Genomic DNA, 54,594 nt, shown 5'->3' with positions numbered 1-54,594 from the left:
CGAGCCGGGGAATCTCTTGTCGAGTCCGTCGAGGACGAGGTCGGCGCTCACGCGGATGCTCCTGATGTCGTGGGGTGGGCAGAGGGCGAGGCAGAGGCGGTGTCGGTGCTCGGCATCGCAGTCGACGGGCGACGTCTCTTCGAGGCCGACCGAGCCGAGCCGCGCAGCGTCAGCACGGCGACGAGCAGCAGCACCGGGGGGATCACGGCTCCGAGCGACATGACGGCGACCGCGGCGTCGTTGCCGAGCCCGGCGGCGGCGCCCGCGACGATCAGCGGGAGCGTGACGACCTCGCCGCCGCCGACGATCACGGTCACGATGTAGTCGCTCCAGGCGACGAGGAACGCGAGGAACGCGGCGCGAGCGAGTGCCGGAGCGATCATCGGCAGATGCACGCGTCGCAGCACCTGGGCGGGAGAGGCGCCGAGCAGCCGCGCCTCCTCTTCGTACGACAGGTCATAGGCGCCGTAGGCCGCGCGCATCACGAAGGTCGTGTAGGGCAGCGCCAGCACGACGAGCACGAGCACCACGCCGACGATCGGAGGCACGTAGGCGCGCAGCAGCAGCACGTTGACGCCGAGTACAGCGGCGAACGGCGGCAGGGCGATGGGGGCGAGCAGCAGCGCCGAGACGGTCCGGGGGAATGGCACAGCCCCGAAGGTCAGTGCCCGCGCGGCGAGGGCGCCGAACGGCGTGGCGATCGCGGCGACCGCGAGGCCGAGGAGCACCGAGCGGCCGATTCCGGGCAGCAGGCCGAAGCCCAGAGCATCCTCGACACCGCGCACGCCCCATGCCGTGGGCAGGGGAGACGGAAACGACCAGGCGTCGGCGAAGGACCAGAGCACCAGGGGCAGGAACGGCAGTGCGAACCAGGCCACCAGCAGGACCGTCAGCGCCACGCGGATGACACGACCGGTGCCTCGTGGAGTGGTGAGGGTGCTCTGCGTCGTCAGGGCGCTCTGCGTGGTGGTGCTCTGCATCGGCAGGGTTCGCGATGGCATCCGGTCACCGCCAGACGGCCGTGCGCCGGAGCGCCGCGAAGGTGAGGGCCACGACGGCGAGCGAGATCGCGCACGTCACGAGCGCGACCGCGGCCGCCTCGGGACGGGACGCCAGAGAGACACCCTGAAACAGCCGCACGGCGAGCACGGGCAGGGGCTCGGGGTAGGTGCGTCCGAGCAGCCACGCCACCTCGTACGATCCCAGCGCGTAGACGAAGCTGATCGCGGCGCAGATGACGATGGTCGGCGCGGTCAGGGGCAGCAGCACATGGCGGAAGCGGCGCCACCGGCCGGCGCCCAGGAGCGCGGCCGCCTCGTCGTAGGTGGCGATCCGGGTGGCGAGGGTGCCTGTGACGACGAGCGCGACGAAGGCGGACTCCTTCCAGGCGAACTCGGCGATCACTGCGCCCCACAACGGGCCGCCCACCCAGGAGGCCCACGACTCGGGCGGGATCCCGAGCAATCGGGGCAGGACGCCGGCGTCGGAGAGCAGCAGCCCGACGGTCGCGGCGCCGATGAGATGCGGCACGGTCACGGTCGTCGCGCCGAGGGCGGCGAGCAGGCGACTGCCCGCCCGACCCGACGCGATGACGACCGCAGCGGCCGTGCCGACGACGACGGCGATCACGGTCGACGCCGCGGCGACGGCGATCGACACGCCCGTCGCGGCGGCGAGGTCGCGCGGATGCGCGAGGAAGGCGTCGATCCCGGGGGTCACCGGACCCGCGATGGGCATGAGTCCGAGGGCCTGGAGCAGCGTGGCGCCGATGCCGCCGCCCACGACGAGCAGCGTCGCGAGGGCGGCGGGGAGCACCAGCAGCGTGCCGCGGAGGAGCTGACGGGCGCTCCCACGACGGCGCGCCACCGGCGCGAAGCTCATCGGTCGAGCACGCCCGTCCGCCAGCCGTCATCGAGCGCGGGGACCCACTCGGCAGCGAGCTCACCGTGCGCGTTCTCGGAGAGCACCTCGTACCCGGGCACGACCGGCGACGTCGGGAGGGCGTCGAACAGGGCGCGGTCGTCATCCGGCAGGCTCTCGATGTCGAGCACCGTGAACTGGCCCCACACATCCGGCTGCGCCTTCGCGACCTGCTGTTCGACCGAGAGTGCGACGTTCGCGACGACCATGGCGCCCGCGATCGAGTCCGAGTTCGCCGGCAGGCCGAGGAAGCTCGCGTTGCCCACGGTGCCGTCTTCGAGCGGCAGCACGGTGGTCTCCGGCGGGTACGTCCCGTCGGCGACGAGATCCGTGAGGGTCGCGGGGCCGTAGGTCATCGTGATGTCGATCTGACGGTCGGCGAAGAGCTGGCCCAGCTCGGCCTCGTTCGCGGGATATGTGTCGCCCCCGCGCCACAGGCTCGGGGCGAGTTCGCTCAGCCGATCGTAGAGAGCAGGGCTCAGCTCGTCGAAGGCCTCGTCCGAGTACGCCGCGGGCACCTCGTCGGCGCCGCCCGAGACGCTCGCCAGCACCTCGCGAACGAACACCGAACCGGTGAAGTCCGGCGGGGCAGGGTAGGTGAAGCGTCCGGGGTGGGCTTCGGCCCAGTCGAGCACCCCGGCGAGGGTCGTCGGCGGGTCGGGGATCGCCTCGGCGTTGTAGGCGAGCGTGAACTGCGCCTTGTGCCACGGGGCCTCGCAGCCGTCGACGGGCGTGCCGAAGTCCGACTGCAGCAGCGGGTCGTCGGGGTCGGTGGCAGTCATCGACGGCAGCAGGTCGGTCCAGCCGCACAGCCAGGCATCGGCCTCCTTGCCGGTGCGGAAGTTGTCGCCGTTGACCCAGATCAGGTCGACCGTGCCGTCTTCGCGGCCGGCCTGGATCTCGGTGAACACGCGGTTCAGCGCATCCCCCGTATCGGTCACGGGCACGCGCTCGAGCGTCACTCCGTACTCCGCCACGGCGGGGGCCAGGATGTCGTCGACATAGGCGTTGCCCTGGGCGTCGCCGCCGTACATCCACAGCTGCACGGTCTGACCCTCGGCATCCGCGAGCACGGCATCCCAGTCGTCGTATGCCGTCGACGCGCTGCTCTCGGGTGCCGCGCAGGCCGTGAGGGCGAGCAGCGGCACGGCGAGAGCGAGGGCTGCGGTTCTCCGAGGTCGTCGTGCGATGCTGCTCATCAGGGGTTCCTCGCTTCGGAATCGGTGTATCGGCATATCGCGCCGGGCTAGGGTATAGGAGTCGGGGAGGATGCTGTGGACGCTGGTGATTCGCGTGTCAGAGACGCCCCCTCGAAGCGGTCGGCGATCGTCCGCCTCGTGCTTCTCCTCCTGTTCGTCGCCCTCGTCGGAACGGTTGGGTATTTCCTCGCTCCGAGCGACATCGACGCGGTGCGTGACTGGGCGGCAGGCCTAGGGCCGGGCGGCGCGTTGCTCTTCGTCGTCGGATACGCCGCCCTCACGCTGACGCCCGTTCCCAAGAATCTGCTCACGATCGCCGCCGGTCTCGTGTGGGGCTTCTGGCTCGCCCTGGTGCTCGTCTACGTCGGTGCCCTGCTGGGCGCCGCAGCGTCGTTCGTGATCGGTCGAGCGCTCGGCAGGGAGGCCGTCGAACGCCTCACCGGTGCACGGGTCGCGCGCCTCGACGCCGCGCTGGCGCACCGAGGTTTCCTCGCGGTGCTCGGAGCGCGACTGGTGCCGATCATCCCGTTCACGCTCATCAATTACGGCGCCGGCCTGACGGCGGTGCGGCGACGCGACTACGCGCTGGGCACGGCCATCGGCATCCTTCCCGGGTCCGCCGCCTATGTGGCGCTCGGCGCGTTCGGACTCGAGCTCGGGCCGCCGTTCTGGATCGCGGTGGCGGTGCTGGGCGTGCTCATCCTCGGCGGCGTCGTGACGGCGGCGATCCTGCGGCGTCGTGACGGCGGCCGCTCGTCGTCGGCACAGCAGACCGAAGGCGGTCATGATGCTTGATCGTTCGCTGCGGGCCGTGCTCGCCCGACCGCTCGAGGCGACGGCCGCCGCCCTCGACCGCCCGGGCATCACTCCCGACCGCCTGACGGTGCTCGGACTCGCGCTCGGCGTCGCATCGGCCGTCACAGCCGGGTTCCAGCTGTGGTGGGTCGCCCTCGTGCTGTGGCTCGTCTCTCGGATCGCCGACGGTCTCGACGGCACCCTCGCCCGGCGCCGTCGACGGCTGGCTGAGTCGCAGGGACAGGAATCCGCCCCCTCCCACGCGGGCGGATTCCTCGACATCACCGCCGACTTCGTCGTCTATGGCGCGACGGTCGTCGGAGTCGCCTTCGGAGTCACGACTCAGTTCGGGGCTCCGTGGTGGCCGTTCCTGCTCGTGCTCCTCGTCTACTACGTGAACGGCACGGCCTTCCTCGCCTTCTCGTCGATCGCCGAGCGCACCGGGCGAACGATAGACGACGGGCGGTCGCTCTCCTTCCTCGGGCGGATAGCCGAGGGCACCGAGACCATCGCCGTGCATGCGCTGTGGCTCATCCTGCCGTTCTGGGCGTGGCAGATCGCGTTGGTGTGGGCGCTCTTCGTGGCCGTCAGCGCTGTGCAGCGCATCGTCGTCGGCTATCGCAGCCTGCGCTGAGTCGGGCCGGGCTCAGCCGCGGCGACGATGGATGCGGCCCAGGACGCGGATGCCGAATGCGACGGCTCCGCCGCGGAGGCCGCGCTGCGCCTCCTTCACGACGGCATTCCACCCGGCGTCGGAGTAGCTCGGGTACGCGTGCATCGTCGTCGCCAGCGTGCGCACGTTCATGCCGGTCTTGACCGCCACGGTGTACTCCGCGAGCGACTCTCCTGCCCGCGGTCCGACGATGACGGCGCCGGTGACGCGGCCTCGCCGGTCGACGACGATGCTCGTGAAGCCGTCGGTGTGTCCGTCGGCGATCGCCCGATCGAGATGAGCGTGGGAATGCACGATCACTCGCATCCCCCGTGCGCGAGCCGCATCCGGCGTGATGCCGACGGCCGCGACCTCGGGCGAGGTGAACGTGATGCGTGGCACGATGTCGGCGTCGATCTTTCGGGAGAGCCCGAGCACGGCGTTCGTCGCGGCGACGCTGCCGTACATGCCGGCGGTGTGCGTGAACCGCGGCAGCGGGGTCACATCACCGGCGGCACGGATGCGCGGGTTCGACGTGCGCAGCGAGGCGTCGACGTCGACGGCCCCGCGGCGATCGAGGCGCACACCGGCTGCAGACAGCCCGAGGTCCGCGGTCTCGACGCGACGACCCAGCGCCGCCAGCGCGCGGTCGAAAGAGACCTGCGTGCCGTCGCTCAGCGTCGCGGTGCCCGACGGCGACGGAGCGTCGTCGGCTCCGGGGGAGTCGAATGCGCTCACCGTCGCGCCGAGGCGCACGTCGACCCCGTCTGCGCGGAGGGATGCGAGGACCACGGCGCTCGCCGCGGCATCCTCCTTCGGAAGCAGCCGATCACCGCGGTGCACCAGCGTGACCGCGCTGCCCAGACGCGCCATCGCCTGCGCGATCTCGCAGCCGATCGCGCCGCCGCCCTGCACCAGCAGCCGAGCGGGCAGTTCCTCCAGATCCCAGAACGTCTCGTTCGTCAGCACGTCGATCGACGCCTCGCCCTCGACGGACGTGCGCACCGGCGTGCTTCCCGCGGCGATCAGCGCGTCACGGAACTCGATGCGCTCGCCGTCGAGCACGACGGATCGAGGGCCATCGAACCGTGCGCGACCGAGGAGGGTGTGGACGCCGTCTCGGTTGAGTGTCTCGGGGGAGTCGATGGGCTCGATGCGATGGATCGCGGAGTGCACGTGCTGCATGACGGCGGGGAAGTCGACGCGGACCTCGCTTGCTGTCACGCCCAGCCCTGCACTGCTGCGCGCGGCGTGCGCGGCGGCGGCCGACGCGATGAGCGCCTTCGACGGCACGCAGCCTGTGTGCAGGCATTCGCCGCCGAACCGGTGCGCCTCGATCAGCAGCACGCGCGCGCCGAGCGCAGCCGCGGTGCGCGACCCGACGAGTCCGGCGCTGCCGGCTCCGATCACGACCAGGTCCCACGTGCGTGCGCCTGCTTCACCTGCGGTCAGTGCGCGCGCCGGTCTGCGAGAAGGGGTGCTCATGCCTGAAGCCTAGAGTGGACCCGGAAGCGGGAGGGCGGATGGCGGCATTGATGCGGCGCTACGGCGTGGGTGCGCGCTGGTACGACGTGCTCTCCGGTGAGCGCCCGGTGTATCGGGCCGGACGCCTGGCGGGGATCTCTCTGCTCGACCTGAGCACCGGCGACGCCGTCGTCGACCTCGGATGCGGCACCGGTCTGAACTTCGCGCTGCTGCTCGACGCGACGGGGCCGTCGGGGGTCGTGATCGGCATCGATCGCAGCGCCGAGATGCTGGCCGTGGCCCAGAAGCGGATCGACCGCGAGGGCTGGGGTGACAGGGTGCGCCTGATCCGTGCGGATGCGGCAGAGCTGAGCCCCGAAGCGGTGGTCCAGGCCGTGACCGAGCTGCGCGGCGGTGACGACGGCCGGGCGGAGGCTCTGCTCGCGACCTACTCGCTCAGCGTGATCACCGAGCGAGAAGAGGCCTGGCGTCGAGCGCGAGCGTGCCTGCGCCCCCGCTCGAAGGCGTGCATCGTCGACATGCAGCCGCCGCACGGGTTCTGGCGTGTTCTCTCACCGCTGGCGCGTCTCGCGTGCGCGACCGGGGGAGCGGACATCTCGGCACGGCCGTGGCGGATGCTCGAGCGCGATGCAGTCGACCCCGCGTCGGTACGCCGGGTCGAGCGCAAGGGCGGGCACATCGTCGCGGTCGTTGCGACGGTCGACGGCGGTTCACCGCTCTGACCTGACCGGGGGGTGACCGGAGCGCCGTGCGGTCGGTGCCCGACCGCACGGCGCTCGTGAGTCACGGGACGATGACGGCTCGGCCGCGGATGCTGTTCGCGGCGAGATCCTCGTAGGCCTTCGGGCCGTCGTCGAGCGAGTAGGTCTCGGTCTGCACGTGGATCTTGCCGGCACGTGCGAGCTCCAGCACCTCGATGAGCTCGGAGCGCGAACCCCAGTAGGGGATGCGCACGGCGGCGTCGTAGGCGATCGAGCCGAAGCCGAGGCTCATGGTTCCGCCGCCGATGCCGACGATCGTGACGTCGGAGTCGAGTGCTGCAACGCTCTGCGCCAGGGCCATCGTCGGGTTCGCCCCGACGAAGTCGAACACGGCGTTCGCACCCAAGCCGCCGGTGATCTCGCGGATCTTCTCTGCCGCGGAGGCATCGCTGATCAGCACGTGGTCTGCGCCGACTTCTGTGGCGAGGGCGAGCTTCTCGTCGTTCACGTCGAGGGCGATCACGGTGGCGCCCGAGATCGCCTTCAGGATCTGGATGCCGACGTGACCCAGCCCGCCGGTGCCGATGACCACGGCGAAGGTGCCGGCACCGAGCTTCGGGAGCGAGCGCTTGATCGCGTGGTACGGGGTGAGGCCGGCATCCGTCAGTGAGACGTTCTGCACGGGGTCGAGGTCGCCGAGCGGCACGAGGTGGCGGGCGTCGTCGACGATCATGTACTCGGCCATCGAGCCCTGGCTGCCGAGACCGGGAGGGCGGATGCCCTCGGCGGCAGCGTTGGTGCAGTAGTTCTCCATGCCCTGCGAGCAGTTGTGGCAGCGGCCGCAACCCCACGGCCCGTAGACCGCGACGGCGTCGCCGACCTTGAGCGTCGAGTCGACGCCCTCGCCGATCTCGTGCACGATGCCCGCGCCTTCATGACCGAGCGTCAGCGGCAGCGGGTAGCTCTGCTCGAGGTAGTCCTTCTCGGGGAGGCCCATGACGTAGTCGTCGGAGTGGCAGACGCCGCCCGCGGTGATCTTGAGCAGCACCTGGCCGGGGCCGGGCTTCGGGATGGGGATGTCGACGACGACGGGGGGCTTGCCGATCTCGACGTAGCGGAGAGCTTTCATGAATGTGCCTTCTTTCCGACAGAACGAATGGTCTGCCGCGCGGTGCGGAAGGCGGGAGCGCTCGAACCTGTCCCTTCAATTATCGAACCTCTTGACAACCACTCCACTCAGGCATAACGTACAACCAAATGGTTGCACAAAGAGAACTGAGTGAAGCGGAGGTCGACCGTGTGTTCCACGCACTGGCGACGTCGACCCGGCGTGACATCCTGCGCCGGACGATCGAGCGGGAGCAGTCCGTCTCGACCCTCGCCTCCGAATACGAGATGTCGTTCGCCGCGGTGCAGAAGCACGTCGCCGTGCTCGAAGCGGCGGATCTCATCGTCAAGCGCGCCGAGGGACGCGAGCGGCTCGTCCGCGCGAACCCCGAGATGATCGCCCGCGCCAGGGCGCTCCTCGCCCGATACGAAGAGCTGTGGCGGTCGCGCATCGCCCGACTCGACGAGCTGCTGGCCGAGAAGCCGGCGCCTCGTGAAGACACCACCCCGACCGACACCACCGAAGATCCACGAACCGAAGAAGGAGACTGACATGCCCGTCACGGATGTCACCACCGATGCCGACAACCTCACCATGACCGTCGTCGCCGATTTCGCGGCCCCCGTCGAGCGGGTCTGGGACGCCTACAGCGACCCGCGCCAGCTCGAGCGCTTCTGGGGTCCTCCCGGATGGCCGGCGACCTTCACCGCCTGGGACCACACCGTCGGCGGCAAGGCCAACTACACGATGAACGGACCGCGAGGCGAGAAGGCCTCGGGCACCTGGGAGTTCCTGCGCATCGATGCCCCGCATGGCTTCGAGGTGCTCGACGCGTTCGCCGACGAAGACGGCACGCCCGACCCCGACCTGCCCTCCATGCGCATGGTGTTCACGTTCGAGCCCACCGATCAGGGCACACGGATGGTCACCACGAGCCACTTCGCATCTGCCGATGCACTCGAGCAGGTCGTGTCGATGGGCGCGGTCGAGGGCACGAAGCTCGCGATGAGCCAGCTCGACGCTGTGCTGCAGGACCTCCGCGACTACGCGCAGGGCAAGGGCACGCAGGTCGAGCTGCTCGACGACACCCATGTGCGCATCACGCGTCTCGTCGAGGGTCCGCGCGACCTGGTGTGGCGTGCGCACAACGACCCCGAGCTCATGAAGCAGTGGCTGCTCGGCCCCGACGGGTGGGAGATGACCGAGTGCGTCGTCGCTACCGAGGTGGGCCAGACCTACCGCAACTCGTGGGCGCCGGTGGGCGACACCGAGGGGCAGCCGTTCGGATTCGAGGGCGAGGCGCTGCTGATCGACGCGCCCCGTCGGTCGGTGCAGACCGAGCGGATGATCGGGATGCCTGTCGAGACGCTGAACGACCTCAACCTCTACGAAGAGGACGGCGCGACGCTGATCACCCTCTACATCGAGTACCCCGACAAGGAGACGCGCGACATGATCCTCGCCACCGGCATGGCCGACGGCATGGAGACGTCGTACGCACGCCTCGAGCGGGAGCTGCTCGCGGTCTGACGTTCGTCAGCGCCGGCGCGGCCGGGGTGCGGGGTCGATAACGCATCCCGGCTTCGCTGTGGGGTCAATAGTGCACCGCATCCGCGGGTTTCCGGTGCACAAGTGACCCCGCACCGGCCGCAGCCGCACCACCGGCCGCAGCCGCACCACCGGCTGCACCGGCCGCCCGCTCAAGCGGGAGACGTCAGAGCGCGGCCTTGTGATCGGCGCGGCGCGGCGTGCGCGTCGACCAGATCGCGAGTGCGATGAGCACGGGCTGGAAGAACAGGCGCACGAAGCGCTTCATGTCGGTGTCGAGGCCGAAGGCATCGCGGTGCTCCGTCCACTGTGCGATGTTGCCGGGGAAGACCGCGACGAAGAACAGCGCGGTGATCACGCCGACCAGTCCGCGACGCTTGCGCGCGACGAGCAGGGCCGCGCCGAGACCGACCTCGACGACGCCGGAGGCGAGCACGGTCACATCAGGATCCAGCGGCACCCAGTCCGGCACCTGCGCCCGGAACTCGTCCCGCGCGAACGTCAGATGCGAGACGCCGGCGAACAGGAGGAAGGAACCGAGGAAGACCCGACCGACGGTACGCGCGACATTCTTCTTCGACATGGTGCGAGTGTACGCGGGCGTCTGCTTCCGGAGCCCCGTGTGCCTCAGATCAGGCGGCGCAGCGCCTCTTCGAGCGAGATGCCCTGCGCTTCGGCGCTGTCGCGCAACCTCGCGTGCTCATCGCTCGAGAGTGCCAGGCTCACGACGATCGGATCGTCGACAGGGGCGTCGAGGCCATCGAGCAGATCGGATGCCTCGGCCCAGAGCGGCTCGGCGACGACCGTCGCGGCGGCGGGGGCGGAAGGCGTCGAGGCGGTGGCAGGAGCGGTGGCCGAGGAGGCATCGGATGCCGGCGCCGCCGCAGCGATCGGTGCGGATGCCGCGGCGGCAGCCCCGGCATCCGTCGCCATCGTGAAACCGGGGCCCCGGCGCGGCTCCTGCTTCGCCTGGTAGGCCTTGGCCGCAGCGTTCGCGCGCTCGTCGGCGGCCTCGTTCAGGGGGTGGCCGGCGTGGCCCTTGACCCAGGAGAACTCGACGTCGCGCCCGCGGATGGCCTCGTCGATGCCCTCGAGCAGATCGCGGTTGAGCACCGCCCCGCCGTCTGACTTGCGCCAGCCCTTGCGCTTCCACCCCGGCATCCACTTGGTCACCGAGTCGATCACGTAGCGGCTGTCGCACTCGATCATCAGCTTCTCGGAGATGCCCGCGGTCGCCTGCAGCAGTTCGAGCACGGCCCGCAGCTCACCCTGGTTGTTGGTGCCGTGCGGTGATCCGCCCGCGGCCCAGTTGTCGTCGTCGATGTACCAGGCCCAGCCGTTGGGGCCGGGGTTGCCCAGGGCAGAGCCGTCTGCGGCGGCGGTGATCGTCATCCCTCAACCGTAGCCGCGCCCGGCGACACCGCCCGTCGCGGGTGCGTTCGCGTGGGCAACGCTCCCGACATAGTGTGGGCGGATGCCTTCCGACTTCACCTTGAACTCCTGGATCGGCAGCGCGGTGGCGATCGGCACCGCGATCGTCGTCGCCGCAGCCGCACTCGCCCTGCTTGCTCTGGTCGCCGCCCTGATCAGCCGGCGAGTGCCGTGGGTGCGTGATCTCGCCCGTCGGGTGCGCAACGCGATGATCGTGACGGCGGCGGTGGTCGCGATCTGGATCGCCGCGTCGGTCACCGAACCCGCAGAGCAGTCGTGGTGGCCGGCGGTCTCGAGGATCTTCTTGATCGCCACGATCCTGGCCGGGTCGTGGCTTCTCGCCGCATCGGTCTCGTTCGGCTTCGAAAGGCTCATCGATCGCGAAGAGACGGTGCTCGTGGGTCCAGAGGCGCGTCGTCGTCGCACGCAGCTCCTCGTCATCCACCGCCTCGTGCTGGTCACGATCGGCGTCCTCGCGCTGGGCACCGTGCTGTTCACGTTCCCCGAGATGCGCGCGGTCGGCACGAGCCTTCTCGCATCCGCCGGCATCGTCAGCATCATCGCCGGCCTGGCCGCGCAGTCGATCCTCGGCAACCTCATCGCAGGCGTGCAGGTGGCGTTCACGGATGCCGTCAAAGTGGGCGACGTCGTGGTCATCCAGGGGGAGTGGGGGCGTATCGGCGAGATCAACCTCTCGTACGTGGTCGTCTACATCTGGGATGAACGGCGACTCGTCGTGCCCTGCAGCTACTTCACGACCACGCCGATCGAGACCTGGACCAGGAAATCCGACAAGATCCTCGGCACGGTCTACCTTGATCTCGACTGGCGGGTGCCGATGGACGAGCTGCGTCAGGAGTTCCAGCGCATCGTCGAAGCATCACCGGCGTGGGACGGTCGTTCGTCCGACGCGGCGGTCACGGAGGCGCAGGGCGGGTTCGTCACCGTGCGTCTGGTGATGTCGGCCAAGGACTCGGGTGATCAGTGGACGCTGCGCTGCGAGGTGCGGGAGAAGATCATCGGCTGGCTGCAGCGGGAGCACCCTGATGCGCTTCCGCGCACACGGGTGGATCTGGCGCCGCAGCTCGCGGACTGACGCCCCGAGCCGTCGCCGACGTCAGTCTTCGGGTTCGGGTTCGGGGTCGGGTTCGCGGTTCTCGATCGAGAACGACTCGGGCGCGGGCAGTGCGACGGGGAAGGCGACCGAACTGACCGACACACCTGCGCCGAGTCCCAGGCCGATCGACAGCGGGTCGACGGCCGGCACCTCGTCGAGCACCTCCGACTCCGAACGCTCGAGCGGCTCAGACGGCAGAGTCCACTGGTTCTCTTCTTCGTCGGTGCGCTGCTGGAAAAGTCCCATGGGTCCCATTCTCGACCTGCCACACGGCAGGGCGACCGGATTCACACCGGATTGATCGGTTCAGGCGGATGCCGTCAGCCGACGCGTCGGAAAGTGAAGTATCCCGCGACATGGCCGTGGTTCACCACGCCGGTTCCTGTACTCAGCATGCGCGCCGAAGTCGTCGCGCCGGACTCCACGAATGTGTAGCCCGTGTGCTCGAGCCGCCAGCCGATGCGCTCGATCTCGCTGAGGAAGTACCCGACGTGGTCGTCGCTCACGAAGTCGTTCTCCGCCGAACCCCATGACGACGGCTGTCCGGTCAGACGACTGACCTCCGCCTGCAGGTGCAGCAGTGCATCGCCGCGGTCGTATGCGTCCCGCGACAGCTGCAGCAGGCGCGTGGCCTCTTCGGTCGTCGGCATGATGTTCCCCCTCTTGTCGTCATTCCATCACCCACAGCGATGTCGATCCAGTGCGGTCGGCTCGCACAGTGCGGGGCGTCAGGCGGATGCCGCACGCACCGCGTCGACGAGTTCTCGCCACGGGCCGTCGAGTGCGGAGTCGGGAAGCTCGCGCTCGCGCTCTTCCGACGGCGTGCGCACTCTGATCAGCCAGACGAAGCGGTCTGCGCCCGAATCGGCGTCGCTGTCGGCATCCCACGGGCAGCTGTCGATCATCGCGATCCAGTGGTTCGTCTCGGCCGGGTCGGGTTCGACCCGCCACTTGCGGCGGATGCCGGCGATGCCGCCCGAGCGCACCACCGCGATGACGACCTGCGGGTCAGTCGGTGCGGGGGACTCGCTCATCTTCATAGACTCCCACGGTCGCCCACGCACGTCGAGCGGCTGCGCCCGTGGCGTCGTCGATGGCGGATGCCGCGGCGACCGTCGCGTCGGCGAACTCGGTGAAGTTCGCGGTGCTCGACAGTCCGCCGGTGAGTGCGCGATACCAGACGGTTCCGGCGGTCTCCCACGCCTTGCCGCCGAGGTCGATCGCGAAGAGGGCGAAGGCGCGGTTGGGGATGCCCGAGTTGATGTGCACGCCCCCGTTGTCTTCGGTCGTGCGGACGAAGTCGCTCATGTGCGCCGGCTGCGGATCCTTGCCGAGCTCATCGTCGTCGTAGGCGGTGCCCGGCTCGATCATGGAGCGCAGGGCGCTGCCCTGCACGGCATCCGTGAAGATCTCTGCCCCGATGAGCCAGGTCGCCTCGTCCGCGCTCTGCCCGAGCAGAAACTGCTCGGTGAGCGCGCCGAAGACGTCGGCGATCGACTCGTTCAGCGCACCCGGCTGCCCCTGGTACTCGAGGTTGGCGGTGTATTGCACGACGCCGTGCGCGAGCTCGTGACCGATGACCGTGGTCGACGACGTGAAGCCGACGAACACCTCGCCGTCGCCGTCGCCGAACACCATGCGCTCGCCGTCCCAGAAGGCGTTGTCGTAGTCGACGCCGTAGTGCACGGTCGCGTCGAGCGGTGCCCCAGCGTCGTTGAGGGAGTTGCGGCCGAAGGCCGAGAGCAGCATCTCGAACGTCGCCCCGAGTCCGTCGAATGCCTCGTTGACCGACACGTCGTCGACCGGGCCGTCGTCTTCTGTCCTGACGATCGCGCCAGGGAGGTTCTGCGTGTTGCCGGCGTCGCTGATCGTGCGGTTGGGGGCATCGGAGAGCTCGGCGACCAGGTCGCCGTTCTCGTCGATCGAGAGGTCGAGGCGGGCACGGAACGGCGGTCTGCCTGCCGTGAGCGTCTGCCGCGCGGCGGCGGCGGCACGGGGGTAGCGGCCCGACTCGGCGAGGCGCGCGAGCAGGTACGAAGGGACGACTCCTGGTATTTCGGTGTGGCTGCTCATGTTCAGACCCTACGCCGGGGGTCCGACGTTCTGGCAAGGGCGATGCGGTTCGGCGGGCTGATGCGGCGTACGCCACGCAGGGCCGAATGCACCCGAGAAGGCCGGATTCACGGCATCCGGCCTTCTCTGGCGCACATGGCCGCCGCAAGCGACCTGGGCAGCGCCGCGGCAAGCGGCCTGGGCAGCGCCGCGGCAAGCGACCTGGGCTGCCCGACGCCGCACTGGCGCTCCCAGGAACCACGCCCGCGATCTCGCGTAAAATCGGCACAATGACCGATGCTCCCTCCGACGCTGCACCCGACCTCGGACCCGGCATCGACCCCGAAGACCTCGCCACCACGCTGCGGGTGCTCTCGGAACTGCACCAGATCGACAACGAGCACCCCGACTTCGTGGCCGTGCGCCATGCGACCGCCGCGATGTTCAAGGCCGTCAAGCGCGTGCGTCGCAAAGAGATCCGCGATGCCATCGCCGACGCCGACAGGGCCGTCGTCGCCCGCACCGCCACCGGCGCCCCCGACCGCATCGACGACGAGACCCGCGGCCACGACCTGGCGACCAGCGTCGTCGACGCCCCGATCGCCGGCGAACTGCTCAAGCCCCGCAACTGCTACATCTGCAAGCAGCCGTACACGGTGGTCGACGCGTTCTATCACCAGCTCTGCCCCGACTGCGCGCGCTTCAGCCACGGCAAGCGCAACGCCCGCACCGACCTCACCGGCAAGCGCGCGCTGCTCACCGGCGGCCGCGCCAAGATCGGCATGCACATCGCGCTGCGGCTGCTGCGCGACGGCGCGCACACCACGATCACGACGCGATTCCCACGCGACGCGGTTCGCCGCTTCTCGGCGCTGCCTGACTCGGGTGACTGGCTGCACCGCCTGCGTGTGGTCGGCATCGACCTGCGCGACCCCGCCCAGGTGATCGGTCTCGCCGACTCGGTCGCGGCTCAGGGGCCGCTCGACATCCTGATCAACAACGCCGCGCAGACCGTGCGACGCTCTCCCGGCTCCTACTCACTGCTGGCGGATGCCGAACTGCAGCCGCTTCCCGACGGTCCGCTGCCCGAGATGGAGACGTTCGGCCACACCGTCGACCCGCATCCGCAGGCCCTGCAGGCATCGGTCGACTCGCACCCGCTGCTGTCGGTCGCAGCCCTCGGCGGCACCGTCGCCGAGCAGGGCGGCCAGGCACTCACCGCCGAAGATCTCGCACGTCTCGCGATGGCCCCCGGATCGTCGTCGCTCGAGAAGCACGCCGACGGCACCGCGATCGACGCCGGCGGTCTCGTGCCCGACGTGAACACCTCGAACAGCTGGGTGCAGTCGATCGACCAGGTCGATCCGCTCGAGATGCTCGAGGTGCAGCTCGCCAACACGACGGCGCCGTTCCTGCTGATCAGCCGCCTGCGAGCCTCGATGGCCGCGTCGTCGGCGAACCGCAAGTACGTGGTCAACGTCTCGGCCATGGAGGGGCAGTTCTCGCGCCGCTACAAGGGCCCAGGACACCCGCACACCAACATGGCGAAGGCCGCTCTCAACATGCTCACGCGCACCAGCGCCGGTGAGATGCTCGAGACCGACGGCATCCTGATGACCGCCGTCGACACCGGCTGGATCACCGATGAGCGGCCGCACTACACGAAGGTGCGTCTGGCCGAGGAGGGCTTCCACGCCCCGCTCGACCTCGTCGACGGAGCCGCTCGCGTCTACGACCCGATCGTGCGCGGCGAGGCCGGCGAAGACATCCACGGCGTCTTCCTGAAGGACTACGAGCCGAGTCCCTGGTGAGTCCGGGCCTGGGGCATCCGGCGTTCGGCATCCGGCATCCGGGCATCTGGCTGACGATTCCCCGGATGGCTGGCTGTAAGCGCCTCGCCGGTCAGCCAAGCGGGATTCGGTCAGCCACGTGGACATGTGGAATCCCGGCCCGGGCGATCCCAGGCCTTCGCCGTGGTGGTCTGGCTGACGATTCCCCGGATGGCTGGCTCAACGCGCCTCGCGGTCAGCCAAGCGGGATTCGGTCAGCCCGATAGAAGGGAACCGGTCACCCAGACAGGAACCGGTCAGCCAGACGGGATTCGGCCAGCCAGACGGGAACTATTCGGTCAGTCGGACGGGACCAGGCCAGCCCGATGGGCGGGAGTCGTCTACGGGGGCGGTGTCATCGAGCGCGGATCTCGAGGTTCGCCGACGCCCAGGTGCCGAGCTGGTCGAGGATGGGCAGCAGTCCGCGACCGCTGTCGGTCAGCGAGTACGAGACCGTGACCGGCGGGCCGGCGTCGACTGCGCGGGCGACGAGCCCTGCCTCGGCGAGTTCGGCCAGGCGGTCGGAGAGCACGGTGTCGCTGATGCCCGAGACTGCGCGCCGCAGCGAGACGAAGGTCGAAGGGCCGCCGCCGAGTGACGAGACGATCATGCCGTTCCAGCGCTTGCCGAGCACGCTGAAGGCCAGTGTGACGGCGGCGTCGCACACGTGACGCTCTTCGTCGATCTCGGCCATGCGACCATCCTACCTGTGCTACGTTAACGCGAGTCGCTAAGAAAAACAGAGTGACTACGAAAAACGAAAGGCACCTCTCATGTCCCTGTTCCGCCTGGATGCCAGCATCCTTCCCGCGTCGTCCGCCAGTCGTTCGCTCGCCGACCTCGTCGAAGCAGAGTGGTCCGCGTCGCACCCGGACTCCACGGTCACCCGCCGCGATCTCGCCGCCGACCCCGTGCCCGCGACCGCCTGGGCGGATGCCGTGACCGGCGGCTTCGTCGATGAGGCGCAGCGCACTCCCGCTCAGAACGAGGCCCGCGCCCTCGCCACCACCTTCGCCGACGAGCTGATCGGCGCCGACGCGCTGCTGTTCGCCGTGCCTCTCTACAACTACGGCGTCTCGCAGCACTTCAAGACCTGGTTCGATCTGGCTTACACCGACCCGCGCATCGACCCGCAGGGCACCGCTCTTCGCGGCAAGCCCGCCACCCTCGTGACCGTGCTCGGCGGCAACTACGCGCCGGGAACCCCCAAGGAGGGCTGGGACCACTCCACCGGATGGCTGCGCCGCGTGCTCGAGGACGTCTGGGGTCTCGACCTGCGCATCGTCGAGCGGCCCTTCACTCTCGTGGGCGTCAACCCCGCACTCGACGCCTTCGCCGACACCGCCCGCGAACTCAAGGAGAACGCCGAGCAGTCGGCGCGCACCTACGGTCGCGAGCTCGCCGCACTCCGGGGCGACCAGGTCGCCTGACCTCCCGGCGGCGTGAGCGGACACCACGTCGCCACCCGTCTGCAGGACCAAAGCACGGATGCAGGATCGGAACACGGTTTCCGGGCCTGCATCCGTGCTTTCGTCCTGCATTCGGTACGGGAGACAGGGCCCCAGACGAGAGGCCCCGGACGAGAGGTCTCAGCCGAGAGGGGTCAGGCGAGCGGCCCGGGGAACGGATGCGGCAGCCACACCGTCACGTTCAACCCGCCGCCCTCGATGGCCGTGAGCACGAGCGAGCCGTCGTGCGCCTGCGCGATGCGCTGAACGATCGCGAGGCCGAGGCCGACACCCACGTGATCGTCGTCATCCGCGGGACCGTCATCGCGCCCAGGTTCGCCAGCGCGAGCACCCCCCACAGCACGAGCACCCCCCACAGCACGAGCACTCCCCACACCTCGAGCACTCCCCACACTGCGGGTGCGGTCGGCGCCCCGCTGGAAGGGCTCGGCGAGCGTCGCCACGAGATGGGCCGGCAGCACGTCGCCGGTGTTCTCGACCACCAGCGCCACAGCGTGCGGCAAAGCGTGCGTCCGCACGATGACGGTGCCGTCAGCGGCGCGGTTGTGCACGATCGCGTTGTGCACGAGGTTGGTGATCAGCTGCTGCAGCAGGGCCGGCGAACCGAGCACGGTCGCGGTGTCGCCGCCGACGTCGATCGTCACGTCGCGACGCTCGGCGAGCGGAAGCAGCGTCTCGGCTGATTCCTCGGCCAGCAGCGAGAGGTCGACCGGCTCGCGAGTGAACGTGCGGCGCTCGGCGCGGCTGAGCATCAGCAGCGCCTCGGTCAACTCGATCGCGCGGGCGTTCACCTCGTACAGCCGGTCGATCAGCGCGTCGACGTCTCGCTCGGGGTCGTTGCGGGCGACTTCGAGCATGGTCTGCGAGATCGCCAGCGGTGTGCGCAGCTCGTGCGAGGCATTGGCCGCGAACCGCTGCTGCTCGGCGAGGTGCGCCTCGAGCTGCTCGAGCATCGAGTCGAACACGTCCGCCAGGTCACGGAACTCGTCGCGCGGGCCCTCGAGCGCGACGCGGTGCGAGAGCGACCCCTGAGCCGCGAGCTGTGCGGCTTTCCCGATGCGGTCGAGGGGAGCCAGCATCCGACCGGCGATGATCCAGCCGCCGCCCAGCCCGATCGCGAGCAGCACGAGCATCATCGCGACGGCCGCGGGGATGAAGGCGCGGATGAGGTCTGATCGGTTCGGCACGAACATATCGAGATCGGTGGGAATGTTCACGTCGGGCACGTACCGCAGCAGGTAGAGGGCGACGGCCGCGAGCAGCCCGATGCCCGACACCACGACGACGCCCGCATAGCTCAGGGTGAGCTTCCAGCGGGCGCTCATGCCGCGGCGCCGTTTCGGGCGGATCGGGTCAGCCATCGGCATCCGTCGCGATGCGGTAGCCGACGCCCGGCACCGTGAGGATCAGCCAGGGCTCACCCAGTCTCTTGCGCAGCGACGAGACGGTGATGCGCACGGCGTTCGTGAACGGGTCTGCGTTCTCGTCCCATGCCCGCTCGAGCAACTGTTCGGCGCTCACGACACCGCCGGCCGCGTCGATCAGCACTTCGAGCACCGCGAACTGCTTGCGGGTGAGGGCGACATATCTGCCGTCACGGAACACCTCGCGGCGGAACGGATCGAGCCGCAGCCCCGCGATCTCGAGCACGGGCGGCCGCGCACGCTGGCGCCGACGGTCGAGCGCGCGCAGCCGCAGCACGAGCTCGCGCAGCTCGAAGGGCTTGGTGAGGTAGTCGTCGGCGCCGATCTCGAAGCCGGTCGCCTTGTCGTCGAGACGATCGGCCGCGGTGAGCATGAGGATCGGGATGCCGCTGCCCGACGCCACGATCGAGCGGGCGACGTCGTCTCCCGACGGGCCGGGGATGTCTCGGTCGAGCACGGCGAGGTCGTAGGAGTTGATGCTGAGCAGCTCGAGTGCCGTGTCTCCGTCGCCGGCGATGTCGGCGGCGATGGCTTCGAGTCGCAATCCGTCGCGCACGGCCTCTGCGAGGTAGGGCTCGTCCTCGACGATCAGCACCCTCACGACACAGCTCCCATGTGCTCAGAGCTTACGCACCCCGACATATCGGGAGCATATGCAAAAGCGCATACGCCGTCGCAACAGGCCCCCTTCTTGACTGAGGACATGAACACACGCACTGCCCTCAGACAGCGACGCCTCACCGCGATCGTCGGTGTCGCTCTGCTCGCCGCGGCCATCACGGGCTCGGTCGTGCTGATCGGCCAGCAGTCGCTGGCGTCGGCATCCGTCCCTCCCACCGTCTCGCCTGCGTCTCTCCCCGAGGCCGACGGGGTGATCCGCGACGAGGGCGCCGTGTCGGTGTTCGACGAGACCCCCGCCGTGACCAACCTCGACTCCGATCTGCTCGCTGCCGTGCGTGCCGCCGCCACCGCCGCCGAACACGACGGCGTGCGCATGCATGTGAACAGCGGATGGCGGTCGGCCGAGTACCAGCAGGTGCTGCGGCAGGACGCGGTCGCCGAATACGGGTCTGAAGAGGAGGCCGCGCGCTGGGTCGCCACCCCCGAGAACTCGGAGCACGTGTCGGGGGATGCGATCGACCTCGGTCCACTCACCGCACAGGACTGGCTGGCGCAGCGCGGCGACGAGTTCGGTCTCTGCCAGATCTATGCGAACGAGCGCTGGCACTTCGAACTGCGTCCCGCGGCCGTGGCCAACGGATGCCCGCTGATGTACGACGACCCGACCGCCGACCCGAGGACCCAGCGATGACGACCGCGCTCACGACTCCGCGCCTCACACTCTCGCGCATGCACGCACCGACCCTGCACACGCTGCCCGACGCGATCGCGGCGAACGTCGAGCGGATGCGGTCGGCCACCGACGCTCGCATCATGGCGGTCGTCAAGGCCGACGGCTACGGTCTCGGCGCCGGCACTGTCGCGCGCGCGGAGATCGGCGCCGAGGCCGCGTGGCTGGGCGTGACCGATGCGGGGGATGCCGCAGAGCTGCGCGATGCGGGCATCGAGGTGCCGATCCTCGCGTGGCTGAACCCGGCAGGGGTCGACGTCGCACAGGTCGTCACGGATCGCGTCGACATCGCGGTCGGCTCCGTCGACGAGCTGCGGCAGCTGATCGCCGATGCGTCGTCGCTGCCCGGTGGACGCGTGCGGGCGCATCTGCACATGGACACGGGGATGTCGCGGGGTGGGGTGCCGCTGCAGGACTGGGCCGAGCTGCTACGGGTCGCTCGCTCGGGCCGAGACCGCATCGAGGTGGTCGGGGTCATGGGGCATCTGCCAGACGCCGACGCTGCTGACCCTGCGATGAACGCCCCGGCTGTGCTGCGGATGAGACACGCACGGGATGCCGTGCTGCGCGCCGGGTTCGGCCCGCTGATCGTGCACCTCGCGGCGACGTCCGGCACGCTGACCGACCAGGCGACGCACTTCGACATGGTTCGCGTCGGCGCCGGGCTGGTCGGCATCGACCCGTCGGAGACCGTGTCGCTGCAGGGGGCTGCGCGGCTGACGGCGTCGGTCGTGCACAGCAGCGTCGTGCCTGCGGGCACTCCGATCGGGTACGGCGGCGCGTACGTGACCGAGCGTACGACCCGCCTGGGCGTGATCGGCGTCGGGTATGCCGACGGCATCCCGCGGGAACTCGCGTCGGGCGCAGCCGTCGCGATCGACGGCATCCGCTGCCCGATCGTCGGGCGGGTCTCGATGGACCAGATCGTCGTCGACACGGGTGAGCTGGTCGTGCCCCGGGGCACGACCGCCGTCGTGTTCGGACCCGAGGCGGGCGCGGTGCCGACCGTGCAGGAGTGGGCGAGGTGGGCGGCGAGCATCCCGCACACCATCGTCACGGGCATCGGCGCGCGCGTCGAAAGGGCGATCGCGTGAGGGTGCTGGTCATCGGAGGAGGGCAGAATGCCGAACACGAGGTCTCGCTCGCGTCGGCGGCCGCGGTCGCAGAGGCGTTGCGTGTCGGAGGACACGACGTCAGCACGGTGACGATCTCGCGCGAAGGCGTCTGGGAGGTGGCGGGCGTCTCGGAGGGTGCCACCGCCGCCCACTCTCTCGCTCTCGCTATGCCGCTCATAGCCGCCACGGATGTCGTATTCCCCGCGGTGCATGGAGCGCTGGGTGAAGACGGCGTGCTTGCTGCGCTGTGCGCACTCGCGGGGGTTCCCGTGGTCGGATCCGGTCCGCGGGCGGGGGCGATCGGGATGGACAAGTGGGCGACGAAGCTGGTCGCCCAGGCAGCGGGGCTGCGTACGGCGAGGGGACGTCTGATCGATGCGGCCGACTGCGGGGACTCCGAGTTCGAGGGCCCCGTGGTCGTGAAGCCGGTGTCGGCCGGATCGAGCTACGGTGTCTCGGTCGTGCGTTCGGAGCAGGAACTCGGACCCGCGCTGCGCGAAGCGGCGCGGTTCGACCGACGCATCCTGGTCGAAGAGGTCGTGAACGGGAGGGAGATCGACGTCGCCGTGATCCGGGAGGCCGGAGGAGTGCGCTGGGCGGCCCCGCCGCTCGAGATCCACGCGGCAGGGCTGTTCGACACCGGCATGAAGTACGACGGCAGTGCGAAGTTCACGGTGCCGGCGCAGCTCTCGGCTGCCGAGACGACGTCGCTCGCGCGTTCGGCGCTGACCATGTTCGACGCTCTCGGATGCACCGGCGTCGCGAGGATGGACTTCTTCCTCACCGCCGAGGGGCCGGTGCTGAACGAGGTCAACACGATGCCGGGGTTGACCGCGGCATCCCAGGTGCCGCGGATGTTCGCGGCGGCCGACGTGTCGTACGTCGAGCTGGTGTCGCGCCTCGTGCGCGCCGCCGAGGTGCCGGGGCGGTGAGCGCGCGCGTCGGCTGGCCCGATGTCGGGAAGGGCGTCTGCATCATCCTTGTGGTGCTCTGGCATGTCGTGACCAAGCACGCGATCGAGGTCGACGGCGCCGGTGCGATCACCGGCGCCTGGGCGACGCTGAACGCACAGCTGCTGCCCCTGCGGATGCCGCTCTTCTTCCTGATCTCGGGGATGTTCGCCGGCAGTGTCGTAAATGCTCCCGCGCGGACCCCGTGGCGTCGCCGGGCCGGGCGGCTCGCTGCGGTCTACGTCATCTGGGTCGTGATCCAGACGTTCGTGCTCGCGCTCACGCCCGACTTCGACACCGCCAGAGCAGAGAACGGATGGCAGCTGCTCGCGCAGCTCACGATCAGCCCGACCAACCTCTGGTATCTGCTCGCCCTCGCGGTGTACTTGCTCATCGCGCGCCTGGTGCGGCACGTGCCCGCCGCCGTGGTGCTGCCGGTCGCGTTCGCGATCGCCGCGGTCGCGGCCGCGGGAGTCATCCCCGACCTCGGCAACCTGTGGCAGCTGGCGCAGAACCTGTTCTTCTTCCTCGCGGGGTTACGACTGCGGGGCGTCGTCGAACGGTTCGCGGCGGCATCCACTCCGCTGCGCACGCTCATGCTTTTAATGGCATATGTCATCGCTGCCGGTGCGGTCGGAGTTCTCGGCATGCGTCAATGGCCCGGCGTCTGGCCGCTTCTCGCCGTGGTCGCGGTCGCGGTCGGCGTCGCGGCGTGCGCGATGATCGATCGGCACTTGGGTGTCGTCGCCCGGCGGCTGCGGTGGGTGGGTCAGCGCACGCTGCCGATCTATGTGATCCACATGATCCCGCTCGCTCTGATCGACGGTGCGCTGCGCGGAGCGGGCTGGGTCGCGATGCCGGCGGTCGAGGTCGTCTGGCCGATCGTGCTCACCGCGGTGGTGATCGCCGTCTGCCTCGTGGTGCACGCAGGCCTCGAGCGGGTGGGGCTCGCGGTGCTCTTCGACCCGCTGAGGCCGCTCGACCGGATGGCTCAGGCCCGGATGGCTGGCTGATGCCCGGATGGCTGGCTGAGGCCCGGATGGCTGCGGTACGGATGGCTGGCTGAGGCTCGGATGGCTGCGGTACGGATGGCTGGCTGAGGCTCGGATGGCTGCGGTACGGATGGCTGGCTGAAACCCGGATGGCTGACTTACGAGCCTCATACGGTCAGCCATCCGGGCGAAGGCCAGCCATCCGGCCGCCTCAGAGCCGGTCGACGCCCGTCACGGTGAGCACAGCGGCGCCCTCTTCGTCGGAGGCGGCGAGGTCGACAGTGGCAGAGAGGCCCCAGTCATGGTCACCGGCCGGATCGTCGAGGATCTGACGGACGGTCCACTCTGTGGGGTCCTCGGTCAGGAGCAGCAGCTGTGCACTGCGGGCGTTCGCACCGATGAGGATCTCGTCGTGGTCGGCGAAGTAGCCGTCGAGCGCGTCCGACCAGGCGTCCGCACCGAAAGACGGATCGAGCTCCCCGAGAGTCTGGACGTCTTCGCGGGCCGCAAGCTGCACACGGCGGAACAGTTCGTTGCGCACGAGCGTGCGGAAAGCGCGCGTGTTCGACGTCAGGCGCTTCGGGGCCGGCGGCACGATGGGCTCGTCGTCCGGTCCGTGCAGCACGCCGTTGACCAGCTCCTCCCACTCGTCGAGGAGGCTCGAGTCGACCTGGCGCACGAGCTCGCCGAGCCACTCGATCAGGTCGCGGAGATCCTCGTCCTTGGCCTCTTCGGGAATCGTCTGAGAGGCCGCGCGGTAGGCATCGGAGAGGTAGCGCAGCACGACGCCCTCTGACCGGGCGATCTTGTAGTACGCGACATATTCCCCGAACGACATGGCCCGCTCATACATGTCGCGTACGACCGACTTCGGATGCAGTTCGAAGTCACGGATCCACGGCTGCGCGGCGCTGAAGGTCTCGAAGGCCGCGGTCAGCAGCTCATCGAGGGGCTTCGGGTAGGTGATCTCCTCGAGCAGCTCCATGCGCTCGTCGTACTCGATGCCCTCGCGCTTCATCGCGGCGACGGCCTCGCCGCGGGCGAGGAACTCCTGCTGCCCGAGGATCGCCCGCGGATCGTCGAGCGTCGCCTCGACGATCGAGATCATATCGAGGGCATAGGAACCTGTGCCGGTGCCGGCCGAAGGATCGCGGTCGAGCAGCTCGAACGCCGCGAGGGCGAACGGCGACAGCGGCTGATTCAGCGCGAAGTTCGGCTGCAGATCGACCGTGAGGCGGATCTCACCGTCATCCGTCTGCTCGACGACGCCGGATTCGAGCAGCGTGCGGTAGATGCCGATCGCGCGCAGCGCCAGCTCGCGCTGCCTCTTGCGCGGCTCGTGGTTGTCGTAGACGAGGGCGCGCATGTTGCCGAACACATCGCCGCCGCGGCCGATCACGTTGAGCATCGTCGCGCTCGTGATCTGCATGTGCGAGGTCAGAGTCTCGGGCTCGGCGTCGATCAGCTTGCGGAACGACGGCTCGCCCCACGACACGAAACCGTCGGGTGCCTTCTTGCGGATGATCTTGCGCTTCTTCTTCGGGTCGTCGCCGGCCTTTTTGATGGCCGCGACGTTGTCGCTCTCGTGCTCGGGCGCCTGGGCGACCACGGTTCCGGCGGTGTCGAAACCCGCGCGACCCGCTCGCCCGGCGATCTGGTGGAACTCGCGCGCGCTGAGCTGCCGCATCCGGGTGCCGTCGAACTTGGTCAGAGCCGTGAGCAGCACCGTGCGGATGGGCACGTTGATGCCGACGCCGAGGGTGTCGGTGCCGCAGATCACGCGCAGCAGTCCTCGTTGAGCCAGCTGCTCGACCAGGCGCCGGTACTTGGGCAGCATCCCCGCATGGTGAACGCCGATGCCTGCGCGCAGGAACCGCGAGAGGGTCTTGCCGAAGGCGGTCGTGAACCGGAATCCGCCGATCAGGGCCGCGATCTCGTCGCGCTGCTCACGCGTGGCGACCTTGGTGCTCGACAGGGCTTGCGCCCGCTCCATGGCGGCGGCCTGCGAGAAGTGCACGACGTAGATCGGGGCCTGGCCGGTGCCCAGCAGGTCGTCGATCGTCTCGTGAATAGGCGTCGTCTCGTAGAAGTAGTGCAGCGGCACGGGGCGCTCGACGCCCGTGACGGATGCCGTGTCGCGGCCGGTGCGGCGGGTGAGGTCGCTCGACAGCTGCGACACATCTCCGAGCGTCGCGGACATGAGGATGAACTGCGCCTGCGGCAGCTCGAGCAGCGGCACCTGCCACGCCCACCCGCGGTCGGGGTCGGCGTAGAAGTGGAACTCGTCCATGACGACCTGGTGCACCGCGGCATCCGTGCCCTGGCGCAGTGCGAGGTTCGCGAGGATCTCTGCCGTGCAGCAGATGATCGGCGCATCGGGGTTGACCGAGGAGTCCCCCGTGATCATTCCGACGTTCGACGCCCCGAACACGTCGACGAGGGAGAAGAACTTCTCGCTCACGAGCGCCTTGATCGGGGCCGTGTAGAACGAGCGACGCCCCTCGACGAGCGCGGCGAAATGCGCGCCGACCGCGACGAGCGACTTGCCGGTGCCGGTGGGCGTCGACAGGATCAGGTTGTTACCCGAGACGATCTCGATGACCGCCTCGTCCTGCGCGGGGTAGAGGCTGATGCCGGTCGACTCCGCCCACTCGACGAACGCCGTGTACACGGCATCCGCATCGGATCCGTCGGTCAGCGTCGTGTGGTCGAGGATCGCAGGCATGGTCCCTTGATCATCCCACCTCCGGCACGGGCGAACCTCGTGCAGTACTCAGCAGGGAATCGTCCGATGCGGCCGAGATCACCGGATTCGAGCGGTCAGCACGATCTCATGCTGAATTGTGAACGCCTCAGACCGAGGTCGCCGCACGCAGCGCGATGCGGATCATGTCGCCGAACGTCTGCTCGCGCTCCTGAGCGGTCGTCTGCTCACCCGTGACGATGTGATCCGACACGGTGCAGATGGCCAGGGCGCGGCGCCCGTGGAACGCCGCGAGGGTATAGAGGCCCGCCGCCTCCATCTCGACCCCGAGTGCGCCGTGCTGCACGAACGGCTCGGTCAGCTCGGGGCGCGTGCTGTAGAACTGGTCGCTCGAGAACAGCAGGCCGACGTGCACGGTCGAGTCGAGCTGCTCGGACTCGCTCGCCTCGACCGCGGCACGCAGCAGGCCGAAGTCCGCGACGGGGGCGTAGTCGAGCCCGTGGAAGCGCACCCGGTTGATGCCCGAGTCGGTGCAGGCGCCGTTCGCGATGATGATGTCGCGCACCTTGAGCTTCTCGGTCAGGGCACCGCACGATCCGACCCGCACGATCGTCTGCACGTCGTACTCTTCGAACAGCTCGCTCGCATAGATCGCCATCGACGGCTGACCCATGCCCGACCCCTGCACCGAGACGCGGTGGCCCTGCCAGTTGCCCGTGTAGCCCAGCATCCCGCGGGTCTCGGAATACAGCTCGGCGTCGTCGAGGAAGGTCTCGGCGATCCACTTCGCGCGCAGCGGGTCGCCAGGGAACAGGACGATGGGGGCGATCTGACCGGGCTGGGCGGCGATGTGCGTGCTCATGCCCTCAGCGTACGAGCCCAACCGATGAGGATGCTCAGCCCTCGCGCCTCCGCACGATCTCGCCGATCCAGATCGGGGCGAACGGCGAGGTGCACCCGGACGCGGTGGGGTAGTCGGCGAGCACCTGCAGGCGCTCACCGATCTCAAGCGCCCTGGTCCGCAGCTCGGGGTGGAAGATGCCGATGTTCGCGAGGGTCTCGTTCATCGCCCACTGCAGGCGCTTCGGCGCCTCCACCAGGTCACGTTCGATCAGGTCGAGCAGATGCTCGAGGTCGAGGCCATCGGCATCCTTGGCGACGCGCACGGTCGTGAGCGACCACGCCGCGGCGGCGACCGTGGGGTCGGAGTCGTCGAACCAGCGCAGCCTCAACTCTTCGGCGAGCGGAGTCTTCTTGGCGACGTAGTTGACGAACCAGTCGTTGACCTTGGGGGCCTGCGTCTGGCGCAGCATCGCGTCGAGTTCATCGGCGGTGAAGTCGCGAGGCTTGCAGATGAGCAGGGCGAGCAGACGGGCTGACGTCTCACCGGTCGCCCACAGCTCCTTCGCGAGGGGCTGGTCGGTCTTGATGCGCTTGGCCACCGTGCGCAGCCGGCTGAGGTTCATGCCGTGGTCGTCGCCGCGCTTCTCGTTGGCGGCCCGCATCTTCGGATCCTCGAGCGCGGCCAGTTCGGCGAGGGCTTCGGGCACGGTCATGTCGGGCATGTGACCAGGGTAGGCCCGGAGCGCTTGTCAAGGCCCGGGCATCTGCGAGCGTCGGGCCCTAATCTCGCATGCACGCAGACCGAACGCCGACGAGAGGAACGCGCATGACCCGCGACAGCAATGACATCAGCACCGAGTCGTCTCCCGGCGCCGAGGAGAACGACAACCTCGGCAGCGAAGACAACAAGGGCGAACCGGCGACCGCCGTCCCCTCGGGCCCGGCCTCGGACGACGACGGCGACGTGCTCGCCGACGACCCCGAACAGGACTGACGCAGCGACAGCGCGCTCACTCCTCCTCGACGAGCTCCCCGCGGATGCGCCGGAGGTCTTCCATCAGCGACCCGATCAGGATCCAGTGCGTCGACGACGGCGGCCGGATGACGAGCGGCGCGGTGAGCGCGGGGATCGCCGAGGTCAGGGTCTCAGGCTCGGGTGACACGTCGGCGATCTGCACGGCCAGCCGCACGTCGTGCCCCGCACGTCGCAGTTGCTCGGCGATCGCCGTGACGGCCGGCTCCTGACCGATCGAGTCGTCGTAGTGGTCGAAGTACGCGCGGGTCATGCCGATGGTCTGCGTCACGATCGGCGACAGCCGCTCGAGCAGTGCCCGCATCTCGCGGAGCTCCTCGCGGTGCGTCGAGCGACGCGGGTTCAGGGTGAGGGATTCCTCGCCTGCCGCGATGGATGCCTCTGCGGCATCCTTCATCGGCCGTAGCAGCCGCGCCTCGAGCATGAGCTCCTGCAGCTTCGCGGACGACTGCGGTTCGGGCAGCGCACCGGCCAGCCGGTCGAGGCTCGCGGCGAGCTCGCTGCCGAGCAGCCCGAGATCGCGGCGGGCGGGGGCCACCAGCACCGGCGGGACGATCAGCGCGTTGACGACGATACCGATGACCACGCCGATCAGGGTTTCGAAGATGCGCGCGATCGCATAGTCGGGGGTCGAGCCGAGTGCGAGCACGAGCATCGCCGAGATCGCGACCTGGTTGCCGGTGCCGGGGGTCGCCTTGAAGGCCCACGCGACCAGCATGGCCACGACGATGGCGAGCAGCACGATCCAGCTCGGCGAACCCAGCAGCAGGCCGAGCGCCACCGCGATCACGACGCCGACGATCACGCCGATGCTGCGTTCGAGCGCCTTCGACAGTGACTGGTTGACGCTCGGCTGCACGACGAGGAGCGCCGCGATCGCGGCGAACACCGGCAGCTGTCCCGGAACCACCCACCCGGCCAGCAGCCACGCGGCGATCGTCGCCGCGGCGGACTTCACCACCTGCAGCAGGGGCGAGCGCTTCGAGGCGCGGATCGCGGCATGGATGCGCATGCGCTCAACGCTACTCGCGCGCATGCTCGGTCGCAGCGCCCTCGATGTCAACCCCATCGCGCATCCCAGGCGCATGCACCTGGATGGGATCACACGAACGACGAACAGTGAGGAGCATCACATGGCGCAGATCATCGAGACCATCGACGTACACGTTCCGGTCGACATCGCTTACAACCAGTGGACGCAGTTCGAGAGCTTCCCCCACTTCCTCGACGAGGTCGAGTCGATCGTCCAGATCGACGACACCCACAACCGCTGGACCGTGAAGGTCGGCGGCGCGGTGCGTGAGTTCGACGCCGAGATCACCGAGCAGCACCCCGACGAGCGCGTCGCCTGGAAGAGCGTCGGCGGCGACACCGAGCACGCGGGTGTGGTGACGTTCCACAAGCTCGAGGAGCTCACGACTCGCGTGACGGTGCAGATCGACTGGGAGCCCGAGGGCCTTCTCGAGAAGGTCGGCTCGCTCGTGGGCGCGGGCTCGCACGCGGTGAAGAAGGATCTCAAGAACTTCAAGGAGTTCATCGAGAAGCGCGGCGCCGAGACCGGTGCCTGGCGAGGCGACGTCGACTCCTGATCGACCCCTGGTCCGAGGCCCGGGCGGTGGTGCCCCCATCACCGCCCGGGCCTCTTTCGCTGCCTGCTCGCAGCCTGTCTGCGGCTCGCGAGTGGCGACTAGGGCGATCTCGATGCAGAAGATAGGGCATCCTCCCGATGCCGACACGGCACCTCAGAGCGGAGTGTAGGGACATCCCAACTGAGGAGATGTCATGTACGAGCACCCCTACTTCACCGAGAAGGTCGCCGAGTTCGAGACCGAGCGTCTCGAGCGGGCCGCCGAACGCCGTCGCTTCCTCGCCGAGCACGCCGGCCAGATCGTCCCGCGGGCTCCCGGCGCGGTCAGACAGTTCGGACAGCGGATGCTGCGCGCCATCACCGGTCACCAGGCGAGTGCGCCGGATGCTGTCGCGGATGCCGCGCCGGATGCTGGGGCGGATGCCGTCACGGCCGCGCCGCTCATCACGACGCCGGCTGCCCCGCGAGCGGCGCGGGTCGCCGCGCCCGCCGAGATGGCGACCGCTGCACCAGTCGACCGGTGCGTCGCCGTCGGCTGCGAGCCCATGCCGGCTCGGTGAGTTCTACGTCTCTGCCACAGGTCGCGTCACCCCGCCCGAATGTCGGAGGCGAGTGGGACGATGAGTGCATGTCACTCTCCGCCGCGGGCGCTGCGATGGTCGGCCGAGAGGCCGAGATCGCGGTCATGCGCGGGCTGTTCGACCGAGTCGTCGAGGGGGTCCCTCTCGCGGCGCTCGTCGAGGGCGAGGCGGGCATAGGCAAGTCCCGGCTGCTGCGCGAGTTCGGCGCCGAGGTGGCCAACCGAGCCGATGTGCACGTCGGGTGGTGTCTCGATCTCGGGGCGTCGCGCACACCGTTCGGGCCGATCACCGGCATCCTCCGCTCGATCGTCACCCGCATGGGCGCAGATCGCGTGCGCCAAGAGCTCGGCGTCGGCGTCGAAGCCCTGGGCATGCTGCTGCCCGAGCTCAATCCCACCGAGCGCTCGCAGAGCAGCCCCGACAGGCTGCGCGATGCGATCGCCGCTCTCATCGAGGCCGCGGCCGAGCACGCGCCGCAGGTGCTCATCGTCGAAGACCTGCACTGGGCAGACGAATCGACCCTCGCGCTGCTCTCCTTCCTGCTCCGCACGCTGACCCACGGGCGCATCCTTCTGCTCCTCACCTGCCGCTCCGACGACGTCCGCCGCGGAGACGCGGTCAGCCGGTTCATCGGCGAGGCCACTCGCGCGCGCCTGCTCGAGCGGGTCACTGTCGAGCGGCTCGAGACCTCGGCGGTTCGCCAGCTCGCCGAATCGATCACCGGGCAGCCCCTCAGCGACGCGGCGCTCGAGCGCATCCAGGACCGCGCCGAAGGAGTCCCCTTCTTCGTCGAAGAGCTCGCGGGCTGCTCTTCGGGCCCGCTCCCCGGCAGCCTGCGCGATCTGCTCCTGGCCCGTTTCGACCGCCTCGGTGACGACGCGAGACGAGTGGTGCAGGTGGTGTCGGGGGCCGAGCGCCCGCTGACCCATCCGCTGGTCACGCAGCTCGCGGGGTTGGCCGAGGCGCGGCTCGATGAGGCGATCCGTGAGGCGACGCTCAGCGGCATCCTGGTCGTGGCCGACGATGACTACCGATTCCGGCATGCGCTGCTGCGCGAGGCCGTGCACGACGATCTGCTTCCGGGCGAGAGGGCGCGGCTGCACCGAGCGTATGCCGAGGCTCTGGAGGAGAACTGCGACGGCTCCGACACCGCCGACTCGGCCGCGCTTGCCTATCACTGGCAACTCGCGCAAGACGACCGGCGCGCGCTCGCCGCGGCCGTCGCCGCGATGTTCGACGCCAAGTCGCGGTTCGCCTTCGCGAGCGCAGCCCGCTTCGGAGAGCTCGCCCTCGATCTGTGGATCCAGGTTCCTGATGCCGAGAGCGTCGTGGGCCTCGACCGCCTCGAGATGCTCCGCGCACTCGGCTCGGTGCTGCGCAACGGGGGCGACGGAGAGCGGGCGCTCGCCGTGGTCAATCTCGCACTCGATGAGGTCGACCCCGCGACCGTCGATCCTCGTATGCATGCGAGACTGCTGCGCGACAAGGCGTATTACACGATGAATCTCGGCCGACGCGGGGCGATCCCGCTCCTGCAGGAGTCGCTCGAGATTCTCGACGGGAGAGTCGACGACGATCGACTCCGCGCATCGATCCTCAATCAGCTGGGCAGTCGGCACATGGTTGCGGGTCGATTCGACGAGGCGATGTCGCTGGCCACCGAGGCTGGCGAGAGGGCAGCGCGTGCCGGTTCCGACGACGAGGCATCGATCGCCGCGAATGTGCGGGGCGGATCCAGGGCGCAGCTCGGCGACCTGGCAGAGGCGCACCGTGAGTATGCGCTCGCCCTCAGCCTCGCGAAGAGCGCCAATCCTGAACTGCGCTACCGCGTCAACTACTCCGACCTGCTGGCGCTGCTCGGGCGTTACCGAGACGCCGTGGTCGTCGCGGAAGACGGCATGGCGCGGGCGCGGGCATACGGCGTCGAGCGCACGACCGGTGCGATGATCACCCAGAACATGGCGGTCCCGCTGCTCGAACTCGGCGAGATCGAGCGCGTGGAGGGGATGCTGGAGCGCGAACTCGCCCAAGACACTCTGCGGATCTTCCACATGTACTCCACGATGACGCGTGTTCGGGTGCTGTCGTGGCGGGGTCGACACGAAGAGGCAGCCGAGATACTTCGCGAGTGGCATCCCGCGTTCGCCGAGACGGGCGAAGACGAACGGCAGATCTGGTACGACGAAGTCATGATGAGGGTCTCCGTGGCCGAGTCTCGAGGAGACCTCGCAGCGGCGCTCGATGAGATCAGGCGGATGCTCCGCGATCCGGGCCCCGTCTGCCTGCACCAGCGGCGCCTCCTCCTCGAAGCAGGGTGGCTGATCGCTGAGCTTCGGTCGACGGGCTCCGAGCATGGGGCGTCGATCGATGCCGCGATCGACGAAGTGCGCGGCGCGTGGCTCGCCCAGCCGGAGCAGCTGCTCGGCGACGCGTGGTGGTCGATTCTCGATGCCCTGCTGGTGCCTTCGGGGCCGGCGCTGCGGGCGGCCGTCGAACTGGCGGATTCAGACGACGTGCCGGTGACCTTCCGTGTGACCACGCGGCTCGAACTCGCGCGGCTGCTGGTCGGGGCAGGGGAGCGGGCCGACGCGGCCTCGGTCCTCGGACATGCGCTGCAGGAGGCCGAGCGGCTCGGCCACGTTCCGCTCGTGCGCATCGTGAGCGGGTTCTCCGCGGCGGCGGGCCTGTCCGCAGCATTCGGCATCGTCAGTGGCGTGGCTGACGCCGACCCGCTCACGGCACGCGAGCGGCAGGTGCTCGACCTGATCGCCGAGGGGCTGAGCAACCGTCAGATCGGTGAGCGGCTCTTCATCAGCGTCAAGACAGTGAGCGTTCATGTGTCGGCTGTGCTGCGAAAACTCGGCGTCAGCACGCGCACCGAGGCGGCGGTTCTTCAAAAGAATCAGAACTTCGGGGTTTCACGTCAGGATGCCGTGGTACGTTGAGCTTGCGCGTATGTCGGACGTTCCGTCACGGCGCAGGCCGCGCAAGCGGCCGTTTGAAAAAGAAAGTAGAAAACACATGGCCACTGGCACTGTGAAATGGTTCAACGCTGAAAAGGGCTTCGGCTTCATCGCTCCCGATGACGGCACGGACGACCTTTTCGCCCACTACTCGGCAATCACCGGCTCCGGTTTCAAGGAGCTCCGTGAGAACCAGAAGGTCGAATTCGACGCTGAGCGTGGCCCCAAGGGCATGCAGGCTGCGAACATCCGCGCTCTCTGAGCGCGAGCAGACTTCCTGAAGCCGGTCGGATCCTCACGGATCCGGCCGGCTTTCTGCATGCCCGGGGGACTTCCTCGAGGCGGGCATGATCGACGAGCCCGCCGCTCAGTTCTCGCGCGGGGTCAATACTGCATCCGAATGGGCGTGCGGGGTCAAAACCGCATCCGAATCGGGCGTGGGGGATGCGTTTTTGACCCCGCACGTGCGTCGCGGATGCCCGCCAACGCCGAGAACCGAGATGAGGCTTGCCTAACTTTCTGTTAGATTAGGCCAGGCTTACCAAAGCCTGGCGCCCCTCCGCGCCGCACCCCCTCATCCCAACCCGAAGGGAATGCCTGTGCGCACCTCTCGTCTTCTCGCCGCCGGTGTCGCCGCCGCCCTCGCCCTCGGCCTCACGGCCTGCGCGACGTCGTCGAACGACTCGAACTCCGACTCCGCCGGCGGAAACCCCGCTGATGACAGCGCCTTCCCCGTCACGATCGAGCACGTCTACGGCGAGACCACGATCGAGGAGAAGCCCGAGCGCGTCGCGACCGTTGCCTGGGCGAACCACGAGGTTCCTCTCGCGCTCGGCATCGTGCCGGTCGGCATGAGCAAGGCGAGCTGGGGCGACGACGACGACAACGGCATCCTGCCCTGGGTCGAGGAGAAGCTCGACGAGCTCGGTGGCGAAGAGCCCGTGCTGTTCGACGAGTCCGACGGCATCGACTACGAGGCTGTCGCCGACACCCAGCCCGACGTGATCCTCGCCTCGTACTCGGGCCTGACGCAGGAGGAGTACGACACCCTCTCGAAGATCGCGCCGGTCGTCGCGTACCCCGAGGTCGCCTGGGGCACCCCGGTCGACGAGATGATCGAGATGAACTCGAAGGCACTCGGTCTCGAGGCCGAGGGCGAGGCCCTGATCGACGACCTGCACGCCGACGCCGAAGCCGCTCTCGAAGAGAACAGCGCGCTCAAGGACAAGAAGGTCCTGTTCGCCTACATCGACCCGAGCGACCTGAGCCAGGTCGGCTACTACACCGCGATCGACACGCGCCCCGGCTACCTGCACGACGACCTGGGCCTTCCCCTGCCGTCCGTCGTCGAGGAGAACGCCGACAGCGACCAGTTCTACCTGACGGTCAGCTCCGAAGAGGCCGACAAGTTCGCTGACGTCGACGTCTTCGTGACCTACGGCGACGACTCGCTCATCGCGCCCCTGCAGGCAGACCCGCTGCTGTCGAAGATCCCTGCCATCGCCGAGGGCCGCATCGCGATCCTCCCGGATGCCACTCCGATCGCCGCGTCGGCGAACCCCTCGCCGCTGTCCATCCCGTGGGGTCTCTCCGACTACCTCGGCCTGCTGGCGGCACCGCTCGCCGCGAAGTGACCTTCAGCGTCACCCTCGCGCACTGAATTCCCGTGACCGCTGTCACCATGCCCGTGCCGGGCGCCGCAGATCTGCGGCGCCCGGCATGGGCGCGCTCGCTCTGGCTGCTCGTCGGCCTCGGAGTGCTGCTCGTGCTCTGCATCCTGTCGATCTGCTTCGGTGTGCGCGCCGTGAGCATCGACGACATCTTCGCCGCGCTCAGCGGGCAGGATGACACGCTCGCCCAGGCCGCGATCATCAAGCGCCTTCCGCGCACCGTACTCGCGATCCTCGTCGGCGCCGCTCTCGCCCTCTCCGGTGCGACGATGCAGGCGGTCACCCGCAACCCGATCGCCGACCCCGGCATCCTCGGCGTCTCGAACGGCGCCTCGCTCGCCGTCGTCATCGGCCTCGCGTTCATCGGCCTCACCGACGCCTACAGCCAGATGGTCTTCGCCATCATCGGAGCCGCGCTCGCCGCGGCCTTCGTCTACACGGTCGGCTCGCTCGGCCGCGGTGGCGCCACACCTCTCAAGCTCGCTCTCGCGGGGGCCGCCACGTCGGCCGCCTTCGCCTCGCTGATCAGCGCCATCATGCTGCCTCGCGTCGACCTGCTGCAGGCCTTCCAGTCGTGGCAGATCGGTGGCGTCGGCGGCGCCGAATGGCCGCGCATCGCGATCACCGCTCCGGTGCTCGCACTCGGAGCGGTGATCTGCTTCATCAGCGCTCGCGGCATGAACTCCCTCGCCCTCGGCGATGACATGGCCAAGGGGCTCGGCGAGCACGTGTTCCGCACGCGCCTCATGTCGGCCCTCGGCGCCGTGATCCTCGCCGGCGCGGCCACCGCGATCGGGGGTCCGATCGGCTTCGTCGGTCTCGTCATCCCGCATGTGTGCCGGATGCTGATCGGCACCGACCATCGCTGGCTGCTGCCGTTCTCTGCGCTCGCCGGCGCTGCTCTGCTGCTCGCGAGCGACATCGTCGGTCGCGTGATCTCGCCGACGTCGGAGGAGATCCAGGTCGGCATCATCACCGCCATCATCGGCGCCCCGTTCTTCATCTGGATCGTCCGTCGTCAGAAGGTGCGTGAACTGTGAGCACCATCGACCGGGCTGCGGCCCAGACTCCTGCGGCATCCGAACGCACTCGCGACTCCGTTGCGGCGATCATCGCCGGCCGTCGTTCGCGCCACCGCCGCCACGCCGTCGCGACCGTCGTGCTCGGCGCGATGCTCGTGGTGCTGTTCACCGTCGCCCTGATGATCGGCAACACGTTCTATCCGCTCGACGAGGTGATCCGTGTGATCCTCGGCGAGACGGTTCCCGGTGCCTCTTTCACGGTCGGCGAGCTGCGCCTGCCTCGGGCGGTGCTCGCTGTTCTCGCCGGGTTCGCGTTCGGCATCGCGGGTGTCTCGTTCCAGACGCTGCTGCGCAATCCGCTCGCCTCGCCCGACATCATCGGCATCTCGAACGGCGCGGGCGCCGCAGCCGTGTTCGGCATCGTGGTGCTGTCGCTGAACGGCCCGGTCGTCTCCCTGCTCGCGCTGGGCGGCGCGATCGTCACGGCAGGTGTCATCTACCTGCTCTCGATCAAGAACGGTTTCGCCGGCACGCGTCTGATCCTGATCGGCATCGGCATCGCGGCGATGCTGCAGAGCATCATCTCCTACATGCTGTCGAGAGCGGCGAGCTGGGACATCCAGACCGCGATGCAGTGGCTCACCGGCAGCCTGAACAATGCCTCGTGGGAGCGCGTGATGCCGCTCGCGATCGCCGCCGCCGTGCTCCTGCCGCTGCTGCTCTCGCAGGGTCGGGCACTCGGCGCGATGCAGCTCGGCGACGACTCGGCATCCGGTCTCGGTGTGCGGGTCAACACCACCCGCCTGCTGTTCATCCTGGGAGCCGTCGCACTGCTCGCCTTCGCGACCGCCGCCTGCGGCCCCATCGCATTCGTCGCGTTCATGGCCGGTCCGATCGCCGCTCGCATCACCGGCCCCGGCGCGAACCTGCTGCTTCCCAGCGCGTTCGTGGGGGCCGTGCTGGTGCTCGGCGGCGACCTCATCGGCCAGTTCGCGTTCGGCGAGCGCTACCCGGTCGGCGTCATCACCGGCGTGCTCGGTGCTCCGTACCTCATCTTCCTGCTCATCCGCACCAACCGCTCGGGAGGCTCCCTGTGACCGAGGCGCACACCCTGACGGCCGAGTCCGTCACCCTCGCCTATGGCGACCGCACGATCATCGACGGCCTCGACCTGGCGATCGCCCCCGGCAAGATCACGACGATCGTCGGAGCGAACGGATGCGGCAAGTCGACGCTGTTGCGCTCGCTCGCGCGCCTGCTCTCGCCGACCGCCGGCCAGATCGTGCTCGACGGCAAGTCGGTGCACGCGCGCCCCACCAAGGAGGTCGCTCGCATCCTGGGTCTGCTGCCGCAGTCGCCCGTCGCGCCCGAGGGCATCGCCGTCGCCGACCTGGTCGGTCGCGGGCGGCATCCGCACCAGAAGATGCTCGCCCGCTGGAGTGCCCACGACTACGAGATCGTGGCGGACGCCCTCGAGGCGACCGGAACCACCGATCTCGCCGACCGCAGCGTCGACGAGCTCTCGGGTGGCCAGCGTCAGCGCGTGTGGATCGCGATGGCGCTCGCGCAGGAGACCGACATCCTGCTGCTGGACGAGCCGACTACGTTCCTCGATGTCGCGCACCAGGTCGAGGTGCTCGACCTGCTCACCGACCTGAGTGTCTCGCGCGGCACCACGATCGTCATGGTGCTGCACGACCTCAACCTGGCCGCCCGCTATGCCGACGAGCTCGTCGCGATGAAGGAGGGCAGGGTGCACGCCACCGGCGCTCCGCAGGACGTCGTGACCGCGCAGCTCGTCGAAGAGGTCTTCGGCCTCGCGAACCAGATCACCATCGACCCGGTTTCGGGAAAGCCGATGGTCACCCCTATCGGAAGGCATCATGTCCGCTGAGACGACGACCGAACGCCCCACCTACGTGCTGGCCCGCGCCGAGGTGCGCGCGGTCGAACGGGTGTCGCCGAACTTCGTGCGCGTCACGTTCGGCGGTGACGACCTGTTCGAGTTCGGCACGCCGGGTGACGTCTTCGACTCTCGGATCAAGATCGTGTTCCCGCCGGCATCCGGCATCCTTCCCGAACTCGATCGCGAGACCGACGACTGGTGGGGTTCGTACCTCGCGGTGCCCGAGGGCGAGCGCGGATCCATGCGCACCTACTCGGTGCGCGACCTGCGGGTGACGGATGCCGGCACCGAGCTCGATGTCGATTTCGTGCTGCACCTGGCACCCGGGCTCACGGGTCCCGCCTCGAGGTGGGCCGATGCGGCCGCCGCCGGCCAGGAGCTGTTCATCGTCGGACCGCGTCGAGGAGTCGCTGCGGCGGCCCACGGTGGGGCCGAATACGAGCCCGGCACCGCTGCGTCGGTCCTTCTCGCCGGTGACGAGACTGCAGCTCCCGCGATCGCCCGCATCCTCGAGGATGCCCCGAGCGGCCTGCGAGGCTGCGCGTTCATCGAGGTGCCGTCGCCCGCCGACATCCTGCGCATCGACGCTCCCGCGGGAGTCGAGGTGCACTGGCTGCCCCGCGATGCGGGCGAGCCTCACGGTGTGCGTCTCATCCCCGCAGTGCTCGAGTACCTCGGCGATGCGGATGCTGCCGACGAGATCGACGTGAAGGACATCGAGTCCGAGGACCTGCTCTGGGAGACGCCCGACTACTCGGGTCTCGGCGAGGAGATCGCCGAGGCGGATGCCCCCGCCGAGCGCTACTTCTGGATCGCCGGCGAGAGCGGCGTCGTCACGACACTGCGCCGTCACCTGGTCAAGGACCTCGGCATCGACCGCTCGCAGGTCGCCTTCATGGGCTACTGGCGCCGCGGCGTAGCCATGCGCGGCTGAGGCCGTGAATGGGCGGATCTCAGATGCGTTCGATGTGCTGTTCGTTCTGTGACACGCGTCACCCGTCGTGAGAGGATCGCGTGTGCTTTCGACGTCGCATGAGCCGGTCGGCTACTCGTGTCCGTTCTGTCGCTTAGTGCAGGGAATCTTCGACGAACGCAATCTACCGTCGGACATCATCGCCGTCACAGAACGCGCCTACGCTCGCATCGCTCCGAAGTGGTGGCCGGGAAATCCGGGCGCGGTCCTCGTCATTCCCCGGGAGCATGTGGAGAACATCTACGACCTGTCTCCGGAGGTCGGGGGCGCGGTGTGGGAGCTGACGCAGAAAGTTGCGATCGGGATGCGCTCCTCTTACGACTGCGAGGGCACGTCGATCCGCCAGCACAACGAGCCCGCCGGAAATCAGGATGTGTGGCACCTTCACGTCCATGTCTTCCCGCGCCACGCAGAGGATCGTCTCTATCAGCGACAAGACGAGGCGCGCTGGGTATCCCCGTCGGACCGGGAGCCCTTCGCACTGCGGTTGAGGGAAGCGCTCGGGCTGCCAGTCACGTTCGACTGATCGGGACGCTCCGCTCACCTGAGATCGTGATCAGGCCCGCGCGGATGCCACGCTCCGAACCCTGGAGATCCGTCGCGGCAGAGGTCAGACTGGGCGGATGGAGTATGCCGGAGTAGTGCCGATGGACGCCCCCGACCCGAGCATCGAGTCCGAAGCTCGCGTGCGCGGATTCTCCTACCCGGTGTTCCAGCTGCGACCGCAGCCGTCGCTCACGCGGATACCGGGCGCCTCGTTCATGGAGATGGGAACGGGCATGCGGGCGGGAACGGGCGCGCCAATGGGAGTGGCCGAGTCGTCGGTGTCGTTCAGCTACACGCTGTGGCGGCATCCCGACGACCACTCCGACCCTCGCAACGAGATCGAGTTGGACCCCGGCATCCGGCGGTCGATCGAGGAGGAACCGCCGTGGGGTCGCCCTGCGTGGATGATCGAGCAGTCTCAGGTCTTCAAGTACCCGATGCTCTGGGAGGCGGTGCGGTCCAGTTGGCAGGCGTCGCCCGACCCCGAACGGCATTCGCTCCCGCAGCAGCTCGTCGACCACGCCAATCACATACTGCGCAACAGATTCCGTGAGGAGCTCGGACTCCCCGACGTCCCGAGCGAGGGTGACGACGGCGGCTGGGAGGCGAAGACATCGGCGGCGAGGGATGCCGTTGTAGCGGTCGACGGTCAGGATCGACCCGCCGTGCAGATCGACACCGACCCGTTCGTCTACGCGGTCGGGTTCCGCGTGGATGAGCACGTCATCTGCACGACGGTCGTTCCGCGCGACAGCCTGCATCTGTTCGACATCGCCCTCACGACCTACGAGTGACTCGACGGGTGTCCGGCGAGTCCAACCGTCTCGTGGCGGGACGCGACCTGGTGGCGCACGAGGATGTCGCGTCATAGCATCCCAGTGGAATCATTCGACGACGAGGAGGCCGTCCATGACGCAGCACGTGCTCGAGCTACCGGAGGTCGATCTGGTCTACGACGTGCACGGGCCTCTGCCGACAGCAGATGGTCGCCCTCCACTGATGATGATCGGGCAGCCGATGGATGCGAGCGGATTCCAGGCTCAGGTGAAGCTGTTCGATGATCGCACCGTCGTGACGTACGACCCGCGTGGTTTGGGCCGCAGCACGCGCAAGGACGGCGGCGTCACGAACGACCCGGCGACCCAGGCCGAGGATGTCCACGCGATCATCGAGGCGCTCGGCGACGGCCCCGTCGACATGCTCGCGAGCAGCGGCGGCGCCGTGAGTGCGCTCGCTCTGGTCACGGCACACCCGCATGACGTCGCGACCCTGGTCGCTCACGAGCCGCCGATCGACAGCGTGCTGCCGGATGCCGAGGCTGTCCACCGTGCCCGCATCGCCTACACGCAGGTGTATCACGACAAGGGGTGGGGCGCAGGGATGGCGGCGTTCATCGCGATGACGTCGTGGGAGGGCGAAGTCACCGACGAGTACCTCGCGCAGCCGGCTCCTGATCCCGCGGCGTTCGGGATCCCGACCGAGGACGACGGCAAGCGAGACGACCCGTTGCTGTCAGAAGTCTCGTGGGCGGTTCCCCTCTACGTCCCGGACATCGAGGCGCTGAAGGCGGCGCCCACCCGGATCGTCGTCGCCGTCGGCGAGGAATCTCGCAAGGTCTACACCGGCCGCACCGCGATCGCCCTGGCCGAGCAGCTCGGCCAGCAGGCGACGGTCTTCCCCAGTCACCACGGCGGCTTCATGGGCGGAGAGTTCGGCTACGCCGGACAGCCCGAGGCCTTCGCGGCCAAGCTCCGCGAGGTGCTCGACCAGAAGTAGGTCGCGCACGGAACGCGCCGTCTTCTGCAGCTACGCTCGCGGGGGTGAGCACAGACGACGAGACCGTCATCCACGTGACACCGGATGCCGCGTGGCTTCCCCGACACGGCAGGGCTGAGGTGATTCGCCGCAGCATTCCTCCCGGGCCGATGAGCCTGGTACGGCTGCTGCTGCGACGGGATGATCGCGTCTTCTGCGTGCCGAGACCCGAGGACGCTCGCCTCGATCTGCCGCATCGCATCGTTGGAGCCGACGACCCGCGCGGAGAGGCCGCGATCATCGATCTCACCGAGAAGGTGACCGGATGCCGTGCGCCGCTGACGTTCACGGGCGCTGTGCGAAACGTCGTCGACTCACCCGACGTCGACTACCCCTGGCCGGCGCCCCGTGCCCACTTCGGTGTCTGGGTATCGGAGGCCGCTCCCGTCATCGAGGGGGTCTGGATCGGTGTCGGTGAGGGGTCCGTTCTGCGCGAGCGGCATTGGTTCCCTCTGGTGAGCTGAAGCAAAGTTCCTCGAGACCGCTTGCCGTAACTCCGACGGAAGCGGCGACACCGACTAGCGGGCCAGCGTTGCACGAAGAAGGCCCCGCCATTGGCGGGGCCTTCGATTTCTTATGTCCGCGGGGGGAGGCGTAAGCCCGCAAGTCCCGCGACTCGTGTAACCCATTGTACATTCAAGGGATGCCCGCTGCCAGCCCGCCTGACGACGTCGAGATCCGTGCCACCCTGAGCGCTCCGCGATCCGCCACCTACGTCGCTGCCGCCGGTGGCGACGTGCTGCGGGCCGTCGAGCTGTACGGCTGGAACGCGCGCGTGTCTGCTGCATTTATGCTTCCGGCGCACTTCGCCGAGATCGCCACTCGCAATGCGGCGGCAGAGGTCCTTGAGCGATTGTATGGACCGAGCTGGCCATGGAATCCCACGTTCGAGGCCAGCCTGCCCGCCACCGGGCGGTACAACCAACGCCGGGATCTGGTAGCCACACGCCTCAGCAACCCCACCACGGGGAAGGTGATCGCAGAACTGAAGTTCGTGTTCTGGCAGAAGCTCTTCACTGGACGCAACGACACTCGACTCTGGGCGCCTCACATCGCATCGGTCTTCCCCTATGCGCCGGCCATGCCAGCGGCTAGCTTGCGCAACCGGGTCTACCAAGACCTCGACGTCCTCCGTCACCTCCGCAACCGTCTCGCGCACCATGAGCCCGTCTTCACCCGAAACCTGCTGGACGATCTGACACGCACCGTCGATCTGATCGAGCTGCGAAGCCGGAGCACTGCGAGCTGGGTACGTGCGATGGAGGACGTGACATCGATCGTCGCCGAGCGACCGTAGTGGTGGGTCTGGAATCGCCGCCTACGCGCTCTCGCGCACGACGAGCTCGGTGTCGAGGATGACCGAGCGGGGAGAGGCGCCGGCGATGACCTCGAGCAGCACGGCGACCATCTTCGCGCTGATCTGATCCCAGGGCTGGCGCATGGTCGTGATCGGCGGCTCGTGCGTCGCGGCGAGGCCCGAGTCGTCGAACCCGGCGATCGCGATGTCCTCGGGAACGCGGCGTCCGGCTCGGCGGGCGGCGGCGATGGCTCCGGCGGCCATCCGGTCGGATGCGGCGAAGACCGCGTCGACGTCGTGCTCGAGCATCCGGGTCATGGCCGCCTGACCTGACTCGAACGAGTAGTCGCCCACCTCGACCAGGGTCTCGTCGAACAGCTCGCCGAGCTCCTCGCGGAAGCCGACCAGGCGGTAGCGCCCACCGGGGGTGTCGTCGGGGCCCGTGATCATGCCGATGCGGCGGTGGCCCTGCGCCACGAGGTGCGCGGCCATCGTGCGGGCCGAGGCGACCTCGTCGACCGAGATCGTCGAGAGCTCTCGTTCGTGACCGAGGGGCAGGCCGCAGCAGACGGTGGGGATGCCGACCTCGATCAGCTGGTCGAGCAGCGGATCGGACTCATGCGACGAGATCAGCATGACTCCGTCGACGTGCCCCGCGCTGAGGAACTGGGCGACGCTCTCGCGCTCGGCGGGGGTTCCGGCGACGAGCAGCACCAGCGTCATCGCCCGCTGTGCGAGGGCCTCGGCCGCACCGCGCAGCAGCAGAGCGAAGGTCGGGTCATCGAACAGCAGTTGCTGCGGCTCGGTGAGAAGAAAGGCGAGTGAACCCGCGCGGCCGGTGGCGAGACTGCGGGCGTGATGGTTGGCGGTGTACCCGGTCGCGAGGATCGCCTCTTCGACGGCCTGCCTGGCATCGGGGGACACCCAGTGCCCGCCGTTGATCACACGCGAGACCGTGCTGCGGGACACCCCCGCCTGCGCCGCGATCTGGCGGATCGTCGGCTTGCGCTTCGCGCTGACATCACTCATCGCCTGTGACTCTACCCACAGCATCCCGTCCAGCGGTAGTCCAGACTGGGACCGGTCTCAGTTCGGTAACGGCGGTTGTGATCGACGGCCGACCTGGGGTAGAACTGAGACCGGTCCCAGTCAGTCTCATGAGTCAGGCTGAGACCGGTCCCAGTCGATTGAGCGACAGCACGCCGGGACCGCACCACGAACCACACCGACCCGATGGAGTGCCGATGACCTCGCCCCACGCCTGGCCCGAGCTGCGCGGAATCGCCTATGGCGGCGACTACAACCCCGAGCAGTGGTCGCCCGAGACGTGGCGCGAAGACGTCATCCTGATGCGTGAGGCCGGGGTCAACCTGGTCAGCGTCGGCATCTTCTCGTGGGCGCTCATCGAGGTCGCCGAGGGCGAGTTCGACTTCGCATGGCTCGACGAGCTGCTCGACCTGCTGCACGCGAACGACATCAAGGTCGACCTGGGCACTCCGACGGCATCCCCGCCGGCGTGGTTCTTCGCGAACCACCCCGATGCGCACGTGATCGACCGCGAGGGTCGCACGATGGGCTTCGGCTCGCGCGGCATGGCCTCGCACTCGTCGCCGGCCTACCGCGAGGCGATCGTGCGGATCGCGGATGCTCTCGCGGCGCGCTATGCGCAGCATCCGGCCGTCGTGCTGTGGCACGTGCACAACGAGTACGGCGTTCCCGTCGGCGAGGACTACTCGCCCAACGCGGTCGCCGCCTTCAGGCTCTGGCTCCAGGAGAAATACGGCTCGCTCGACGCGTTGAACAGCGCGTGGGGCACCGCCTTCTGGGGTCAGCACTACTCGGCATGGGAGCACGTCGGTGCCCCGGCCATCGCCCCCAGCGTCGTGAACCCGGCCCAGCGCCTCGACTTCGCGCGCTTCACGGATCACCAGCTGCGCGCGTGCTTCATCGCCGAGCGCGACGCGATCCGCGCGCACGCCACGCAGCCTGTCACCACGAACTTCATGGCCAACCAGAGCTGGACCACCGACCTCTGGGCGTGGGGCCGCGAGGTCGACATCGTCTCTGACGACCACTACCTGTGGGCCGCCGACGAAGACGCGCACATCGGTCTCGCGATCGCCGCCGACCTCAGCCGCTCGGTCGGCGGCGGCAAGCCGTGGATCCTCATGGAGCACTCGACGTCGGCCGTCAACTGGCAGCCTCGCAACATCGCCAAGCGTCGCGGTGAGATGAAGCGCAACTCCTTCACGCACCTCGGCCGCGGGGCCGACGGAATCCTGTTCTTCCAGTGGCGCGCAGGCCGCTCGGGTGCCGAGAAGTTCCACTCCGCGATGCTGCCGCACGCCGGCACCGAGTCGCGGGTCTTCCGCGAGGTCGTCGATCTGGGTGCCGCGCTCGGCCGCCTCGACGAAGTGCAGGGCAGCACGGTCAAGGCCGACGTCGCGATCCTCTGGGACTTCGAGTCGTTCTGGGCGCAGGACCTCGAGTGGCGCCCCTCCGAAGATGTCACGCACGCCGCGCAGGTGCGCCGCTTCTACGAGCAGCTGTGGCGCGACGGCATCACGGTCGACTTCGCTCTGCCCGGGCAGGACCTCTCGGGCTACCGCCTGGTCGTCGCGCCGGCGCAGTACCTGCTGAGCACCGCGGATGCCGCGAACCTCACCTCGTACGTCGAAGACGGCGGCACGCTGCTCGTGTCGTTCTTCTCGGCCATCGTCGACGAGAACGACGCCGTGCACGCAGGTGGCTTCGTCGCCCCGCTGCGCGAGGCCCTCGGTCTCACGGTCGAGGAGTTCCTGCCGCTGCGCGAGGGCGAGAGCCACGGACTCGACTGGGTCGACCACGAGGGCATCGTCGCCGACGTCTGGCAGGAGGACATCGCGCTCGAAGGAGCCGAGGTCGTCGCGAACTTCTCGGGCGGCCCCGGCGAGGGCGAGCCCGCGATCACGCGCCACCGCCACGGCGCCGGCACCGGCTGGTACGTCGGCACCCGACTGGATGCCGCCGGAATGCGCGCACTCCTGCACGAGGTCTACGCCGATGCCGACGTCACCCCGTCGGGTGTCGCCGAAGGTCTCGAGGTCATCACCCGGCACGGCGCCGACGCGGTCTACCGCATCGCCGTGAACCACCGTGATGACGACGTCGAGCTCGAAGCCGCGGGCGTCGAGCTCCTCACCGGCGCCGCGATCTCGGGCGCTCTGACCATCGCGGCGGGCGGCGTCGCCGTCATCCGCACCTCCCACTGACAGCACGATCCGCACGACCCTGCACCACCTCGAATCACACAGCAACACCCACCCCGGTCGCGATGACGCGCAGCGCATCGTCGGCCACGACAGATAGGAAAACGCATGCGCAAGCACATCGGAGTCGGCGCACTCGCTCTGGCCGCGGCCGTGGTCCTCGCGGGCTGCTCCGCCGGCGCACCCGAAGGCGGCGACGACGCCGCATCCGGCGACGGCGCTGAACTCGTCATCTGGACGGACGCGGAGCGCGAAGCCGCGATCACCGCGGCCGCCGAGGCATTCGAAGAGGAGACCGGAGCCACGGTCACCCTCGTGCAGAAGAACTTCGAAGACCTCCGCAACGACTTCATCGCGCAAGTCCCGACCGGTGAGGGACCCGACATCACCGTCGGCGCCCACGACTGGCTGGGCGCGCTGGTCGCGGCCGGTGTCGTCGACACGATCGACCTCGGCGACAAGGCGTCGGAGTTCGAGCAGGTCGCCCTCGACGCCATGACCTACGACGGCCAGCTCTACGCGATGCCGTACTCGCTCGAGACCATCGCCCTCGTGCAGAACGTCGACCTCGTCGGCGCCGAGGCCCCGGCCACCTGGGACGACATGATCGCCAAGGGTGTCGCGGCAGGCACCGAGCGTCCGTTCGTCATCAACACCGGTGGCGAGACCGGCGACGGCTACACGATGTACGGACTGCAGACGTCGTTCGGTGCCCCCGTCTTCGTGCAGGACGACACCGGCTCGTACACCAGCGAGGTCGGCATGGGCGGAGCGCCCGGCGAGGCGTTCGCCACCTGGCTCGGCGCCAACGGCTCGAGCGGCACCGGATACATCTCGACCACGATCGACTACGACATCAACAACGAGCTGTTCGCGTCGGGCAAGGCCCCGTACACGATCCAGGGCCCGTGGGCCATCAGCGCCTTCGATGGTGTCAACGTCGCCGTGAACCCGATCCCCTCTGCGGGTGGCGAGGCCGCCGCACCGTTCGTCGGCGTGCAGGGCTTCTACCTCTCGAGCAAGAGCAAGAACGCGCTCCTCGCCCAGGAGTTCCTCACGAACTACCTCGGCACCGAAGACGCGCAGCGTGCGCTCTACGAGGCCGACCCCCGCATCCCCGCGTGGTCGACGCTCGCCGAGGAGGTCTCGTCAGACCCGATCACCGCCGGCTTCGTGGCATCCGCCCAGTCCGGCGTGCCGATGCCGTCGATCCCCGAGATGGGCTCGGTCTGGGATCTGTGGAACGCCGCGCAGGCGCAGATCATCAACGGCGCCGACCCCGTGTCGACGTGGAACACCATGGTCGCCGACCTCGAGACGACTCTCGCCGGTTGACCCGACCGAATGCCGGTCGTTGAGCGAAGACGCGAAGCGACCGAGACGAAACGCGTCATGGCACGCGGGCGCGTTTCGTCTCGCTTCGCTCGCTCAACGACCGATGCATCGACAGGACTGATGACATGACGATCCAGGCACCTCCGGCCGAGGCCCCCACCCCCGTGGTGAAGCCCTCGCGCGAATCCCACGCCCGCCGCTTCCGCGGCCTCGGCTGGGGCTTCCTCATCAAGCTCGCGCTGATGGCGTTGGTCAACGCCTTCGGCATCATGACCGCGATCTCGGCCTGGAGCGCCGAGTCGTGGATCGTCCTCGGCGTCGTCGTGCTGCTGGTGATCATCGCCGACTGGGTGTACTTCACCCGCAAGGCGCTGCCGCTGAAGTATCTGCTGCCCGGGCTGATCTTCCTGCTCGTCTTCCAGGTCTTCATCTTCGGCTACACGGCGTACATCGCCTTCACGAACTACGGCACCGGTCACGTCGGCACGCAGGAGCAGGCTGTCGAGGCCGCGCTGATCCAGGGCGAGCGTCGCATCGACGGCTCGTCGGACTACCCGCTCTCGATCGTGCAGCGCGGCGGCGAGCTCGGTTTCGCGATCGTCGACGACGACGGTGACGTGCAGGTCGGATCCGCGACCGAGCCGCTGACCACCGCATCCGATGCCGAGATCGGCACCACCGGCGCCCCGAGCGAGGTGCCCGGCTGGGAGGTCGTCCCGCGGGCGACCGTGCTGACCGATCCGACGCTCGGCGCGAGCATCAAGGACCTTCGCGTCCCGGTCTCGGACGACCCGAACGACGGGTCGATCCGCACCCGCGAGGGGTCGACCGGCTCGGTCTACGAACCGACGCTGGTGTGGGATGCCGAGGCGCAGACGATCACCGACACGCAGTCGGGCACGGTCTACACGGCCACGGATCTCGGTGCGTTCGTGGCCGAGGACGGCACGGCGCTGCCGACGGGCTGGTCGGTGAACGTCGGCTTCGCGAACTTCGTGAAGCTCTTCACCGACGCGAACCTGGCCGGCACCCTGCTGAGCGTCACGGTGTGGACCTTCGCCTTCGCGATCCTGTCGGTCGTGCTGAGCTTCGCCGTCGGCCTCGGCCTCGCGATCGTCTACAACGACCCGCGCGTCAAGGGCCGCAGGTTCCTGCGAGCGCTGTTCATCCTTCCCTACGCGTTCCCCGCGTTCATGGCCGCGCTGCTGTTCCGCGGCATGTTCAACGCCGAGTTCGGCGTGATCAACGACCTGTTCTTCTTCGGCTCGCAGATCAACTGGCTCGGCGACCCGTGGCTGACCCGAGCCGCGGTGATCTTCGTGAACGTGTGGCTGAGCTACCCGTACTGGTTCCTCGTGTGCACGGGCGCGCTGCAGTCGCTGCCGGGCGAGACCCTCGAGGCGGCCGAGATCGACGGTGCCAACAAGCTGCAGCGCTTCCGGGCGATCGTGCTGCCGCTGCTGCTCGTCTCGACCGCACCCCTGCTGATCGCCTCGTTCGCGGTGGCGTTCAACAACTTCACCGTGATCTACACCTTCAACAACGGCGGGCCGGCCATCGCCGGCGCTCCGTACGCACTGGGCTCGACCGACATCCTCGTCTCGGCCATCTACGACGTCTCGGGCGTCTCGGGTGGTGCGGCCGACTACGGCCTCGCGAGTGCGCTGTCGATCATCGCCTTCATCGTGGTCGGTCTCATCTCAGCGCTGAGCTTCCGACAGACCCGCAAGCTCGAGGAGTACCAGTGATGAGCGAGACCAGAGTCATCGTGACCGGTTCATCGAAAGAGGCGGATGCCGCGCGCGCAGGCGCACGTCGCCGCCGCTGGTGGAGCGAGGTCGGCTGGAAGTACATCCTGGCCGCGGGCGTGCTGTTCTTCGCCGCGTTCCCGCTGGTCTACGTGCTGTCGACGTCGCTCAACCCGAACGGCAGCCTCGCGGCATCCAGCGCCCTGTTCAGTGCGTTCGACCCCGCGAACTACATCGCCCTCGGCGAATCCCGCTACTGGGTGTGGTTCGGCAACACCCTGCTGATCGGCGGCGTGACCGCGGTCGGCTCGGTGCTCATGGGAGCCTGCGGCGCCTACGCGTTCTCTCGCTTCCGCTTCAGCGGGCGACGCGCGAGCCTCACCACGCTGCTCGTGCTGCAGATGTTCCCGCAGGCGCTCGCCTTCATCGCGATCTTCCTGATGCTGCAGACCATCGGCGACGTGGTTCCGGCACTTGGCATCAACTCGAAGATCGCCCTGATCTGCGTCTACCTCGGCGGCGCACTCGGTGCGAACACCTTCTTGATGTACGGGTTCTTCAACACGATCCCCGTCGAGATCGACGAGTCGGCGAAGATCGACGGCGCCAGCCATGCGCAGATCTTCTGGCGGCTCATCATGCCGCTGGTCGTGCCGATTCTCGCGGTCGTCGCGCTGCTCGCGTTCCTCGCGGCCTTCGGCGACTTCATCCTGTCGAAGATCATCCTCACGTCCGAAGACAACTGGACCCTCGCCGTCGGCATGTATCAGTGGGTCTCGAACCAGCTGACCTCGCGCTGGGGGCTGTTCGCCGCCGGTGTCGTCGTCGCCGCCGTGCCCGTGCTCGCGCTGTTCTTCTCGCTGCAGAAGTACATCGTCGGCGGGCTCACCCAGGGATCCGTCAAGGGCTGATCCTCTCTTCCCGCACTGCTCGAAAGGCCGTCATGCACCGTCGCACGCGTTCCCTTCTCTCCACCGCCCTGGCCACGGTCACCGCCGTCGCCCTGATCGGCGTCGCACTGCCGGCGTCGGCCGCACCGTCCGTACCGGCTGCTGTCGCCGTCGCTGAGCCGGTGGAAGCCAGCATCACCGTCCCCCGGGTCGAGAACCTGCCCGACGACTTCATCGGCGGCGTCGACGTGTCGTCGGTGCTGTCGCTCGAGGAGTCGGGTGTCGTCTTCCGTGACTCCGAGGGCACGCCGGGTGATCTGTTCGAGATCCTCGCCGACGCCGGTGTCACCGACGTGCGGGTGCGCGTGTGGAACGACCCGTTCGACGCGAACGGCAACGGCTACGGCGGCGGCGACGTCGACGTGGATCGGGCGATCGAGATCTCGCAGCGGGCGACGGATGCCGGACTCGGCGTGCTCGTCGACTTCCACTACTCCGACTTCTGGGCCGACCCCGCCAAGCAGCAGGTGCCCAAGGCCTGGGAGGGCCTGACGGCCGATCAGGTCGCCGCCGAGGTGGGCACATTCACCCGCGATGCTGTGCGACGACTGGTGGATGCCGGAGTCGACCTGCGCATGGTGCAGGTGGGCAACGAGACCAACGGCGGCGTCGCGGGAGTGCGCGGCTGGGACGACATGGCGAAGGTGTTCTCGGCAGGCTCGGCCGCCGTGCGCGCCGAAGCGCCCGACACTCTCGTCGCCGTGCACTTCACCAACCCCGAGCGCGCCGGCTTCTATGCCGACGTCGCCGCGCAGCTCGACAGCCGCGACGTCGATTACGACGTGTTCGCGTCGTCGTACTACCCGTTCTGGCACGGCACACCCGAGAACCTCACGTCGGTGCTCTCGCACGTCGCCGAGACCTACGGCAAGAAGGTCATGGTCGCCGAGACCTCGTGGGCGTTCACGCTCGACGACGGAGACGGCCACGGCAACGTGATCGACCTGCCCGCCGAGGCGACGCAGTACCCCGTGAGCGTGCAGGGTCAGGCCGATGCGGTGCGCGCGGTCGTGCAGGCGGTCGCCGACGTCGGCGAGGCCGCCATCGGTGTCTACTACTGGGAGCCCGCGTGGCTTCCGGTGGGGCCGCCGTCGCAGCTCGAGCAGAACAAGGTGCTCTGGGAGCGCGACGGCTCGGGGTGGGCGTCGAGCTTCGCGGGCGAGTACGAGCCCCATGATGCGGGCCAGTGGTTCGGGGGATCGGCGTGGGACAACCAGGCGCTGTTCGGCTTCGACGGCACGGCATCCGATGCGCTGAACATCTTCTCGTACGTGCGCACCGGGGCCCAGGCTCCGCGGGCGGTCGAGTCGGTGCAGCCCGTGGCGCTGGAGCTGGTCGAGGGTGATGCCGTCGAGCTGCCGGGCGAGGTGTCCGTGCTCTATAACGACGGGTCATCGGAGCAGCAGGCGGTCACCTGGTCTGACGCGGCGCAGTACATCGAAGGCATCGGCGAGTACGCGATCTCGGGCGTGACGGACGCGGGCCTCGCTGCCTCTGCCACGGTCACGATCTCGGCGCGCAACTATCTGCGCAACCCCGGCTTCGAGGATGCGGACACGAGCATGTGGGGCGTGAACGGATCCGGGCTCACGCTGCGTGCGTGGGACGACCCGCGCAGCGGAACCCACTCGGCGCACTTCTATTCGGCATCCGGCTACTCGTTCGAGCTGTCGCAGACGGTGACCGGGCTGCCCGCCGGGTCGTACGTCGCGCGAGCGTCGCTGCAGGGCGACGGGGAGGGCGCCGACGGACGGGCGTCGCTGTCGCTGTCGTCCCCGTCGACCGCCGGTGCTGCTGCGGCCTTCGGGTTCGAGGGCTGGCGAGTGTGGTCGACGCCGATGACCGAGGCGCTGCAGGTGGGGGCTGAGGGCACGGCTGTCGTGCGAGTCTCCGCGGCTCTTCCGGCGGGGGCGTGGGGAACGATCGACGATCTCGAACTCGTGCGTGAACCGGTGCCCGGTGCCGACACCTCACAGCTGCGCGAGCGGCGCGATGCGGCCGCGGCTCTCGACCTGGCGGCGTATGTCGAGGCGTCGACGGATGCGGTGCCCGGTGCGATCGCGCGAGCCGACATCGTGCTCGTGGCGACCAGCCCGAGTGCGGATGCCGTGGCGGGAGCCGTGGCGGCTCTGGATGCCGCGGTCGACGCGCTCGTGCTGAAGGACTCGGCGACGGCCGCGCCGGCTCGGGGAGTGCTGTCGCACGACAACGGCCACGACACCGGCCTGCTCGACGGCGACTTCACACTCACCATGAATCTGTGGTGGGGACAGAACGCCACCAAGTTGCGGGTGTTCGAGAACGGCGTGCTGATCGAGACGGTGCCGCTCACCTTCGGCGGGACAACGGCGCAGACCGCGCAGGTCGCCGTGACCGGCAAGGCCAACGGCAGCTACGTCTACACCGGCGAACTGGTCAACTCGCGAGGCGTGACGGCGGTGAAGCCCGTGACGGTGAAGGTGAAGGATGCCGCCCCGGGTGCTCCCGTGCTCTCGGCCGACAATTGGGATGGCGACGGCTCGTACACGCTCACCGCCGACATGTGGTGGGGGACGAACGCGACCTCGTACCGCCTGTACGAAGACGGCGCGCTGATCTCCGAGGGCGACATGGTCGCGAGCAGTCCTGCCGCGCAGCGGGTGGCGGTGCCGGTCGCCGACCGTGCGGTGGGAAAGCACACCTACCGCGTCGAGTTCGTGAACGCCGCCGGCAGCACTCAGAGCAAGACGCTCACGGTCACCGTCAAGCGCTGACGGCACACACCGAGAGCCCGGCATCCTGAGGCGGATGCCGGGCTCTCGGGCGGTTCGCGGACTACTTGCTGAGGAAGTCCTTCAGCGCGGCGTTGACCTCGTCGGCGTGGGTCCAGAGCAGACCGTGCGGGGCGCCCTCGACCTCGACGTAGGTCGCGGCGGGCACGGCCTGGTGGAAACGGCGGGCGGTGGCATCGATCGGCAGGATGTTGTCCTTCGTGCCGTGCAGGATCAGCGTGGGCTTGCCGGCGTCACGCACGGCGTCGACATCGCCGCGGAAGTCCTCGATCCACGACGAGACCACGGCGTAGGCCGCGACCGGGGCGCTGGTGACCGAGAGGTTCCAGTTGGCGTCGACGACCTGCTGGCTGATGCGGCTGCCGAGGTTCTCGTCGAGGTTGTAGAAGTTGTTGTAGAAGTCGGTGAACCAGGCGTAGCGGTCGCCCTTGGCTGCGGCCTCGATGCCGTCGAAGACATCCTGCGGCACGCCCTCGGGGTTGTCGTCGCGCTGCACGAGGAAGGGCTCGAGCGACGCGAGGAACGCGAGCTTGGCGACCCGGTCGTGGCCGTACTTCGCGACGTAGCGGGCGAGCTCACCGGTGCCCATCGAGAAGCCGACGAGCACGACGTCGCGCAGGTCGAGGGTCTCGAGCACCGTGTTGAGGTCGGCGGCGAACGTGTCGTAGTCGTAGCCGCTGCCGACCTTCGACGACTGGCCGAATCCGCGGCGGTCGTAGGTGATGACGCGATAGCCCTGCGCGAGCAGCTCGCGGGTCTGGCGCTCCCAGCTGTGTCCGTTCAGCGGGTACCCGTGGATCAGGACGACGGGCTGGCCCGATCCCTGGTCTTCGTAGTAGAGCTCGATCGGGGTGCTGTTCTCGTTTCCGACGGTGATGTAACCCATGATCCTGATCCTTTTCGGTCTGGTGAGAACGGTCGTTCTCGGCTGATGTTGTCCACTGTAGAGAACGCTCGTTCTCATGTCAAGTACACTGAGAATATGACGGAGCAAACGGTGCGTGAACAGATCCTTGCGGCGGCGGACGAGCTCTACTACCGCAAGGGATACGCGGCTGTCGGCATGGACGAGCTGAGGGCCGCGGCCGGCGTGTCGCTGCGGCGCCTGTACGCGCTGTTCCCGTCGAAGACCGACATCGTCACGGCGGTTCTCGCCCGCAAGCACGGCGAGTGGGAGTCGGGGCTGACGGGGGCGGTGGCGGATGCCGGGGCCGACCCGCGAGACCGACTGCTCGCCGTCTACGGGTATCTCGAGGACTGGTTCTGCACCGACGACTTCCGCGGCTGCGCCTTCATCAACGCGTTCGGCGAACTCGGCGGCACCAACCCCGAGGTGGCGAAGATCGTGCGCGACCACAAGGCCTCGTTCCAGGCGTACATGGCGGGGCTCGTCGTCGCGGCGGGGGCGCCCGCATCCCTCGCTGCGCAGCTGTCGATCCTCGCCGAGGGTGCGCAGAGCACCGCGGCCATCGCCGCGGATCCGCAGGTCGCCGTGCAGGCGCGCAATGCGGCCGAGGTGCTGATCGACGCGGCGGTCGCAGCCTGAGAGCCGATCTTCGCCGGAGATTTAGCTAGCCTGGCTAGCGTTTTCGGGTGCCGGTGTCAAGGCTGGTGCGTTCCCGCGGTCGCGCGCGTATGGTGCGAGCATGGAATCCCGGATGCAGGACATCGGTCGCCAGACGATCATCATCGCTTCGGCGACCTTCATGCTGATAGCCGCGGCCGTCGGATCCGGCGCGTTCGGAGGCACCTCGGTGAGCGAGCTGCAGGATGGCGCGCTCTCGGCCCAGGGGTCGTATCTCGCCCCGGCCGGCCCCGCCTTCTCGATCTGGTCGCTGATCTACCTCGGGCTCATCGCCTACACGGTGTGGCAGGCGCTTCCGGCGCAGCGGGCGGATGAGCGCCAGCGCGCGGTCGGCGGATGGATCGCCGCGTCGATGATCCTGAACGGGCTCTGGCTCGTGACGGCGCAGTTCCTGTCGCTTCCGCTGACGGTGCTCGTGATCGCGCTGTTGCTCGCCACCCTCGCCCGGGTCATCGTGATCCTCGGCCGCAGCCGCGCCCGCACCTGGACCGAGCGCATCGTGGTCGACGGTGCGAACGGCCTGCACTTCGGCTGGGTCACGATCGCGACCGTGGCCAACACGACAGCGTGGTTCACGCAGATCGCCCCGGCAGCGTGGGCAGACCAGGCCGAGATCTGGGCCGTCGCCGTGCTCGCCGTCGTGCTCGTGATCGGCGTGGCCAGCGCCCTCGTCACTCGGCGCATCGCCCCTGCCCTCGCGACCGCGTGGGGTCTCGGCTGGCTGGCCGTCGGTCGTCTGACCGGCGAACCCGAGAGCACCGTCACCGCGATCGCCGCGATCATCGTCGCGGTCGCCCTCGTCGCGGCGGGTGTCTGGGGAGTGCTGCGCCGCCCTCGTGCCGACATCGCCCTCTGACCCTGCGCTCGGTCGCGAATAG

55 protein-coding genes (1 of these 55 cut by a window edge) are annotated in these 54,594 nt (G+C 68.8%); 34 read left to right on the top strand and 21 right to left on the bottom strand.

Annotated elements, in window-relative coordinates; genetic code table 11:
• The 4 genes in view from ACLKOY_RS09850 to ACLKOY_RS09835 are tightly spaced (at most 4 nt apart) and all read right to left on the bottom strand, a layout consistent with a single transcriptional unit that may run on beyond the window.
• Positions 1-51, bottom strand: the beginning of a protein-coding gene (locus ACLKOY_RS09850) for an ABC transporter ATP-binding protein (RefSeq protein WP_436453465.1). 999 nt of this gene lie to the left of the window's left edge; 51 of the gene's 1,050 nt are visible here — the first part of the coding sequence; it begins with the start codon at positions 49-51; its stop codon lies beyond the left edge, outside the window.
• Positions 48-1,001 carry an ABC transporter permease gene (locus tag ACLKOY_RS09845; RefSeq protein WP_436453464.1) on the bottom strand — a complete coding sequence of 318 codons (954 nt, stop codon included), beginning with the start codon at positions 999-1,001 and terminating at the stop codon, positions 48-50. Before ACLKOY_RS09845 ends, ACLKOY_RS09850 begins: the two co-directional genes overlap by 4 nt.
• 4 nt (positions 1,002-1,005) lie before the next feature.
• Positions 1,006-1,881: an ABC transporter permease gene (locus ACLKOY_RS09840; RefSeq protein ID WP_436453463.1), complete on the bottom strand. Its 876-nt coding sequence runs from the start codon at positions 1,879-1,881 to the stop codon at positions 1,006-1,008.
• Positions 1,878-3,119 (bottom strand): ABC transporter substrate-binding protein, encoded by a 1,242-nt coding sequence (locus tag ACLKOY_RS09835; RefSeq protein ID WP_436453462.1) that lies wholly within the window; start codon positions 3,117-3,119, stop codon positions 1,878-1,880. The genes ACLKOY_RS09840 and ACLKOY_RS09835 overlap by 4 nt, the downstream gene beginning before the upstream one ends.
• 75 nt (positions 3,120-3,194) lie before the next feature.
• Here ACLKOY_RS09835 and ACLKOY_RS09830 point away from each other — a divergent pair, with 75 nt between their 5' ends.
• Positions 3,195-3,914: a TVP38/TMEM64 family protein gene (locus tag ACLKOY_RS09830; protein WP_436453461.1), complete on the top strand. Its 720-nt coding sequence runs from the start codon at positions 3,195-3,197 to the stop codon at positions 3,912-3,914.
• On the top strand, positions 3,907-4,548 hold the full coding sequence (locus tag ACLKOY_RS09825) for a CDP-alcohol phosphatidyltransferase family protein (RefSeq protein WP_436453460.1): 642 nt from the start codon (positions 3,907-3,909) through the stop codon (positions 4,546-4,548). The genes ACLKOY_RS09830 and ACLKOY_RS09825 overlap by 8 nt, the downstream gene beginning before the upstream one ends.
• Positions 4,549-4,560: 12 nt before the next feature.
• Here the strand turns inward: ACLKOY_RS09825 and ACLKOY_RS09820 are convergent, their stop codons facing one another.
• On the bottom strand, positions 4,561-6,051 hold the full coding sequence (locus ACLKOY_RS09820; protein WP_436453459.1) for a dihydrolipoyl dehydrogenase family protein: 1,491 nt from the start codon (positions 6,049-6,051) through the stop codon (positions 4,561-4,563).
• A 38-nt stretch (positions 6,052-6,089) separates the two neighbouring features.
• Here ACLKOY_RS09820 and ACLKOY_RS09815 point away from each other — a divergent pair, with 38 nt between their 5' ends.
• Positions 6,090-6,773 (top strand): class I SAM-dependent methyltransferase, encoded by a 684-nt coding sequence (locus ACLKOY_RS09815; RefSeq protein WP_436453458.1) that lies wholly within the window; start codon positions 6,090-6,092, stop codon positions 6,771-6,773.
• A 61-nt stretch (positions 6,774-6,834) separates the two neighbouring features.
• Here ACLKOY_RS09815 and ACLKOY_RS09810 read toward each other — a convergent pair whose 3' ends face one another.
• Positions 6,835-7,881, bottom strand: a complete 1,047-nt coding sequence (locus ACLKOY_RS09810) for an NAD(P)-dependent alcohol dehydrogenase (protein ID WP_436453457.1) — start codon at positions 7,879-7,881, stop codon at positions 6,835-6,837.
• 128 nt (positions 7,882-8,009) lie between these two features.
• Here ACLKOY_RS09810 and ACLKOY_RS09805 point away from each other — a divergent pair, with 128 nt between their 5' ends.
• Positions 8,010-8,411 (top strand): ArsR/SmtB family transcription factor, encoded by a 402-nt coding sequence (locus ACLKOY_RS09805; RefSeq protein ID WP_436453456.1) that lies wholly within the window; start codon positions 8,010-8,012, stop codon positions 8,409-8,411.
• 1 nt (position 8,412) lies between these two features.
• Entirely contained in the window at positions 8,413-9,390 is a 978-nt protein-coding gene (locus tag ACLKOY_RS09800) for an SRPBCC family protein (RefSeq protein WP_436453455.1), read from the top strand.
• Positions 9,391-9,574: 184 nt separating this feature from the next.
• Here the strand turns inward: ACLKOY_RS09800 and ACLKOY_RS09795 are convergent, their stop codons facing one another.
• Positions 9,575-9,991, bottom strand: a complete 417-nt coding sequence (locus tag ACLKOY_RS09795; RefSeq protein WP_436453454.1) for a DoxX family protein — start codon at positions 9,989-9,991, stop codon at positions 9,575-9,577.
• Positions 9,992-10,035: 44 nt separating this feature from the next.
• Entirely contained in the window at positions 10,036-10,800 is a 765-nt protein-coding gene (locus ACLKOY_RS09790) for a ribonuclease H family protein (RefSeq protein WP_436453453.1), read from the bottom strand.
• A gap of 82 nt (positions 10,801-10,882) precedes the next feature.
• On the opposite strand from ACLKOY_RS09790, the gene ACLKOY_RS09785 reads away from it, so the two are divergent.
• Positions 10,883-11,935, top strand: coding sequence for a mechanosensitive ion channel family protein (locus ACLKOY_RS09785; RefSeq protein ID WP_436453452.1), 1,053 nt, complete (start codon positions 10,883-10,885; stop codon positions 11,933-11,935).
• Between the two features lie 21 nt (positions 11,936-11,956).
• Here ACLKOY_RS09785 and ACLKOY_RS09780 read toward each other — a convergent pair whose 3' ends face one another.
• The 4 genes from ACLKOY_RS09780 to ACLKOY_RS09765 all read right to left on the bottom strand — a co-directional run bounded on the left by ACLKOY_RS09780 (position 11,957) and on the right by ACLKOY_RS09765 (position 14,029).
• Positions 11,957-12,202 carry a hypothetical protein gene (locus ACLKOY_RS09780; RefSeq protein WP_436453451.1) on the bottom strand — a complete coding sequence of 82 codons (246 nt, stop codon included), beginning with the start codon at positions 12,200-12,202 and terminating at the stop codon, positions 11,957-11,959.
• Between the two features lie 74 nt (positions 12,203-12,276).
• Positions 12,277-12,606: a hypothetical protein gene (locus ACLKOY_RS09775; RefSeq protein ID WP_436453450.1), complete on the bottom strand. Its 330-nt coding sequence runs from the start codon at positions 12,604-12,606 to the stop codon at positions 12,277-12,279.
• A gap of 78 nt (positions 12,607-12,684) precedes the next feature.
• On the bottom strand, positions 12,685-12,990 hold the full coding sequence (locus ACLKOY_RS09770; protein WP_436453449.1) for a protealysin inhibitor emfourin: 306 nt from the start codon (positions 12,988-12,990) through the stop codon (positions 12,685-12,687).
• Positions 12,965-14,029: a M4 family metallopeptidase gene (locus tag ACLKOY_RS09765; protein ID WP_436453448.1), complete on the bottom strand. Its 1,065-nt coding sequence runs from the start codon at positions 14,027-14,029 to the stop codon at positions 12,965-12,967. The genes ACLKOY_RS09770 and ACLKOY_RS09765 overlap by 26 nt, the downstream gene beginning before the upstream one ends.
• 269 nt (positions 14,030-14,298) lie before the next feature.
• On the opposite strand from ACLKOY_RS09765, the gene ACLKOY_RS09760 reads away from it, so the two are divergent.
• A complete protein-coding gene (locus ACLKOY_RS09760) occupies positions 14,299-15,819 on the top strand; it encodes an SDR family NAD(P)-dependent oxidoreductase (protein WP_436453447.1) in 1,521 nt (506 codons plus the stop codon).
• Positions 15,820-16,192: 373 nt separating this feature from the next.
• Here ACLKOY_RS09760 and ACLKOY_RS09755 read toward each other — a convergent pair whose 3' ends face one another.
• Positions 16,193-16,531, bottom strand: a complete 339-nt coding sequence (locus tag ACLKOY_RS09755) for a winged helix-turn-helix transcriptional regulator (protein WP_363572730.1) — start codon at positions 16,529-16,531, stop codon at positions 16,193-16,195.
• A 79-nt stretch (positions 16,532-16,610) separates the two neighbouring features.
• Between ACLKOY_RS09755 and ACLKOY_RS09750 the strand changes: the two genes are divergently transcribed.
• Complete coding sequence (locus tag ACLKOY_RS09750) at positions 16,611-17,267, top strand: FMN-dependent NADH-azoreductase (RefSeq protein ID WP_436453446.1); 657 nt, start codon at positions 16,611-16,613, stop codon at positions 17,265-17,267.
• A gap of 173 nt (positions 17,268-17,440) precedes the next feature.
• On the opposite strand, the gene ACLKOY_RS09745 is transcribed toward ACLKOY_RS09750, so the two are convergent.
• Together ACLKOY_RS09745 and ACLKOY_RS09740 are read right to left on the bottom strand one after the other, a co-directional pair.
• Complete coding sequence (locus tag ACLKOY_RS09745; RefSeq protein ID WP_436454112.1) at positions 17,441-18,631, bottom strand: sensor histidine kinase; 1,191 nt, start codon at positions 18,629-18,631, stop codon at positions 17,441-17,443.
• Positions 18,632-18,659: 28 nt separating this feature from the next.
• Positions 18,660-19,331, bottom strand: coding sequence for a response regulator transcription factor (locus ACLKOY_RS09740; protein WP_436453445.1), 672 nt, complete (start codon positions 19,329-19,331; stop codon positions 18,660-18,662).
• A 102-nt stretch (positions 19,332-19,433) separates the two neighbouring features.
• Here ACLKOY_RS09740 and ACLKOY_RS09735 point away from each other — a divergent pair, with 102 nt between their 5' ends.
• Genes ACLKOY_RS09735 through ACLKOY_RS09720 form a run of 4 tightly spaced genes read left to right on the top strand, consistent with a single transcriptional unit; the run spans position 19,434 to position 23,159 of the window.
• Positions 19,434-20,042, top strand: a complete 609-nt coding sequence (locus ACLKOY_RS09735) for a M15 family metallopeptidase (protein WP_436453444.1) — start codon at positions 19,434-19,436, stop codon at positions 20,040-20,042.
• Entirely contained in the window at positions 20,039-21,175 is a 1,137-nt protein-coding gene (alr, locus tag ACLKOY_RS09730; protein ID WP_436453443.1) for an alanine racemase, read from the top strand. Before ACLKOY_RS09735 ends, alr begins: the two co-directional genes overlap by 4 nt.
• Positions 21,172-22,128 (top strand): D-alanine--D-alanine ligase family protein, encoded by a 957-nt coding sequence (locus ACLKOY_RS09725; RefSeq protein ID WP_436453442.1) that lies wholly within the window; start codon positions 21,172-21,174, stop codon positions 22,126-22,128. Before alr ends, ACLKOY_RS09725 begins: the two co-directional genes overlap by 4 nt.
• The gene (locus ACLKOY_RS09720; RefSeq protein ID WP_436453441.1) at positions 22,125-23,159 is read left to right on the top strand and encodes an acyltransferase family protein; all 1,035 of its coding nucleotides are present in this window, start codon (positions 22,125-22,127) and stop codon (positions 23,157-23,159) included. The genes ACLKOY_RS09725 and ACLKOY_RS09720 overlap by 4 nt, the downstream gene beginning before the upstream one ends.
• 190 nt (positions 23,160-23,349) lie before the next feature.
• Here the strand turns inward: ACLKOY_RS09720 and ACLKOY_RS09715 are convergent, their stop codons facing one another.
• The 3 genes from ACLKOY_RS09715 to ACLKOY_RS09705 all read right to left on the bottom strand — a co-directional run bounded on the left by ACLKOY_RS09715 (position 23,350) and on the right by ACLKOY_RS09705 (position 27,407).
• Positions 23,350-25,863: a DEAD/DEAH box helicase gene (locus ACLKOY_RS09715; RefSeq protein WP_436453440.1), complete on the bottom strand. Its 2,514-nt coding sequence runs from the start codon at positions 25,861-25,863 to the stop codon at positions 23,350-23,352.
• Between the two features lie 127 nt (positions 25,864-25,990).
• Positions 25,991-26,704, bottom strand: a complete 714-nt coding sequence (gene deoD / locus ACLKOY_RS09710) for a purine-nucleoside phosphorylase (RefSeq protein WP_436453439.1) — start codon at positions 26,702-26,704, stop codon at positions 25,991-25,993.
• Between the two features lie 34 nt (positions 26,705-26,738).
• Positions 26,739-27,407 carry a DNA alkylation repair protein gene (locus ACLKOY_RS09705; RefSeq protein WP_436453438.1) on the bottom strand — a complete coding sequence of 223 codons (669 nt, stop codon included), beginning with the start codon at positions 27,405-27,407 and terminating at the stop codon, positions 26,739-26,741.
• Between the two features lie 104 nt (positions 27,408-27,511).
• On the opposite strand from ACLKOY_RS09705, the gene ACLKOY_RS09700 reads away from it, so the two are divergent.
• Positions 27,512-27,679 (top strand): hypothetical protein, encoded by a 168-nt coding sequence (locus tag ACLKOY_RS09700; RefSeq protein WP_181164294.1) that lies wholly within the window; start codon positions 27,512-27,514, stop codon positions 27,677-27,679.
• Positions 27,680-27,695: 16 nt separating this feature from the next.
• Here the strand turns inward: ACLKOY_RS09700 and ACLKOY_RS09695 are convergent, their stop codons facing one another.
• Positions 27,696-28,730, bottom strand: coding sequence for an FUSC family protein (locus ACLKOY_RS09695; RefSeq protein WP_436453437.1), 1,035 nt, complete (start codon positions 28,728-28,730; stop codon positions 27,696-27,698).
• Between the two features lie 121 nt (positions 28,731-28,851).
• Between ACLKOY_RS09695 and ACLKOY_RS09690 the strand changes: the two genes are divergently transcribed.
• From ACLKOY_RS09690 to ACLKOY_RS09625, 14 genes are all read left to right on the top strand, one after another.
• A complete protein-coding gene (locus ACLKOY_RS09690) occupies positions 28,852-29,307 on the top strand; it encodes an SRPBCC family protein (protein ID WP_436453436.1) in 456 nt (151 codons plus the stop codon).
• 193 nt (positions 29,308-29,500) lie between these two features.
• Positions 29,501-29,866 (top strand): hypothetical protein, encoded by a 366-nt coding sequence (locus ACLKOY_RS09685; protein WP_436453435.1) that lies wholly within the window; start codon positions 29,501-29,503, stop codon positions 29,864-29,866.
• Positions 29,867-29,934: 68 nt separating this feature from the next.
• Positions 29,935-32,832 carry a helix-turn-helix transcriptional regulator gene (locus ACLKOY_RS09680; protein WP_436453434.1) on the top strand — a complete coding sequence of 966 codons (2,898 nt, stop codon included), beginning with the start codon at positions 29,935-29,937 and terminating at the stop codon, positions 32,830-32,832.
• A 76-nt stretch (positions 32,833-32,908) separates the two neighbouring features.
• Complete coding sequence (locus ACLKOY_RS09675; protein WP_042538190.1) at positions 32,909-33,112, top strand: cold-shock protein; 204 nt, start codon at positions 32,909-32,911, stop codon at positions 33,110-33,112.
• Positions 33,113-33,449: 337 nt separating this feature from the next.
• Positions 33,450-34,484, top strand: a complete 1,035-nt coding sequence (locus ACLKOY_RS09670; protein WP_436453433.1) for an iron-siderophore ABC transporter substrate-binding protein — start codon at positions 33,450-33,452, stop codon at positions 34,482-34,484.
• A gap of 47 nt (positions 34,485-34,531) precedes the next feature.
• Positions 34,532-35,560, top strand: a complete 1,029-nt coding sequence (locus ACLKOY_RS09665) for a FecCD family ABC transporter permease (RefSeq protein ID WP_436454111.1) — start codon at positions 34,532-34,534, stop codon at positions 35,558-35,560.
• The gene (locus ACLKOY_RS09660) at positions 35,557-36,639 is read left to right on the top strand and encodes a FecCD family ABC transporter permease (RefSeq protein WP_436453432.1); all 1,083 of its coding nucleotides are present in this window, start codon (positions 35,557-35,559) and stop codon (positions 36,637-36,639) included. The genes ACLKOY_RS09665 and ACLKOY_RS09660 overlap by 4 nt, the downstream gene beginning before the upstream one ends.
• The gene (locus ACLKOY_RS09655; RefSeq protein ID WP_140035878.1) at positions 36,636-37,436 is read left to right on the top strand and encodes an ABC transporter ATP-binding protein; all 801 of its coding nucleotides are present in this window, start codon (positions 36,636-36,638) and stop codon (positions 37,434-37,436) included. Before ACLKOY_RS09660 ends, ACLKOY_RS09655 begins: the two co-directional genes overlap by 4 nt.
• Positions 37,426-38,382, top strand: coding sequence for a siderophore-interacting protein (locus ACLKOY_RS09650; RefSeq protein ID WP_436453431.1), 957 nt, complete (start codon positions 37,426-37,428; stop codon positions 38,380-38,382). The genes ACLKOY_RS09655 and ACLKOY_RS09650 overlap by 11 nt, the downstream gene beginning before the upstream one ends.
• 82 nt (positions 38,383-38,464) lie before the next feature.
• Entirely contained in the window at positions 38,465-38,947 is a 483-nt protein-coding gene (locus ACLKOY_RS09645; protein WP_436453430.1) for an HIT family protein, read from the top strand.
• A gap of 97 nt (positions 38,948-39,044) precedes the next feature.
• Positions 39,045-39,761: a hypothetical protein gene (locus ACLKOY_RS09640; protein WP_436453429.1), complete on the top strand. Its 717-nt coding sequence runs from the start codon at positions 39,045-39,047 to the stop codon at positions 39,759-39,761.
• A 115-nt stretch (positions 39,762-39,876) separates the two neighbouring features.
• Positions 39,877-40,743 (top strand): alpha/beta fold hydrolase, encoded by an 867-nt coding sequence (locus ACLKOY_RS09635; protein WP_436453428.1) that lies wholly within the window; start codon positions 39,877-39,879, stop codon positions 40,741-40,743.
• 44 nt (positions 40,744-40,787) lie between these two features.
• On the top strand, positions 40,788-41,246 hold the full coding sequence (locus ACLKOY_RS09630) for an NUDIX hydrolase (RefSeq protein WP_436453427.1): 459 nt from the start codon (positions 40,788-40,790) through the stop codon (positions 41,244-41,246).
• 179 nt (positions 41,247-41,425) lie between these two features.
• Positions 41,426-42,079, top strand: a complete 654-nt coding sequence (locus tag ACLKOY_RS09625) for a hypothetical protein (protein WP_436453426.1) — start codon at positions 41,426-41,428, stop codon at positions 42,077-42,079.
• Between the two features lie 21 nt (positions 42,080-42,100).
• Here the strand turns inward: ACLKOY_RS09625 and ACLKOY_RS09620 are convergent, their stop codons facing one another.
• A complete protein-coding gene (locus ACLKOY_RS09620; RefSeq protein WP_140035881.1) occupies positions 42,101-43,108 on the bottom strand; it encodes a LacI family DNA-binding transcriptional regulator in 1,008 nt (335 codons plus the stop codon).
• Positions 43,109-43,323: 215 nt separating this feature from the next.
• On the opposite strand from ACLKOY_RS09620, the gene ACLKOY_RS09615 reads away from it, so the two are divergent.
• The 5 genes from ACLKOY_RS09615 to ACLKOY_RS09595 all read left to right on the top strand — a co-directional run bounded on the left by ACLKOY_RS09615 (position 43,324) and on the right by ACLKOY_RS09595 (position 52,113).
• A complete protein-coding gene (locus ACLKOY_RS09615; RefSeq protein WP_436453425.1) occupies positions 43,324-45,330 on the top strand; it encodes a beta-galactosidase in 2,007 nt (668 codons plus the stop codon).
• A 105-nt stretch (positions 45,331-45,435) separates the two neighbouring features.
• The gene (locus tag ACLKOY_RS09610) at positions 45,436-46,662 is read left to right on the top strand and encodes a sugar ABC transporter substrate-binding protein (protein WP_436453424.1); all 1,227 of its coding nucleotides are present in this window, start codon (positions 45,436-45,438) and stop codon (positions 46,660-46,662) included.
• A gap of 125 nt (positions 46,663-46,787) precedes the next feature.
• Entirely contained in the window at positions 46,788-48,410 is a 1,623-nt protein-coding gene (locus ACLKOY_RS09605; RefSeq protein ID WP_436453423.1) for an ABC transporter permease subunit, read from the top strand.
• The gene (locus tag ACLKOY_RS09600; RefSeq protein WP_436453422.1) at positions 48,410-49,321 is read left to right on the top strand and encodes a sugar ABC transporter permease; all 912 of its coding nucleotides are present in this window, start codon (positions 48,410-48,412) and stop codon (positions 49,319-49,321) included. The genes ACLKOY_RS09605 and ACLKOY_RS09600 overlap by 1 nt, the downstream gene beginning before the upstream one ends.
• A 32-nt stretch (positions 49,322-49,353) precedes the next feature.
• On the top strand, positions 49,354-52,113 hold the full coding sequence (locus tag ACLKOY_RS09595; protein ID WP_436453421.1) for a glycosyl hydrolase 53 family protein: 2,760 nt from the start codon (positions 49,354-49,356) through the stop codon (positions 52,111-52,113).
• Positions 52,114-52,174: 61 nt separating this feature from the next.
• On the opposite strand, the gene ACLKOY_RS09590 is transcribed toward ACLKOY_RS09595, so the two are convergent.
• Positions 52,175-53,017: an alpha/beta fold hydrolase gene (locus ACLKOY_RS09590; protein ID WP_436453420.1), complete on the bottom strand. Its 843-nt coding sequence runs from the start codon at positions 53,015-53,017 to the stop codon at positions 52,175-52,177.
• Between the two features lie 96 nt (positions 53,018-53,113).
• On the opposite strand from ACLKOY_RS09590, the gene ACLKOY_RS09585 reads away from it, so the two are divergent.
• Both ACLKOY_RS09585 and ACLKOY_RS09580 read left to right on the top strand, forming a co-directional pair.
• Positions 53,114-53,677, top strand: coding sequence for a TetR/AcrR family transcriptional regulator (locus ACLKOY_RS09585; protein ID WP_042538167.1), 564 nt, complete (start codon positions 53,114-53,116; stop codon positions 53,675-53,677).
• Between the two features lie 100 nt (positions 53,678-53,777).
• Positions 53,778-54,572, top strand: coding sequence for a tryptophan-rich sensory protein (locus ACLKOY_RS09580; protein WP_436453419.1), 795 nt, complete (start codon positions 53,778-53,780; stop codon positions 54,570-54,572).
• The last annotated feature ends 22 nt before the right edge of the window (positions 54,573-54,594 follow it).

It is taken from the genome of Microbacterium sp. K2 (assembly GCF_051365005.1).
Taxonomy (GTDB): Bacteria; Actinomycetota; Actinomycetes; order Actinomycetales; family Microbacteriaceae; genus Microbacterium; species Microbacterium foliorum_B.
This window is presented reverse-complemented; position numbering and strand designations above follow the sequence as displayed.

What these genes read in the sequence shown, in the direction of transcription:
- ACLKOY_RS09790 (WP_436453453.1), bottom strand. Translation starts at nt 10,800, where the DNA reads ATGACGATCACCGCCGCCGCAGACGGCTCTGCCCTGGGCAACCCCGGC.
- ACLKOY_RS09675 (WP_042538190.1), top strand. Translation starts at nt 32,909, where the DNA reads ATGGCCACTGGCACTGTGAAATGGTTCAACGCTGAAAAGGGCTTCGGC.
- ACLKOY_RS09700 (WP_181164294.1), top strand. Translation starts at nt 27,512, where the DNA reads ATGACCCGCGACAGCAATGACATCAGCACCGAGTCGTCTCCCGGCGCC.
- ACLKOY_RS09780 (WP_436453451.1), bottom strand. Translation starts at nt 12,202, where the DNA reads ATGGGACTTTTCCAGCAGCGCACCGACGAAGAAGAGAACCAGTGGACT.
- ACLKOY_RS09835 (WP_436453462.1), bottom strand. Translation starts at nt 3,119, where the DNA reads ATGAGCAGCATCGCACGACGACCTCGGAGAACCGCAGCCCTCGCTCTC.
- ACLKOY_RS09750 (WP_436453446.1), top strand. Translation starts at nt 16,611, where the DNA reads ATGTCCCTGTTCCGCCTGGATGCCAGCATCCTTCCCGCGTCGTCCGCC.
- ACLKOY_RS09590 (WP_436453420.1), bottom strand. Translation starts at nt 53,017, where the DNA reads ATGGGTTACATCACCGTCGGAAACGAGAACAGCACCCCGATCGAGCTC.
- ACLKOY_RS09605 (WP_436453423.1), top strand. Translation starts at nt 46,788, where the DNA reads ATGACGATCCAGGCACCTCCGGCCGAGGCCCCCACCCCCGTGGTGAAG.
- ACLKOY_RS09680 (WP_436453434.1), top strand. Translation starts at nt 29,935, where the DNA reads ATGTCACTCTCCGCCGCGGGCGCTGCGATGGTCGGCCGAGAGGCCGAG.
- ACLKOY_RS09595 (WP_436453421.1), top strand. Translation starts at nt 49,354, where the DNA reads ATGCACCGTCGCACGCGTTCCCTTCTCTCCACCGCCCTGGCCACGGTC.
- ACLKOY_RS09745 (WP_436454112.1), bottom strand. Translation starts at nt 18,631, where the DNA reads ATGAGCGCCCGCTGGAAGCTCACCCTGAGCTATGCGGGCGTCGTCGTG.
- ACLKOY_RS09815 (WP_436453458.1), top strand. Translation starts at nt 6,090, where the DNA reads ATGGCGGCATTGATGCGGCGCTACGGCGTGGGTGCGCGCTGGTACGAC.
- deoD (WP_436453439.1), bottom strand. Translation starts at nt 26,704, where the DNA reads ATGAGCACGCACATCGCCGCCCAGCCCGGTCAGATCGCCCCCATCGTC.
- ACLKOY_RS09760 (WP_436453447.1), top strand. Translation starts at nt 14,299, where the DNA reads ATGACCGATGCTCCCTCCGACGCTGCACCCGACCTCGGACCCGGCATC.
- ACLKOY_RS09755 (WP_363572730.1), bottom strand. Translation starts at nt 16,531, where the DNA reads ATGGCCGAGATCGACGAAGAGCGTCACGTGTGCGACGCCGCCGTCACA.
- ACLKOY_RS09610 (WP_436453424.1), top strand. Translation starts at nt 45,436, where the DNA reads ATGCGCAAGCACATCGGAGTCGGCGCACTCGCTCTGGCCGCGGCCGTG.
- ACLKOY_RS09620 (WP_140035881.1), bottom strand. Translation starts at nt 43,108, where the DNA reads ATGAGTGATGTCAGCGCGAAGCGCAAGCCGACGATCCGCCAGATCGCG.
- ACLKOY_RS09650 (WP_436453431.1), top strand. Translation starts at nt 37,426, where the DNA reads ATGTCCGCTGAGACGACGACCGAACGCCCCACCTACGTGCTGGCCCGC.
- ACLKOY_RS09695 (WP_436453437.1), bottom strand. Translation starts at nt 28,730, where the DNA reads ATGCGCATCCATGCCGCGATCCGCGCCTCGAAGCGCTCGCCCCTGCTG.
- ACLKOY_RS09795 (WP_436453454.1), bottom strand. Translation starts at nt 9,991, where the DNA reads ATGTCGAAGAAGAATGTCGCGCGTACCGTCGGTCGGGTCTTCCTCGGT.
- ACLKOY_RS09820 (WP_436453459.1), bottom strand. Translation starts at nt 6,051, where the DNA reads ATGAGCACCCCTTCTCGCAGACCGGCGCGCGCACTGACCGCAGGTGAA.
- ACLKOY_RS09770 (WP_436453449.1), bottom strand. Translation starts at nt 12,990, where the DNA reads ATGAGCGAGTCCCCCGCACCGACTGACCCGCAGGTCGTCATCGCGGTG.
- ACLKOY_RS09615 (WP_436453425.1), top strand. Translation starts at nt 43,324, where the DNA reads ATGACCTCGCCCCACGCCTGGCCCGAGCTGCGCGGAATCGCCTATGGC.
- ACLKOY_RS09825 (WP_436453460.1), top strand. Translation starts at nt 3,907, where the DNA reads ATGCTTGATCGTTCGCTGCGGGCCGTGCTCGCCCGACCGCTCGAGGCG.
- ACLKOY_RS09715 (WP_436453440.1), bottom strand. Translation starts at nt 25,863, where the DNA reads ATGCCTGCGATCCTCGACCACACGACGCTGACCGACGGATCCGATGCG.
- ACLKOY_RS09805 (WP_436453456.1), top strand. Translation starts at nt 8,010, where the DNA reads ATGGTTGCACAAAGAGAACTGAGTGAAGCGGAGGTCGACCGTGTGTTC.
- ACLKOY_RS09665 (WP_436454111.1), top strand. Translation starts at nt 34,532, where the DNA reads ATGCCCGTGCCGGGCGCCGCAGATCTGCGGCGCCCGGCATGGGCGCGC.
- ACLKOY_RS09840 (WP_436453463.1), bottom strand. Translation starts at nt 1,881, where the DNA reads ATGAGCTTCGCGCCGGTGGCGCGCCGTCGTGGGAGCGCCCGTCAGCTC.
- ACLKOY_RS09635 (WP_436453428.1), top strand. Translation starts at nt 39,877, where the DNA reads ATGACGCAGCACGTGCTCGAGCTACCGGAGGTCGATCTGGTCTACGAC.
- ACLKOY_RS09785 (WP_436453452.1), top strand. Translation starts at nt 10,883, where the DNA reads ATGCCTTCCGACTTCACCTTGAACTCCTGGATCGGCAGCGCGGTGGCG.
- ACLKOY_RS09585 (WP_042538167.1), top strand. Translation starts at nt 53,114, where the DNA reads ATGACGGAGCAAACGGTGCGTGAACAGATCCTTGCGGCGGCGGACGAG.
- alr (WP_436453443.1), top strand. Translation starts at nt 20,039, where the DNA reads ATGACGACCGCGCTCACGACTCCGCGCCTCACACTCTCGCGCATGCAC.
- ACLKOY_RS09690 (WP_436453436.1), top strand. Translation starts at nt 28,852, where the DNA reads ATGGCGCAGATCATCGAGACCATCGACGTACACGTTCCGGTCGACATC.
- ACLKOY_RS09735 (WP_436453444.1), top strand. Translation starts at nt 19,434, where the DNA reads ATGAACACACGCACTGCCCTCAGACAGCGACGCCTCACCGCGATCGTC.
- ACLKOY_RS09625 (WP_436453426.1), top strand. Translation starts at nt 41,426, where the DNA reads ATGCCCGCTGCCAGCCCGCCTGACGACGTCGAGATCCGTGCCACCCTG.
- ACLKOY_RS09685 (WP_436453435.1), top strand. Translation starts at nt 29,501, where the DNA reads ATGTACGAGCACCCCTACTTCACCGAGAAGGTCGCCGAGTTCGAGACC.
- ACLKOY_RS09810 (WP_436453457.1), bottom strand. Translation starts at nt 7,881, where the DNA reads ATGAAAGCTCTCCGCTACGTCGAGATCGGCAAGCCCCCCGTCGTCGTC.
- ACLKOY_RS09845 (WP_436453464.1), bottom strand. Translation starts at nt 1,001, where the DNA reads ATGCCATCGCGAACCCTGCCGATGCAGAGCACCACCACGCAGAGCGCC.
- ACLKOY_RS09705 (WP_436453438.1), bottom strand. Translation starts at nt 27,407, where the DNA reads ATGCCCGACATGACCGTGCCCGAAGCCCTCGCCGAACTGGCCGCGCTC.
- ACLKOY_RS09775 (WP_436453450.1), bottom strand. Translation starts at nt 12,606, where the DNA reads ATGCCGACGACCGAAGAGGCCACGCGCCTGCTGCAGCTGTCGCGGGAC.
- ACLKOY_RS09640 (WP_436453429.1), top strand. Translation starts at nt 39,045, where the DNA reads ATGGAGTATGCCGGAGTAGTGCCGATGGACGCCCCCGACCCGAGCATC.
- ACLKOY_RS09800 (WP_436453455.1), top strand. Translation starts at nt 8,413, where the DNA reads ATGCCCGTCACGGATGTCACCACCGATGCCGACAACCTCACCATGACC.
- ACLKOY_RS09580 (WP_436453419.1), top strand. Translation starts at nt 53,778, where the DNA reads ATGGAATCCCGGATGCAGGACATCGGTCGCCAGACGATCATCATCGCT.
- ACLKOY_RS09765 (WP_436453448.1), bottom strand. Translation starts at nt 14,029, where the DNA reads ATGAGCAGCCACACCGAAATACCAGGAGTCGTCCCTTCGTACCTGCTC.
- ACLKOY_RS09600 (WP_436453422.1), top strand. Translation starts at nt 48,410, where the DNA reads ATGAGCGAGACCAGAGTCATCGTGACCGGTTCATCGAAAGAGGCGGAT.